This is a genomic window from Bradyrhizobium jicamae, assembly GCF_001440395.1.
GTDB lineage: Bacteria > Pseudomonadota > Alphaproteobacteria > Rhizobiales > Xanthobacteraceae > Bradyrhizobium > Bradyrhizobium jicamae.
The window spans coordinates 1-40913 of sequence record NZ_LLXZ01000009.1 but is presented as its reverse complement, the minus strand read 5'-3'; the positions used below and the strand labels follow the sequence as shown (position 1 = coordinate 40913).

Sequence of the window (40913 nt, the reverse complement as noted above, 5' to 3'; positions counted from 1 at the left end):
CGGTCGGAAGCTTGTCCTTGGACGGGACGACGATGCCGGCCTTGCCCTTTTCGAACTCAATGGGCTTGGCCCCGAACTTGATCGACATGACCACCTGACCCGACGGGTCTGTCTTCCACCAGGGCCGGACCGCCTGCTGCTTGGTCGTGGTGTGCCGCTCCCCGTTTACCTTAGTCCATCGCTGGACGGTGCGGACATGGTTGGGGTCGTTCAAGAGTAGCTTCTGCTCCTCCAACTTCGTGATGAATTTGGTCCGGCGCTGCTGGACGGGATCGTTTGTGGTCTTGGGGAGAGCGGTGAACGAGAGTGACTTGAGGACTGGCATTTGAGGTTCTCCGTTGTTGGATAACCTCGCTGATCCTATTCAAGGGCATGACCCTGTACATGCCATGTTGCCAACTCTGCATGCTTGCAGTCCGGAGCAGGTATCCCGTGAACTTCCATATGCCGCCCCTCGGCAATCTGCTGGCTTGCCTACCCAGTCACCAGCTTTCTGTACAGATCGAGCATCCCAGGCAATGAACGTTGGAGTTTTTCTGTGCATCGAATAGCTTCTGCTCGCAACCCAAGCTCCGCGAACCGCTCGATCAAATTCTTTAGCTTGTCATCGAGATCATAGGTTGGTGCATTGGCATTGAGCATTGTCTCCAGCAAGGCCGCGACCCCCGCCGGCTCACTATCGACCATCCTTGCAAGCTCTCCCACCATCTGATCTGTGCTGTGATCGATGTGTGCAAACGGCATCACCGGCATCAGCAGCGACATGGTGCGCTGGTCGAGCTTCCTCACATACGGGCTCAGGCGACTGAGGCGAGCCATAAAATGCTCCGATTTATCGCCACGTTGTTCCCACCACTTCAGGCAGTGTTCCCAGAACCTCAGGACGCTTTCGAGTTGCTGCTCCGTTAGCTTGTCGCGTCTGACTTGCCAGAACAACTCTACCAGCGTCTCGACATCGTCGACTCCTGAGGAAAAGATGGCTTTCACGATCGGGGAAGCCAGCGTCTCGTCGCCCCAAAGGTATGCCAGTCCCACCCATTCAATGACCCGCTCACGGCCGTTCCTGTCCTCAAGCTTTGTCGACAGGGCGTCCGAGAAGACGTTGTGGTGAGCCAGGAGGAGGTAGATCGGCCGGCTCACCTGAGCATAAGCAAGGCCGCCCACCGCAACCTTGAAATTGTTGGGATACTCCTTCGCTGGAAACAGGCGAGCTACATTGGCCTTGAGCCAGTCAAGGCTCAAATAGTGAAGATTGGAAATGTAGGATGCCGACAAGGTCGAGAACTCGAAATTGTCGTCCCGGCATTTATCCAGCTCAGCGTCGAACATCTCCTTGAGCGCTTGCCACACCTCTTCCCGCGGCTGCTTCGCTTTGTCGGCAACGCGGCAGGCTCGAAGCGCGTGGTTATACATGGCGCCGATGACATGGCCCTTATCTGTATTCAGCGAGTAGGTCATGGGATCGGCGAGATCGAGTTTGCCCGCTTCCGCATGCTGGAGCATCGTCTTGATGATCTCCCACCCCTTGGGCAACAGGTCGGCCGGATAGGCAGTCTTGTCGTCGCGCGTTGCCGCTTCGAGGAAACTTGCGATAAGTCCACGCATCCACTCACGGGTAGGGGTCCCATAAGCGCGCTCGTCTTCCTCAACTTTTTCCCAAAAACTGTCTTGGGAAACGGTCTCGCAGAAGAACGCGAGTAGCTTCGGCCACGCGGCCTTCCAGTCGAATTCAGGTTTCTTCTCATTCGAGGGATCGAAGAGCTTCTTGAAGCCCTGGATGAGAGCATGTTGGAACGGGACCTTTGCTCCGTGGAATTCCGATAGCAGCGGCAAGAACGTGTTTGGCTTTGCAGCGACGGCGCCTTCCAATGCCGCCACGAGGCCGCCGAGTGTTGGACCGCGCCACGAGTTACTGGGGTTGAAACCGTTCAATCGTTCGATCAGTGTTCCATCCTCGGCGAAGGCGACCAGCGAGTCGGCTTCATACGGAGCCGGCCCCGGGCCCCAGCGCGTCTCATGGTAGGCGAGAAATTCAGGATGTTCAGTTACTGGCCCAAGCTCCGGCTTGGCGGATAGTTCTGCGAACCACTGTGCCGCCTCAGGCTGATCCTTGATGGCTGAGAGCCACTCCCGTTGCGTGAATTGCAATCGACGTTCCCGATCCTCGCCGCGCGAAGGAATAGGAAGGTTTCGGATAGCGGCTATTACGCCAGCCTTCGCGTGTGGTGACATTTCAGCAAAACGCATCGTCAGCAAGCGATAGAGCTCATGGCGATGACCTGTTGAAAAAAGCGCGGGCGTAAGGTGTGGTTCGAAGGCCTCATGAAGCACGTCGTAGTGCTCACTCACCGTATGAAGCGCAATCCTCCGGATGATCTCGGACTCGTCCTTCAGAGCTTCCGCAATAAACACTCCGGCCTGCGCTGGCGCTGTCTCGACCCATCCTTCCAAAACATCGCGCAATCCTTCGACGAAGCGATTCTCCGGCCCGTAGAAATCGCGGTTTTGCGGATTACTTTCGATCGCGGGCCGCCATAGCGAACTCCCATAGCTGCGCCGGTCGGGGGAATAGACCCGTCTTAAGCCATCCTCGAATAGCCTTGCACCATTGACGCCCGCCTTGCGGCCAAGCTCGCGCGCGTAGGCATCAAGCATTTCCTTGAGCCAATGATCTTCGACAACGGTACCAAGGTCTTCTGACCGCCGTTGCCGCTTGGGGTTCTGTTCAAGGACAAGGCACGCGCCGATCACGGCGCACGCTTTGGCTATGCTTGCCGCCGAACCGTTCTCAAAGAGATGCTTGAGAAAGCCCTTGGTGAGCTCGTGCGGGACGAGCGATCGATCGAATTTGGAAGAGAGCCAAACGGCGACGAGACCTACATCTTCTTCCGTGATGCAGCGTACCGGCAGCAATCCGAAGAACTCGGCAAACTTGTGGTAGGTCCGGAAGTTGTCGCGTGGGTCACCCGTGTCGCTGTCCCTGTAATTCGTGACAGCGCGAATGACGTTCAAAATTTTCTCGGCCAGTGTGTCATCTTTCAACTCCCTGGCGCGGTTGGTCACCACCTGCAGATAGGTGAGCGGAGCCCAGACCGGAATGTGGACGAATTCAGGATTTGCGGACTGAACCGGTCCCAAATTGCTCGCGGGATCGAAAAAGCCCCCCGCTTTCAGCGCGTCGAAAAACTGTTCCGGTTCTGAACGCTTGGATAGAAGCTCGAATCCGTGCCGCGCGAACTCGTCCCCGCGTCGCATCGTGTCGAAGAACGATTCCAGTTTCGATGGTAGGCTAGGGCTCAAGGTAGCTCTCCATCTCCATTTGCACTTGTAGCTCCAGCGGAGCTCTGGCCGGCATCGCCTCTGCAAACGCCTCAAGCACTTCCGTTAGCTGCCCCCAATCGCGCTGATCACGCCGAAACGGGATCAATTCGATATCGCATTGCGCATAGTACTGCGTAAGGCTCCGCATTAATTCATACTCGTGAGCGAAATAGCCCTGCAGCATGAAGTGCCGGGCTTGCGGCCGTTCCGACGGAAACTGCTGCCGAGCCTTCTGAATCACGTACTCGAGGATTTCCAGATCTTCCAACCCATAACCGACAAAAAGGACGGTCTTATGCTGAAATAGTACCTCAAGGAACGTCAGCGTTCGGTTTTCGCGGGTCGGGTCGTCGCTACCTCGATCGTTTGCGTACCGTCGGATATAGTCTCGCGTGGTCATGACCATGCCGGCGGGATCGACCAAGGAGCCGTGGATGTGGAAAACGCAATTCTCCTGGTTGAGGTTAGCCGGGGTGAAGTCCTCGACATTCGCAATCCGGCGTCGCACACGGGGCGTGGCAACAGTGTCTTGAACCGGGCTATCGGTGCTCACTGATAAAGGAGGGTCAAGTATTTCAGTGTCTAGCCAAGCGTCGTAATTGGTCGTGACGAATGTTTTGCTAAGCTTGCCAAGGCTGCGGTAGACGCGGTGTCCGACTGCATTGTTTTGATATCCATCGAAGGGATTGATCAGCTTCTCGTAATCAATCGTCAGCGCATGCTCTGATTCAATAGCGCGCGCAATTGACAGCTTCATGCGCGGAGAGAGGTGTCTAATCTGCTCCATTTGCCCATGATTGAATTTGTTGGCCGTGATGCAAGCCATCAAGGCGCCATCGGCTAACTGCGCCCAGGTCGGGCATCCGGCAAGCCTTGACGCTCCTGCGCCAACGAACGGAATCAGCGTTCCGCGATGCGCCGCTTCGCGCAAGGCCTGCGGGATAACAGGAATGAGCGGAATTCCGTCGCTCATGAATTTGACGTCCGCGTTACTGGTTCATAGTTCATGTGCCGGTTTCGCTGGAGGCGCCCCTGCTTCTAACTAGCTGACTCGCTTAAATTGCTAGGCACTGCCTGCTGACGCGACATCTTCCAGCGTCCGCGCGGTTCAAATGCGGCATTTCCGTCATTCTACCCCTTGTACCGCTCGATTCGCCAATCGTAAGTCTGCTTGAACTCAAACACGTTAATCACGTCAGAGTCGACTAGCTCCTTATCAAGCCGTCGCTCCAGTTGTTCTTTGCGAAATTCCCGATCGGCACCTGCAAAATGTTCGCCTACGGTCGTGCTTTTCACATGCGTGACCTGGAAATACTTGAGAGAATTGTCGCGCGCGCTTTTGAGCATGAAAACGTCGCGCTCTTTGAGAAATGTATATCTTCCATCCATGACGCAAATCTCCCTGATGCCCTCGTTTCCGTTGACAAGGAGACGATGAGTATCGGAATCTAGTTGAACTACGCCGTCAACATGAACTGTCCCAATTGTCGGCGTCGAAAATTCTTCTGGAAAAACTTTGATACGCTTAAACTCTTTTAGCGAAATCCGTTCCGGCTCGCTGTAGCCGTGGCGTACTTCGAGAAAATCGTGTGAGCCGGAAAACGGCCCCTTGTGATTTTGAAAGTCGACGAAGATATGTGGACATCGGTCCGGGGTGATCCCCTTCTCGTCGATCACAAGCATGTCCTCAAATCTTACAAGAGAATTTTTGCAATATTCAGCCTTGTTGCGATTGGGGAGATGATCCCAGAAATCTTCTATCGCGTCACGGAGCTCCCCCTCCTTCTGACGAGCCGTCCAGTCGTCATCGTCAACATGATGAGGCTGAATCAAGGACACCTTCACGGTGAAGTCGAACTCCTTTTTGTCGACATCCAGGTAGGCGTACCAGTGCTGATGCCTCACGATGAGCCCTTGCGGATGGATGCGCCTCGCCTCGAACCGTTTCCAGCGAGGATTCTTATTGAAATCTGGATATTGCTCCTCAAACGGATAGTGTTCGTCATTCGTGTCGCGCAAGAGCACCGGCCAATGCCCCTTGCCTTCGCCCATGATTCGCAGCAGCTTGTTCTTATTGACAACTTTTCCTCTAATCTCTGTTGACCGCGAGCGGCGTCGGGAGACGAGAGAGATGCCGAAGAAGGTAAAAAGTACCCGGTCATTCTTCGGCAGCAGGAGCATTCCTTCAAGCTCCGCCCTTCCCCAAAGGTAGAACTCCATCACTCCTTTTTTTACGAGATCGAACCGAAAAGTATCGTACGACGCTTTCGAAAAATTGGCTGGCGCCGCTAGGATAAATCCGTATGGCGGATCGTTCTCGTCAACTTCGGCGAGGATTGCACTTACTCGCTTAGGTCCAATTTCCTTCTCGCGCTTGCATTGAAATATCCACGTGTTTCCCTGCATCGGATGCAGGGCTGGATCGCTCTCCTCGTCTTCATCGAGAATATCTGACTCAGCCGGTTTTGCTATCCGCTCATAACCGCGAACATCAATACCGTCATCAGAACCACTTCGTCCCGTTGCCTCAATCGATTGCCAGTCCTTAAAATCATTCGCAAGTGCGCGGATCAGATCCTCGAAGCGTTTGGGGTCCAAGTCCTCGAAATGAAACGGACCAATCGTGCGTGTGATTTTCGGCATGGCCTACCTTACCGAGCTTCCTAGCCCAGCGGAAGGCGTCAAGAACGCTGGCCAATGCCTTGCGAAACCCCTTTGGTGGTGGCCCGGCAGCACCGATCCACGATTTCCAAAACGCACGGTAACAGCATCATGAGGGCAATTCGTCGAAGTGCGCCATTTCGCTATCAATCGACAATGTTCGTCTGCATCTGCTTTCACTCAACACTGATGATGGAATTACTCTTCTATAATCAGTCCGTCCAAGCCATTGGACTTCCAACCACTATTTTCCAGTCGGCATGTACGACCACTCCTGACTGATTACATTCCAGCGTCCTGATGCCGATAAATAATCGGTTTGGAGGACGACATGGGATTGGGGAAGCAAGCCAAGACGTTAACGAAGGGCCAAGTCGAGGCTGTCCTGGGTTACTTGGCCAAGACCAGATGGCCGACCCGAAACCAGGTTATCTTCCTGCTCTCAGCAAAGGCCGGACTAAGGGCCAAGGAGATAGCCAGCCTGACCTGGAGGATGGTCACGGATGCCAGGGGCGAGATCGGCCAAGCCATTTATCTGGAGAACGTGGCCAGCAAAGGCCGGTCGGGTCGCGTGATACCGATGAGCGATGAGCTTCGGACAGCTCTCGGCGAATATTCCAAGACGACCGTAATCGTGAGCAACCGTTTTCTGATCGAAAGCGAGCGCTCCGACAGCATGTCGGCTCAGGCCATCGTGAACCTATTCTGGCGATGGTATCACGACATCGGCTTCGACGGATGCTCCAGTCACAGCGGACGCCGGACCTTCATCACCAATAGCGCTAGAAAAATCTCCACCGTTGGCGGATCCCTCCGTGATGTCCAGATGCTTGCTGGGCATTCGAACCTCAGGACCACGCAACGATACATCGAGCCAAATCCGGAGGCGCAGCTGAAAGTCGTGGAGCTGGTCTAGTTGTCTGCCCTTGCTGCGAAAGCGGACATACGCTCAGTTTACCCAGATGTCTGAGAAGGGCCACTAGGCGACATTTATTACCCACGCGGACCCCAAAGAATGATGGCCGCGCCAATTAGGCACACTGAAGCGCCGGCAATGTCCCAGCGATCCGGACGCACGCTCTCGATTATCCAGAGCCAAAAAAGTGACGCGACAATGTAGATGCCGCCGTAGGTGGCATAGGCGCGGCCCGCCGCCTCGGTCTCGACGAATGTCAACAGGTAAGCAAACACGATGAGAGAAAACAGGCCTGGAAGCAGCCACCACATCGGCTTGCCAAGACGCAACCACCCCCAGAACGCAAAGCAACCGGCGATTTCGGCGATCGCCACGCCAACATAGACGACAACAGTTTTCATGGGAGAGGACAGTGTCACAGCATTCGCTGCCGCTCAAGGCAGCGGATTAAATTGATGCGCGGTCACGCCCGCAGCACGCTGATGAGGGATTTCTCAATCAGCGGCCACAACACTGCGACCGTCAATAGCACTGTTGATCCCGCCATCATCACGAGCGTTGACGCGGCCGGTCTACGCCGCGTGTGGCGCGATTGCCAAGCAATCCACCCCCATGCGCCGGCGACGGAGAGAAAGGCAAGCACGGTCACCCACAGATGCATGCTGACGAACCACGCCAACAAAGTTCCGGTGCTGGCGAGCACGGTTGCCGGCAGTGCAAAGGGCAAGACGCAGCATACCCCGCAAGCTACCGCGCCGGTTGAAAGCGTCACCGCCGTGACGCTAGCAGCCTTCGACCCGGGCAGCTCCTCCGCAGGCATCTTCGCCGCCGAGGTCGACGTGTCGCACGAGCATGAAGAAGAGACTATGGGCGCTTTAGCCACAAATTGTTCAAATAGGGCGTCCGCGGCTTCCCATGCTGCTTCGGGCGCGGTGATGGTAAGGCAGATGTCATTACGCGATTCTTGCAACTCGAACGTAAGGAAAGCGCAGCAGCTTTGCTCATTGCGAACCATCTCATGCACCCGAGCGCGCGCTTCGATCGCGTAGTGCAATTCCAACACGAGATCGTGGCGCTCGTGACTGCGGAGCGCGTCTTTGTTCAAGGCGGCGATCCAGGCGAGGCGGTCTTCGTACGCTCCAGGCGCTAGTGTGCAGGCGATAGGGGTGGCCTCAGCGATCGACATGGAAGAATCTCTCCAGAAGGTGATTAGAACCAAGCTTGCACTAACCGTACCTCCTCAAGTAACTAGAGGTTCAAGCGAAAAGATTTGCAGAGAAATCAATACGATGGACGGCCTGAAGATCGGCGCGCTCGCGAAACGAACCGGCACCAACGCCCCTACGATCCGTTATTATGAGGAAATTGGATTGTTGCGGTCGGCCGACCGTCAGGCCGGTGGTCAGCGCGTCTATAGCGATGCCGACGTGAAACGGCTGACCTTTATCCGCCGCTGCCGCGAGTTTGGCTTCTCGATCGAGCAGGTGCGTTCACTGGTGGAGTTGATGCAGGACCCCACACAGTCCTGCGTTCATGCCCGCGACCTTGCACAGGAGCACTTGATCGCGGTGCGGGCTAAGCTGGCAGAACTCAAGGCATTGGAGCGCAGTATCGCAGCCTTCGTCGCGAGCTGCGACGCATCATGTGCGGGCGGCCCGGGACCCGAATGCGTGATCCTTGATGACCTCTCGAAGAGGCGTGTAGAGGTGCCCAGCACTTCAAAAGGACGCCGCTCGCCTTGCGGGACTTGTTCGTAGCTGCAGCCAAAGTCCGGAAGGTCATTTGCGGAAGTCAGGCGAATGCTCGGCCGACGTCTCGTACGCAGTGAGCAGACATCAATATGATTGGCCGTGAAAATCTTAATAATGGGCCGTCGGCACCGAACGAGGCCCGGGGGTAGCCGATTTAGGGACCCCCTCAAGGAGAACGCCCGCGACCAAGAGTTTGCGTCGGCTCCTAAAAGACACTCTTGGCATGTCCGATGAGGATTCGACGCGTCGAAATAAAAGCTTGGCGCCCATCCGAGTTGTGCCGGAAACTACCCTAAATATTCTACATCTCAGTATCGGCGCACCCATGACAGCGCCCCACGCCCTTCCGAACAGGTGAGTACGCGTGGAAATCCCGGTGGGCTGAGACACTGGTCGGAGCATCCGGTCATTGTGACATGGATGGAATTTCTTGGACAATGAACGACCAAAGCAGGCACGGTCGCTAAACTAAGCCTGGCGAGAGATGGAAAAGCTTTAAACCGTCAAGGGTGGCATGATCGTCGGATCGGTCTTGCCGAGACCCTGCGTAGACAAGCAGAAGGTAAACAGGGACTCACCGCACTGCCGGTCCCGACCACGATAGTGGTTCTTCTGATCCGGTGATACCGAAAGCCGTAATACGCACGGATCATTTTGCTGGATAGCAAAGTGATGTCTTCAGCCGCAGCCGCACGTATCTTGTTGATGATTGCTTCCGCACACGAGGCATCCCGTTCAGACAAAATCCCAACTACGCCGAAGGGCGCTCACCCGAACGAAGTGAGGGGGAGAGGTGATACAATCATAGCCTCTCACCAATATCGTAGATCAAACGCTCGATTTGCAGCAGTGCTAAAAACGGGGACGCCGATCATATGGACCGTGTATCCGGGGCCTGGCGACTTGGAGTCGAGCGTAGTAACTCAAATCGCGCTCTATCACCTGCTTGAACATCTCTTCGAAATCCAATCCATCAAGGTGAGCGCTCAGAAACTCCGCTCTCGCTACGGGAGAAAGGTACGCCGAGGCTCGTCCACCACTAGCATCCGGGTTGAGTCGCCAGAGTGCGCTCTTGTTGAGTTGCGGAGTATCGTCCGCCTCGTCACAACCAAAATCGAAGTAAACCGGTACGCGGCTAGCGCCCCAGTCGCGCAAGAGGGCACTCTCGCTTCGTAGACTGGAATACATAGGAAGTTTGGAGTAGACGCCTAGCGGTCCGCGAAGCGTCGCAAAGAATCGCGCCTTATCCTGCGCTCACGTCTTAGACGGTGGATGACCCAGACCATTCTTCGGATAAAATCGTTCTCGTGACTCCCGCTCGTCCTGATTCAGAATGGAGTGCTGAAATTCCAGCACTAAGCCCTTCTCGGTTTTTACGTCGGCGCGATGGATTTCACCAGTTATCGAGGTATGACTGATTTCCTGCCAATCCTCGGGGAAGCAGTTTTTCCAAGTGCGATGCCATTCCGTCTCGGGTTCCCACCAAGGATCGCAGGTACGAATTCCTTGATGGGCTCAATGCGGTACTCTGACATGGCCGCACTTTGCGATTACGATAGCTCCACAATCTGGACATCCGCCCAGCAACCCACGCTGCGCCTCGCGACGCATTCCATCAACAGCGGCAAATTTCATTTGATTTCTCCTCATGACCAATCAACACCCTATCGACGTTCGATAGAGCCGCTATTCGAGACGCACGCGAAAACGCATCAGCTTTTCGTTGCTGGTTCTTGCTTCTCGTCAGCGTTGGCGAGAGGATCTCTGTCGCCGGTTGTAGAATAGCGACTGTTGCGCCGCCTTATGCCGTCGATCGTCAGAATATTGCGTAGATCTAGGATGAGTCGACGATTGCGCAGTGGATGCTTACGACGTTCGCAATAAGGCAGCCGGGGAAGGCCGCTTACGTCAGATTTGAATCGATCTGCATCGCGGGGTGGGGGTAGCCGATTTAGGATCCCCCTCAAGGAGAACGCTGGCGACCAAGAGTTTTTCGTTGGAATCTGAAAGCTAACACTGCTTGCTTGTACCGATGACTCAATCTGGCGATGCCACAAACCAGCAGGGAAATTGAGGGTTTTACCGAGTAAAAATCGTACGCATGGCGGACAATTTCCTACGGGAAGCCTCTTTGGAATGAGGCTATTGTCAACCGCGGGCCCTTATTTTAGCGCCAGAAATGCGGCGAATGGTGCTTCACCCCAAATCCTTTCCATCTCGGTAAATCCCGCTTCCCTAAGGGCCCCTCGCAGTTCGGCCTCACTCATGCAGGTCATCTGTCCGCGCAGCTGGCGTTCCTTGACGAGGATCTGCTCGGCCGTAAAGCCGCGCTCCAATTTGTAATCATAGTAGGAAAAAGTCACAGCGTCTTGCAGCCTTGGTGTCTCGGCCAAAGTTTTCTCCGCGATCATGAACGCGCCCCCTTCAACCAGACTATCATGGATGCGGCGCAGCAAAGCTCGTTTGTCCATCGGCGGAATGAACTGCACGATGAACTGGCCTATGATTAGAGAAGCGTTCTCCAGCGGCAATACGCGCGCATCCCCGGTTTCGAACCGCAGGCCCGACGCTCGACGTTTGCGCCACAGCGGCTCAAAGCCCGGTTCGCAATCGATCCCGATGTACCTCACGCCGTTCCGCGAGGAACTGTTCACGCGGCTGATTTTCGCCAACGTCCGGCCCGAAGAGCAGCCGAGGTCATACACGGTCGTATGGGGTTGAACGAATCGCCGCGAGTCCCGCAGAATCCGACTAACCAGATTGGCATAGCCCGGGATCGAATCTTTGATGTGCCGATCAAACGTCACGGCGTGTTCTCCAAACGAGAAATCTCTAATGGGCTTGGTCATTTCTTGGCCTTTGCGTAGGGAAGTAGGATTTTCCGGTAGATGCTTTCGGCGATCGCCTCGGTGATAAATGGCGGCACCATGCGGCAAATTCGTTCGGCCGCTTGGCCAAGTGTGCCCGTGAGCACGAAAGCGTCGGGCAGGCCGGTTAGACGTTTGAGTTCGGGTATCGTGAACTTGCGGTCGTATTCAGGGTGAATAGCGCCGGCTAGCCCACTCGGCTGTTGCCCCGTGACTGTCAGCGTCGGTGCGGGGAGGTCGAAGGAACACCTAGTGAGCGTATAGTTGCGTGTGACCGATTGACCGATGTGATTGGGACGCAACAGACGAGGCGGATTCTTTGGTAGCCTTGCGGCTGCTGTCGCGATCGTGGTTATTTGTGCGGAGGTCAGCCAAGGGCGAACGTCTTCGGCCGACTGCTCAAGCCCAGCGAAGGCGTCTCGAATCGTCACGCCGGTATGCGTCGGATTCGGAAAAAGCAGCGACGCTCCGAACTCGCTCGTGACCCCGACAACTTCGGCGACGTCCTTCCTGATGCCAAGGACGAACAATCGACGGCGCTTCTGCGGCACGCCGTAGTCGTTCGCGGACAGCACTCGCGAGGTTACCACGTACTCTGTACTCAACATCCCGAGCAAGCTTTCGAAAATTGCCTTTCCGCGCGAGGCGAGAGCAGGGACGTTTTCCATCACGATGACTTTGGGCCGAGCGATCAGCGCGAATCTGGCGAACTCAAAAGGAAGCAGCGAGATATCCTTTTGCGCCCGATCCGAGTACGCCTTCAGCATGCCGGGCTCGGTCGGTCCGTTTCCGGCGGTACTGAATTCGGAACAGGGTGGCGATCCGTCCAGTATGTCCAGCTCGCCCGCGCCCAGGCCAACCAACGCCAGGAAGGCGAGGATGTCCGCGGGATAGCGAATGATGTCTCGGATGTCCCGGGTATCGACAACCGTTTCCGGGAAGTTCTTCGAATAATTGCGAGCGGCTTCCGCGACGAATTCATTGATTGCCCTGATGTTGCCGCCCGCCAACCGATATCCCATCGAAGACCCGCCGCCACCCGCGAACAGGGAAATCACCGTAAAACAGTTGCGCAGCGATGCCTTGCGTACGTCGGCCATTGATGGGCGACGAACGTTAGTGCCTCGCGCTTCGATGACGGTGGCTTTCCGCAGTGGCGGCACCGTGGTCAGTTCTTCCAGATACTGATCTGGATTCTCGCGCACTTCCGCGGCCCAACGCTCGCAGAGTGCGCTCACCGTCGTGTATGCCTTTTCGAACCGATTGATCGCTGGATCGTCGATTAGAGTCCTAAACAGCTTATGGACTCCGCCGCCCTTCTGAAGCTTGACGCCCTTGGCGATCAGTCCCGAAGGAAGGCGAGCAAAAGCGTCGGCGAAAATCTCCCGGATGAAGGGTTTTTCGATAGACGACAACTCGTCATGGGAAAACCGACGGAAGAACTTGCGGACCGATTTTGCCGTGGAGGGATCGATCAGGCGCTTACCAAGCGCCGATGCAATTCGGTTGGCGAACCAGAACGTATCGGGAGAATTCATTGAATCGGACCTGGCATACTTTGCAGCACGAGAGGCGTCGAAGTGGGCCTTGAGTTCGGCGTCGGAGTAGCCCGCCCGCTTAAGCCTGGAGATTTCCAGGATATCTTCTCGGGTGTTGCCGTAGTGATCGTCAAAATTCCAACCGGTAAAGATATCGGTCTCCAAGATGGCCGGTATCAAGTGCGCAATCGGATACGTGACCTCGAACTGGGTCTTCTTTGAGCAGCCGTGTTCGATCGCCAACCGCAGAAAAGCCGACCTCAAACCGGCGGTTGGCACTTGGACGACCCGAAGCGGCCAGTCCATGTGGCGGGCTATCGCTTCTGCGGCTGGACGCTCAGAAGAGGGAACCCCGTCCAGTTCGTATGTATAGGCAACAACCTTCTTGCCGACCTCCTCGCAGACGAAACCGACCACGAAGCTGTCGGCACCTCCAGACAGCATAAGGCCGACGTGGCTGGCAGAGCTTCGCGCCAGAACCTCGGCCCGGAGAATATTGCGCAGATTTTCAATCATCGGACGCTCGGCTTTTCGATCCAGTTTTCGTCGCCGATGAGCGTCGACCAGCCGCTGGCTCGTGCGTCAGCGAACAGCTGACACTTGACGTCGCAGCCAGGAAAAAAGAACTCGGCCAGCTTGAGGACGCTGCCTGCATCTGACGGAAAGGCAGTCAAAAGCTCAGGTCGGAAACCACCGCGTTTGGCGACAACGATGACGTCAAGATCGGTGATTTCTGGTTGGTTCGGGGCGGTGCCGAAAAACAGGTGGTCGGGCCCGTCAAAACCCAGGAGCGGCATGAACTCGCGTTCGAAGGTGCCAAGCGCCAGTATAGGGACAATCGCCACCAGCCCCGCGTTGTCAGCCGGTTGAGGCCGGCGGAGACATTGATCCAGCGTGTCGATGCTCGCATAGTCGCTCGCGAACGACCGCACGCTTTGCGTCGTAAAGCGGACCGCGAAGAGCTGAGCCGCGAAACCATCAACCGTTACTGGCGCGACAGGTTCCGGTGTTGTATCGGGCGCCTTTAACGCGGCGCGCATCTTGAGCACGTCTTCGCGCGCTATATCGGAATATGCAGCCAGCTCGGCCTTTGCTCGCTCGCAGCCGACCTCTTCGACCAAGAGGCAGATCTGGTAAATGATCGAGTAATGCGCAGGCAACAGGCACAAAACGGACGGTTGCAAGAGGGTCTCGGCATTGCGACCGATCTTTCCCAGCATCGCGAGCTTGCCATTGGCCTTTAGGCGCGCGAGTACATCATTTTCAGAGAACACTCGTTTGGCGACTAAGCGCGCCAGGAAGACATCGAGCTTCTCGGGGTCTTTGGCAAAGAAATTCAGCCCCCGGACAAGGAGCGCGCAAGCCTGAACGAGGGACTTCGCAGCGTTGACCCAATGATCAGCAACCCGATCGGCGGCATCAACTGCATCCGACTCAGTAACGTACGAGTGTGATTCCATAGCCGTGCCGCCCTGCACTAAAGCGTCATCAGTGCGCTGGGGTTGCCCCGCGGCATCGTTGTTCGCGAAGATCATGACCGGTCCCCACTCTTGGTGGCCAAACCGGCTCTCGGAATCCCCTCCTCGATCAGCTTACGAATGTCTTCGTCTCGCCAGACGGTCAGGCGGCCCCCGAGGGACAATGGCGCTGGAAAACGACCGGACTTAACTCCTGCCCACCAAGTGGAGCGGGAAACCGGTATCGGGCCGTTCGGACCGATGATAGAAATCAGTCGGCGCAGCTTGGATGTAGGCGCTGCGTCTTCTTTGATTTTGGTCAGCGAAGTGCTCATGTAGTCCTCCGACGTCAAGAAATTGCGGTGTCATGCTCGAAAGCATGGAGACGCATACTCGTTCGCTTGATGCCCAGGGGAACTACACGGCAAACCGTGTTAGGAGCGTGTGATCCGTGTTTAATCGGCTTTTGGAGTTTGTTTGGACTCGGCATTCCCACTATGAAATTGTCGAGCCATGCGGGTTTACAGGTGACGACGGTAAGCGTTGGGAATTTGGGCGTCGGATAATTACAACTGCCGAATCCGGCGACGAGTATTATCCACTCAAGAGATATCCCGATCTCTATCGGGTCTTTGCTAACGTCAAAAGCGAGCAAGCTTTATTTGAATTTGTGGGGCATTACGGACCGTTGACAGACGAGGGGCTCACGCGCTCGTCGGCTAAGCCCCATTTCACCAGCAGCGTTTTGCTGATGAATGGAAGAAAATTGGCCGAGTTTGTTTATGTGCCCGGAGATCAAATCGATCGATGTTTGAAGGAAGCTGCTTGGTGCGCTCACATTTTGCGATATCACGCAAAAAAGTCGCCCCAGCTGCAAGCGCTGATTCAGGAATTGGGAGTGAAATCGCCTCTTTGCGCGATGGATATCGAGGCAGATCCGGTGGATGGCGTTCGGATGAGCCTTCGACCCAAGTGCTTGCTTGACGCGCTAAAACTACAATTGCTTGACAGCATCAGTCGTGGGGTAAACACTTTCGCATGTGACGCTTGCGACAATTTGTTCAGCAGAAAGTCGGGCGCAAAGTATTGCAGCGATAAGTGCAAGGATGACTATAACAACGCGAGGCGAAGAGTAGCGAATCGTAAAGGACTATGAGGATAGAAAATTGTTCCAGTCTTCCATTAGTTGCCGACGCTTTTCGAAGAGATCTCCGCGGCGATAAGCGGCCTCTGTCTTGTCCTTTATTGAATGCGCGAGCGCCATTTCACAAACTTCTCGCGGAAAGTTTGTGCATTCGGAAGCCCAGTCACGAAACGCGGATCGGAAGCCGTGAGCTGTAAAGGTTGCTCCCAGTCGGCGTAGTAACATCAAAAAAATCATATTGGACATAGGCTCGTCGACCTGGCGGCCCGGAAAAATCAACCCGGAATCGCCGCCAATCTCGCGAGCTGTCTCCAGCAGGCCCAAGGAACGCTTAGCCAGAGGAACTCGGTGCTCTCGACCGACCTTCATCCGTGCGGCTGGGATCGTCCAGATTGCTTTGTCGAGGTCAATCTCCGTCCAATCGGCTCTTAAAACCTCGTTGGTCCTTGCGGCCGTAAGGATCAAAAATTCGAAACCCAGACGCGCAAACTGACTTGTCGGCACCTCGGGGAGCTTCTTGACGAACCCAGGCACTTCAGAATACGGCATCGCTGCGAAATGACCGCGCTTTTCGGACTGACGCGGAAGACCCTTGTTGACACTGTCAACTGGATTGTCACCGGTTCGAAACCCGGACGCTTTCGACCAGTCGAGAACGATGGCTATGCGCCGACGAATGCGTCGGGCGGTTTCTGGCTTGGAGAGCCAAATCGGGGATAAGGCGCGAAGGACGTCAGCCGTTTCGATTTGGTCAACGCGCTTCTCGCCCATGATCGGGAAGACGTATGTCGTGAGGGTGTTGATCCACGCTGAAGCGTGCTTTTCATTTTTCCAGCCCCCACGGTGCTGTTCAAGGGTGGAGCGCGCAGCATCAGCAAACGTCGGAACGACTTTGGCGCGACGTTTCGCTTCGACCGGGTTGCCGCCGTCCCTTGCAAGCCGACGATATTCAAGTGCCTTGACTCGAGCCTCAGCTAGAGACACCAAACGCAGCCCACCGAGACCGATGTCGCGGCGCTTACCTTGCACCACCGTCCGAAGCACCCAGCGCTTAGCACCGGACGGATCGACAACGAGATACAAGCCATTGCCGTCGCCATACCGGCCTGGGGCGGCTAAGCTGTTCACTCGAACAGAAGTTAAAGCTTTTTGGGGGTGACGTCCGACCGGCTTCATGCCACATTCCATACCACAAAAATTTTTGGATTTCGCGGGATTTGGTCGGACTTGGTCGGACGACGAAAGTTGTTAACAGCCTGAGGCTATTAGCCTAACTGGACTTTCTAGGCTCTGCTCGGACTTAAAGTAAAAGGCCTCCCTCTCCGCCATACAGGCCGAAAAGTCCTGATTTTTCCGTGCTTCCTGAACTTGGCTGTTCGGTGGCCCATATCCTGGCCCATACTCCTGTTGAGACGAAGCTAGTGCGCTCTTATCTCCGAGTGAGTTAGCTCCTGCCTTTACGAGGGGCAGGGTGTGTCCGAATGGCGAGTCACGATTAGGGAAATGTTGTCTCTGGCGCCCGAACTGAAGGCCTTGGCGGCGAGCCTGCGGGCGACCTGAAGTGGATCCGTGGCCGTCCCTAAGATATGCCTAATCGCCTGATTTGGAACCATGTCGGTGAGGCCATCGGTGCAAAGCAGCAAGGTCTCTCCAGATGCAAGTGGCGGGTCGACGGAGATGTGGGGTTCGATCGCGACGGGAAGCGAAGTGCCGCCGAGCGCCTGACTGAGGACATGGGAGCGGCGAGGATAGAAGGTGTTGTTCCGGCCTTCGGGCACATCGTCGTAGCTGAGCTGTACCAGTTGGCCTGCGCTGAACAAGTAGCAGCGGCTGTCACCAACATTGAATGTGATTAGCCGTTCGGCTGTCAGAACGGCTCCCACCAGGGTGGTGCCCATACCGAGTGCTTCTTCGCGCTCATGCAGGAGCTCAAACAGCTGTTGATTGGCTTCCTCGATGACTCCGGCGCAGGAGGCTGGATCTGAAAGCCGATCAATAGCTGCAACGAGATAATCGAGAACAGCTGGACTGGCCATCGCGCCTTGCGCGTGCCCACCCATGCCGTCCGCGATCATCAGGAGGCAGCTGCCTTCCGATGCCATCATCACTTGCCGGTGTATTCATGTCACCGGTCAGGATTCGAGCATCGGCCGCAATAGAGTCCTCATTTTCTGCGCGCACCCGACCGCGATGGGTGAATGCAGCTATGGTCCAGCCCGTCATTTGAATGGCGCTTGCTGCTCTGATGATCAAAGACAATTGGACCGACTGTCCAAATAGTTCAGTTCCTCCGTCTCGCATCAACTCCGATAGTGTGCGTCGGAACAAACGATAAATGTACGGGGGTTAGCCCAAATTTGTTAGCCATCCTCGCTATCGTGAGCTCTTGTCGCAGGCGTCGATCAGCATACACGATAAAACGGCACGCTCGGTCCGCCCGGGCCGATCATGCAACGTCGGCGCTGTCTTTGTGCCTTCCTGTCGATGAATGCGACGTCGTACGACGTGATGAAGTCTGCATCCAACATGGGATCATAGCGATCGATCAGGACTGCGGTATTTGGTGCGAGCTGTTCGATCGCCAGCGAGGTACGCGTCGTTGCAAGTGGCGTCTTGCCGGTGGCGTCTGGTGTGCTCATCGACAGCTTGATCGTGAGGCCTACTGTACCGATTTCGATGTCGCGCATGGCTTGGTCAGTCTTGTTGCACAGATAGACCGGCATCAGGTTAGCGGCGCCGCAATCTGGAAAAAATAGCGTGATTTCGGCGGGAGCGTTCTCAGGGGCTAGGATGATGTAGCCTCGGTCGCGCCAAAGCTGCGAAGCTGGATCCCGGTCGATGTGTCGTCAAGGCCCTCGGTCCTCAAGGCGATCGAATCGTTCGTGTCCTGGTACGACCGAACCGATCCGAACCAGCCGAACGACAAGAAATTTCTCGGGCAGCTCACGTGTAAGAACGCAGCTTCACGCCGCCAAGCACGATGCCGTGGCAGAACGCATTCGTGACATCGTGGCTGCAGGCGAAAAGGTCGTCGTCTTCACGTGCTACAGCGCCGGAATTGAACGCCATAGGAAGGTCTGGGCCGATGCCGCGGTTACGATCACAGGTAGCGATAGCGTTGCGGCGCGACAGGAGGCGGTCGATCGCTTCCAGGACGATCCGGACGTGAAGGTCGCCCTGTGCAACATCATTGCCGGCGGGGTGGGTATTACGCTGACGGCTGCCAATCACGTTCTGTTCCAAGACCTGGACTGGGTGCCCGCCAATCACACCCAGGCCGAGGATCGCTGCTATCGTCTCGCCCAGACAAGGAGCGTAACGGTGGAGTATTTTCAGGCAGCCAATTCACTCGACAGGTACATCGCCGAACTTCTAGCCCAGAAAATGGAGCTGATTACGGCCGTCGAAGGTGACGAACTGCCAGACGCATCCATTCTGGACGACTTGCAAAACGGCTTGCGCGCGCTGGCGCCGGCCCTGATGGAGGAGGTCCGCCTTGCGCGCAGTGGCGGGCCGTCGGTAGCAACCGTCAAAGCACTGGCCGAGTCGCTTCCAGCACGGCGCACCAGGGAGTCCGAGATCGAACGGTCCGGTTCGTGGGAATTCGTAAGTTCACGCAACCCGAACGAGCTCTATCGCGTGACGTTCGGAAGGGCCGGGCATCTGGATTGCAGTTGCAAGGGTTTTGAGTTTCGGGGCAATTGCAAACACGTTCGGGAGGTGCGTGCCAACCTTTTGGCGCATCTTCAGCCGATACATCACGCCGCTCGCGACGACTACTGAACGGCGCCAAGGGCGTTACAGGCGGATGATCGAGCCCTGAGCCGACGAGCCATGTTATGCGGCCCAATTGCAATAGGCGTCGGTCGGTTCTTGGTGTGACGGTGTTTTCCGCAGGGTTTGGTGGATACTTGCTTCTACGCTCTGCTGAATTTCCTTTCACCTTACCTCGAAAGATCCGCTTTGTTGCGGTCGAGCTCCAAGCATCACAGCTTTCCGAAAGCGCAATAACCACACTTTGGAAGCGCAGCCCTTCCGGGCCAACTTTACTGCTAGAAAGATCAATAGGATGCGCACGATTCGGGTGGGCAGTTTCTTTGGCGCTTGCATCTTCGACAGGATCAGCAAATCGGGTGCCCTCATTGCCGACCACGTCAAGCGGTTATACGGCCCGCTGCTCTGGCCGTTGCGGCATATGCCGATAGCAGTCGATCCGCGACGAAGTGTTCGTCGCGCTCGACCGGCAAGCCTAGCTTGCCTCGCAACTCAGTGATTTCAGCGAGGCTGACATAACCAAGCTCGGGAAAGCCGAGGCCCAGGTCGCATAGGCCGAAGAGGCGATCCGGATCGTCCGGGTCGCATTCGGTAAGATGCCAGGTCGCTGCGCCATCGGGCATGAACAGCTTCACCACCCGTGGGTGATCGGCGTCAGGATGAAGGGCATTCACGAGAAGTTCGACGCGGTCACCGACTGTCAGGAGGGCGTCATCCTTCACTGGATACTCCCTTGACCGTCTGCTCTCTGCTTTTCGTCGCTCGCTTTGCCGTCATTGCGATTTTGGCCGCTTTGAGCGACGCTTTTGCTCTTGTGGACGAAGGCGGAGCAAGCGGCGCCGTGAGGGCGTAGTTTGAGGGCTCGTCGAGATATTCGCCCAAAGCGAGGTGGTAGACGCGTTCGAAGTCGGCATAGCGGCCCCACAGGTCACGGGCGAGACCATCGGCGCCGGCTTCCGCAAGGGCATCGATGAAGCGTTCCAGCGTAAAGGCCCGGAATGAGACGCGGTCGGGGTCTTGGTCGTCGACATCAATCAGTTCATTTTCGTAAACACGAAAGGCGGCCATGACACGGCGATTGAGGCGAGGGCCGATCGTGATGAACATGGCCCGTGCGGTGAGGCCTTGGTCGACGGTCAACTGGGCTAGCATATGTTCACGCCAAAGCTGCTCCAGCGCCAATGAGCGGAGCATCGGACTGTCCGGGTCGACGAAAAGGCCGACGGCGCGTGAAACTTCATCGTAGCGATCCCGGAGCCTGGCAGCGGGCCCGGCCATGTCTTCGGAGTACTTCACTTCAACGAAAATCGTGGCTTCTTCCCCATCCGGAGTGATGACGCGGATGGCGAGGTCGAAGGCGGTGCCGTCGTTCAGAAAGCGCTCCTGGCGGCGGCCGGGTGAGTGCTCGAACATGAAACCCGTTACCTGATGGACGAAGTCCGGCAGGAGCTGGCGCAGGACGGCGGTGGCGAGGTTGAGGTCGAGGGCCATGGGGCCGAACATATTGAAGGTCAGCGGCATGGAGCTAAGCGCGCTGCCAAGCAGGCGATCTTCGTCGATGGCGGCGCCTTCCTCTCGCATCAGCAACTCGCGACGAACGAAGGTATGAATTTCTCGGGAAAGAAAATTGAGCCCGACCCGGGCTGCGTCGGGGCTGAGGGTTGAATGAAGCTCCATGGTTACAGAGTCGCCGCCGTAACCGCGAACATGATGGCCGGTGGGGATGCCTCGATCTTTCAACCACAGACATTGAAGAAGGCGAGCGGCGCGGCGGAAGCGCGTGTCGATTTCGAAGAATACATTGTTGCGGCGGGCGACGTCTTCAGGAACGAGGGGGACGCGCGGAAGGTATGCGGCGCTGGCGGAGGCACTGGGTGTCGTTTGCATGAAAATCTCGCGGTGATGATGACGCGCAAGATTCAGATGACGGGTGCGGATGTTTACCGGCTCGGTTGGGCCGACTTTCCGGCTCGCAGGCTCGGTTCAGCGGCAGCCCAGGTTCGGACAAGAGACCGAGACGGCCGCATAGCAAGAGGTAAGGGCAAATGTGGGATATGGGTAGGTAGGGAAGGTTACAGGAGGTTATTGGATATAGAGTGTCATTTGGCCTGCACGGACAGAAAAGAGCTGTTTCGGCTCTAAGGCTAGCCAATGCTCTCAGATCAGCCGCGAGCCCTTCCTCGAAACCGCGGCAGTTGCAAGTTAGGATGGTGATGCTTGCGAGTTACCATAGAATCTGTCGTGGTGTGAGGGTGCTCTGCTGAGGCGCGCTTCACCTGGCCCGGCATCGTCATGATTACGACGCCGACCCCAATGAAGAGAGAGTTTCCGGACGCTGGTCTTCTATTCAAAGCCGAACACCTTCCGTCGTTGCACCTCTCGCTTGAGGTCACGCGAGGGCGGGCAGTTTTCGGACATGTTGAGGATGCTGGAAGCGAAGCACCTGAAGGATTTCCATTTCACCGTCGAGGACGGCGCTGATGGTTCCTGGCCGGTCTATAGCTGGGGGGATGTCCGCGACTTTGCCTTAGGCGTAGGGGAGACAAAGCTCCCTACTATGGCTTCGTGGCTGAAGACGTCAGTCGGTCGATGAATGCGGCGTTGTAGAACGTAATGAAGTCACCATCGATCAAGACCGCGGTCTTCAGTGCAAGCTGTTCGATGGTCACCGAGGTGGGCGTCGTCGAGAGAGGGGCGTTCCCGCTTGCGTGTCTGTCCGCATACCGGAGGTGATGCCAGCCATGTTGACTTTGATTTCGCGCATCTCCTGGTCGGTCTTATTGCACCGATAAACTGACATGATGTGCCAGCTACCATGAGGCGGCTGAAAAGTATGATGGCCGCGTCACATCCAAAGCCAACGTTCTGCGCAACTTCATCGACGTCGAGGACGGGTTTATGTGGCGAAGGTGTTGCAGAAGTTTTACGAGTACCGCACCGCTACACTCGTCGCCCGTGAGTCTTCGAATATTCTTCCGGAATCCGCGCGAAACCAATTCTCAAGGTGGTCGCGGATCGAGGCCGGCTTCGTGTTTGGCTCGCACGCCGATTGACACCGTGGCGCTGCCTTGCCATTCTTAGTTGTGCTTGATGCTCAACACATACCTCAATTGGATCGCTTCCAGGAGGTTGATCAGTGTGGCATTCGCAAGGATCAGCAGGATATTATACATTCCGACCTTCGCGCTCAGGAATAATGGTTCGAACGGACACAGTCGGCGCGGCTCCTAGCGCGGTTGATTCTATTCGAGGGCGACCAGCGTGGGCACAACGATTCGTAGCAGCGGAATGATCCGCGAGGCCTCCAGGCTCGCCGCAGCCGGCGAGCTCGGAAATTCGGATGCCATTCGACTCTTGCAGATCCCTCATAGCAAAGAAGACGTTCAAGAAGTCGTTCACACCTTCGAGCAGCAACTGTCCCGAGAAGCGAAGAGCAAGTTGACTTTGGACGCGTTCGTGCCGCCACCGTCCGATGTCGATAATCAGCGGTACGAACCACTCTTCGACAAGTACATCATCACGGGCAAGACCTATACAACCACCAGCGGCGCAGTCGTGCTGAATGAGCTTCAGTACTATAACGGTCAAATGGTGCACCTCTACGGCGAGTGCTCCAATGTCCCTCTGGTGAATGCCGCATTGGCCGGCAGCGGCTACAGGCCGATGACGTTGAAGTACGCGGACGGCAGGCAAGCGGCTATCGCACAGCTCTGGTCGAACAAGTTCACCGACACCTCGATCCGGCCGTATGCCGCCATGTTCATAGTGGTTGCTGCCGTGGCGGACAACGCTCCCGAAAGCCAGGCGTCCCTGAGGGCGGCCTCCAACGGCGCATCGAGCGTGCTTGTGATGCTTGATGGATCGTTCGATCCCGCAACAGCGGTATACGAGAACGAAGCGCGGATGTACATGTTCCGATTGCTCGATACAACCCAGGTTGCGATCGACGTTGGCCGCGAGCGCATGGGTACCGACAAACGGCCCGGGATCATCGACATGGCGTGCAACGGGCGCCGGCTGCACTTGTCGATCAAAGACCAGCACAGACGTGGCGTCGTCCAGGGAGACCTGGAGCTTGCCACGGATCCGACGGCATACGGGTCCGTGGTAGCACAGGCGGCCAAAACAGCCGGCATCACGCTGCAGGCGCTTCCGCGCGGTACCGAATGCGTCTACCCGGCGGTCGCGCGCATCGGACAGGGGGCGGTCGTTTGCTGGCAGTGGCGAAGCGATGTCGCCCCTCTGCTGCAGCCGGTGATGCCAGGGTCTTTGCTCTTCGACCGGAGCTCGGAAGAAGGTCGGACCCTTCTCGCATGGGGCTTCACGCCCAAAGTGCTGGGCTTTTTCCCTAAGGTGCGCGGGGTGATCACCGGCCTTTCGGATCAGACGCAGCGTTACGCCCGCGACAGTTCGGCCGCGTGCGCGGGAACGGCGAACGCCGGCTCGCGCCCTCGTTCGAGGGCATCTGGAGAAGCCGCCTCTCCTCCATCCCGCTTGCCTTGGAATACGAGCTTCCTCGGATCATTGAAGGTGGCGCTCCGCAAAGATTTGGTCGGCCCAATGTCCGACGGCCTCCGGGTCAATTGGCACATCACGGAAGGGACCTTCGTTGGGCCGGGTCACGATGCAGTCGTGTTACCCGGCGCGGCGGACTGGATGCATATCCGCCCGGATGGGATTGCGATCGTCAACGTCCGGGCGTGTTTCGAGACGCGGGAACGTGTTCGCGTGTACGGCGCTTACAGCGGGGTCGCCGATTTTGGTCCCGACGGCTACGCTCGGGCGCTGCGCGACGAGTATGATCGGCAAATCCCCGCCGTGGTCACACCGACGTATGAGACTGCGGATCCAAGGCTCGAATGGCTCAACCGGGTCCAGTGCATCGGCGTGGGCAGGGTGGACATGACCGCACTCCGCGCTGAGTTTGACATATACGGGGTGCGAGTGGGGGAGCGAGCACAAGAGGCGTCCAGCGCGGCAGCACAGTCACCGATACCGGAGCAGATCATCACCGCGATTGAACGTTTTCGCACCGCGATTCCTGCCAATTTCGATCCGAACTACGTCGAGAAAGTCGTCATACCTTTCTTCCTGACGAACATTTACGAAGGGGAGCGGCCGCTGTTGCCAATGATTGACCCTAATTTCAGTAAGGAGAATGCGCTACCTCATGATGTTTTTGGCCTGATCTATCGTGACTGGAAACCGACGCCTGAGGAGGGCGTGATGGTTTTTCTGCAAGGTCTCGAAAAGCGGGGCGAGAACAATCTTCGCAAGCGAATCTATTTTTCGGCGGTGACGCCCGATCTCTATAAGCCGATGTACCGCGCCAAAGTTACAGCTTTTTTTGACAAGCTCTTGGATCAGAAATTCGCTGACAGGCCATTTATGCGGCATTACCTCGACCACTATTTCGACCTCTATTGGGACCTTCACCTCGGACTTGTTGGCAGCGATATTCCCCGTGAGGTTCGTGAAATCGGAGAGGCGTTCAATACGGTCTTTGCGTATCGGGATCCCTTGCTGCCAATTACCTACCACAACTACATGAAGGTTCGTGAGCTTCAGGATTTTCTCAAATCATGGATCGGTGAACGCATCAGCGATATCCAATCGGGAAAAACCAAAAATCCCGAGAGAACTATGGCCTGGCATTGGCTGAAGAATGCCCAGGACAGCGGTCATTTCAGCAAGAAGGACATGGTCGTTGAGTGCCTCCACGATTTCGTCGCGCTGAGCCAATGGGGCAATGCGATTTTCCGGGTCATGTCGCTCTTGTCGGAAGACGGCGGCGATCAGGCCGTGCGAGCGTCATTTCAGAAGACAATGAGCGGAAATTTCGACACTGCCGGGGGCGCACCTTTCTCGCCACTTGAGCTATTCGTAATGGAATTGTTCCGCGTGATTTCACCGAACGGTGGCAGCGTCTCCACAATCCATGATGCGAGATCAAGCGTCCACGGGGGAGCTCTGCAGCAAAAGGTCGGCCTACCGTTTGAACGGGACAGCTATGTATCCACGCCGCATACCAGCACCAGCCTGGATTCGATTCACTGGACGGATCCAAATACGTTCGATCCGCAACGGTATCTCCGCGTCCCGACCAGCGCGCAGATCAACGATGACAAATGTCGGCAAATCGGCCTGGCACGGTGCCCGTTTGACATCACCAGTTTCAAGGTCAAGGACGGACGAAACGCCCGTATTAAAAATAGCGGCTTCGGCACCTTATTTGTCGTTGCGGACGAACGAAGCTACCCGGTTTGTGACTATGCCGGTTTTGCTCCGTTCGGCTTTGGATACCGACGATGTGCAGGTGAACGACTGACAATTCTCGTATTTGAGGATTTTTTGCGAAAGGTCTGGCGCGACAAGATCGTGTTTCGGAAGCTTGATCTGGCGAATCCTGCTCGCGTACCAGTCGGACTGGACGCAGTGATCCAAGACGATATCGGGTTCAACAGATTCCCTTTGCGATAGGGCATCGCGCCGCTGGCAAGCGGTTTTTCGCCGTCGTAAGCGGGGCCGGCGCTGGCATGGCGCGGTAACGCGCCGGTCCCGTGTTGATGCCGCACAGGCGGGCCGAGAGGGAGATCCCCCAGGTCCCGGTCGGCAGCAGCTTGCATGGTGCCCCTGTTTTGTACACGCAGTTTAGTGTAGGCTTCAGATAGCAGCAGAATGCGAAGTCGGTCGAGCAAATGCCAGGCAAATGCTATGGATCGAAAAGCGCGGTCGGGGACTCGGGGCTCCCTTCCCCGGGGGCGCCGCTACTGTCGCGTTTACCGGGTTTTGCCGGTGCGGCTGGCGTCCAAACCGGGGCGGTCCAAAAGCGCGGCCTTCTTTCCGAACCCTTTGACGCGCTTCAATCAGCACCCCAAAGCGCTGCGCGCTTGGGAGACTCCTCGGTGCGCCAGGCGCCCCTCCTAATGACCGATCCCGGCGATCTCATCGCGCGCGCACTCGAAATCCTCGCCGAGGAAGACGAAGCATGGCGGGCGCGCCGGGGTCTCGATCTCACGCCTCGGAGCATCCGGTGAACTCCCCGTCGTGCGAATTCGTCAATAAGCGGCCGTGCGTTTTCGCGGAAGCTGCGGCAAAACCCTCACCGGCTCCGGCGCGTGACCCGTTTCTTCCGGCGCCTTCCCTGACGCTGCAAACGGATGAAGCTCCAGCTACGGCAGCATGCATGCCTTCGATGCAGCGCGCACGGGACGGCTCGGAGCTGCGATGGGGTGAGGCGGATACGCCCGTGCCCCCCGCGCTGATTTCTCCCGGAACCCCAGCATCGGTCACGGTAGCGCTCTCTCCAGTGCGGCCGGGTCACGCTGTCACGGTGGAGTACCGGGTGAACGGAGGCCCGGTCCGCCAGGCAATCGGGCAATCCGCGCCGCGCGTCCACGGTGCGAACGGGCGGGTATTTCGGGCGCTCCTGCCGGGCCAATCCGGCGGAACGGTGGAGTTTCTGCCGGTGCTTCGCTTTGCCGGCCAGCCGATCTCTCCGCGCCTTCGGGAGTCCGCCGAATGTCCCCGGTATCAAGTGGGTTGCGGAGCGGCACCGGCCGCTGCTCTATCTGCAGGCGAGCCCCGCTGGGACTGGGATACCACGTTCCTCTGGGCCGGCACGGTGGCCGTCCGTAAGGAGGTGATAGGCGTTATGCCGGATGGACTGCGGATCAACTTGCACGTCACGGAAGGACGCTTCGTTGGGCCGCGCTTCGAGGGGGTCGTCCGGCCCGGTGGGACCAGCTGGCTGCGCATCCGGAAGGACGGTGTTGCAATAGTCAACGTGACGGAGTGTCTGCAGACGCGGTCTGGTGCGCGGATCGACTGCTTGTATGACGGCATCCTTGACCTGGGTGCGGCCGGCTACGCACGTGCAATCAGCGGCGACTTCGGTATACTGCCGCCGTTCGTTCTTGCGCCGACCTACGCGACCGATGACAAAGAGCTAGCTTGGCTCAACCGCGCCCAGTGTATTGGCGTGGGCAGGGTGGACATGAAGACGTTTCGCGCCTCGTACGACATATACGTCGTAACAGTGGGGGCGGCAAAACATGTAGAGTGAGGACTCGTCCGGAGCCGCACTTGTGGAGGCGCACCAACGGTGCTTTAAGCTCAAGATATTGGCATTCGTTCGTGCGCAAGCACAAACGGCATCTCATTCCCGATGTATCGAACTAGGGGGGCCTCTGAGATGACAACCGATAACCCGCAAGTGCCGTGGACCGACGAGCAGTGGGCTCGAGTCAACAAAGTCGTTCAAGAGGAAGCTAACCGCGCACGGATCGCGGCGACGTTCCTTCCATTGCTTGGACCGCTGCCCGGGGATACCGACTTCGTGAGGCGGGAAGATATCCAGTACCAGGCTGTTCCGGCACCTTTTCCGCCACCTTTTCCGCCACCTTTTCCGCTGCCGATAAGATTAGGTATCCAGGACAGGCATGTCATCCAGTTGGCGACGTTACAGGTAAGAGTGCCCGTGCGCGGTGCGCAGATGGCCGATCCGGAGATGACCAGCGTGCTAGCCTTATTCCGGCGCGCTGCCAACGTACTGGCTCGTCTTGAGGACGCCGTCGTCTTCAGGGGATTGGTGCCAAACCCATTCATCCCGGGTAGCTTTGCCCCCCCTATAGCGGTCGGCCCACCGGCCCCGCTAACGGTCTGGGAAATCACCGGCGGGGAGGTAAGCAATGGACTTTGGGGACCCGCGCAGTGGGTTACTAGGCCATGGCTGCCGGCCCCAAACAGAGACGCGCGGCTGGTGGAAATGATATCCGAGGCCATTGGCCGCCTGGAAGCGCAGGGCCAATTCGGACCGTTCGCGGTGGTGCTTGACCAGGAGCTGTTTCTTGTCGCTCAGACTCCAACGCCGGCTCTTGTATTGCCGCAAGATCGCATCCTCCCGTTCCTGGGCGGCGGTCCGCTGCTCCGCTCGTCCACGCTTAACAACGTCCTTCCCGGCATTGCGGCCGGCGTGGTTGTGGCACTTGGCGGCGAGCCAGTCGAGCTAGTCATCGCCACAGACGTATGCGTCCAGTTCCTGCAGGTCACAGCCGACCCGCTTTTCGTCTTCCGTGTGTGCGAGAAGATGGCGCTTCGCATCAAGGAACCCGAAGCAATCATGCGGCTGCTCATGTGGGGGGTGCCATGAGACTTCGGGGCAACTGTAGCTTTGACATCTCCGGTGATCGCGGCGTGTACGGACAAATGTCTCGGGGCCAAGCTCACCCGCATGATGGTCGCTACTTCACCTCGCTACAAAGCTAGGAGCAAATACAAATGCCAATCGAAATCAACCTTGAAGGTTTGAGACCTGAGATAATTGGACAAATCAAAAAAGTGAGGATCTTCGGGGGGGAGCCAATCGTCGTGAACCCGAAAAATAACAGAATAACTGTGGAAGTGCCGACCGACGTCGGTGACGGTCCATTTTTCATTGCCTTTATGGACGAGGAGGGGAAGACCCTGGCTGAGCTCATATATGATCAGAAAGCAAAAGAATTCCCTCAGCTTGTGCCAGACCCCAAACCCGCTGCCCCTCCGACCAATCCGCAGGCCGACCTTGAGCTCACGCTGAAGATCGGTACCAAGTCCGCGCTCAACGCGTTTTTGAAACGGCATCCCGAGGGGTTCTACGCGGACCTGGCAAAGGCTCAGCTTGAGAAGATCGAGGCCGAGGAAGCCGCAGCCAAGAAACGGTGAAGGCCAATCGGCAAACTCGCCGAAGGCGTAATCAAGGAGGGATTCGTCGACGCCGTCGCGGCCATCAAAAGCAAAAGGCGACAAAATGACCAGAATCTATTTCAAAATTCCCAAGCGCAAATCTGTCCGAACTACAAAACTGTGCATCGGCTGTTTCCAGCGTGATGCCGCAACGAGATTCTGCGCGTAGGTTTTGACGGACATTGTCAACACGCTTCGCGAGAGAGGTGTGCCGGGAAGCACGCCTGATCGATGCGACTTGTCATGGCCAAAGGTGCGGGCCAGATCGGCACAGCGAAACCTGGAAAAGGCACGAAAATCGCAGCGAAGCGGCGCTTATGTGATAGTTGACCGCCGCACTTCAGATCCGATCGCACGGCTACGCCCAATTCCGGATACGGATCGCTTCGAGCTTTTCTACTAGTCAAATACAGATGGCCGCTGGCGTACGTTTAGCAATTTGGGGCGAATGAAGCTCATGCTTGAAAGTGCTCGTGAGATCGTCGAGAATGATCCGATGTATCGCGTCCCGCGTGCTCGGTGACGCCTCCAAAATCGGCTAAAAGTCGGGCTAGGTGGTCATGGCTCGGTGAAGCATGCCTACTAAGGTTATCGTCTTGGGCGGCGGTGTCGCCGGCATGAGTGCCGCGCACGAGTTGATCGAGCGCGGCCTTGATGTTGTGGTGCTCGAGAGCGGCGATATTGCGGGAGGCAAGGCCCGCAGCATTCCCGTCATGCACGAGGGCGAGGACTTCAGCGGACATCAGGTCCCCGATGGCGCCGGGGCGCCGATCCAGCATCGGGTGCCCGGCGAGCATGGGTTTCGATTCTTCCCAGGTTTCTACAAGCACGTAGTCGAGACCATGCGCCGCATACCGTCGTTTGACGGGAGCAAGGTGGCAGATCACCTGGTGCCGACCACGCGACTGGAGTTCACGCAATACGACGAGCCCCCGTTCGTCGTACCGGCGGGCTTTCCGCTCTCGCCCCGCGATGCCGGCACCATGTTGCGGGACATCCTGTTGTTGTTCGAACACTCCACTGGCCTCACTCCCGACGATCTGGCATTCTTCGGCGCGCGCGTCTGGCAGATACTCACGTCGTGCCACCAGCGCCGGCTCGCAGAATACGAACGCACGAGCTGGTGGGAGTTCGTCGACGCCGAGCAGCGGTCGGCGTCATACCAGAAGTTCCTCGCCACCGGCATTACGCGCTCGCTGGTGGCGTCCAAAGCGCGCAAGGCCAGTGCGCGCACTATCGGTGACATCTTTGTGCAGCTGGTGCTGACGATCCTGAACCCGATCGCGGGATCGACTGATCGCGTGCTCGATGGGCCAACGAATCTCGTCTGGATCGATCCGTGGCTTGCGTATCTCGAGTCGAGAGGGGTGCGGTACGTCAAGAACGCGCTAGTCGAGGAGATCCTTTACGAGAACGGACGGATCACCGGCGTCGTCGCTCGCCAGCAGGGTCAGCGCATCGTGGTGCATGGTGACCACTACGTGGCGGCGCTCCCGCTCGAGGACATCGCCCCGCTGGTGAGCGACCGCCTGGCGGCAGCCGACCCGACGCTCGCCAACCTGCGCGCGCTGGCTCCGAACCTGGAGTGGATGAACGGCGTGCAGTTCTATCTGCACCGCGCGGTGCCGTCGGCGCACGGGCACGTGATTCACATCGACACCGAATGGGCGCTCACGAGCATCTCGCAGCTTCAGTTCTGGCGTGATGTGCCGTCTGAGCTGTTCCGAGACAGCGATGTGCACGGCATCCTCTCGGTCGATCTTTCCGATTGGACGGCGCCGGGATCGGACGGACGCCCAGCCATGCAGTGCTCGCGTGAAGAAGTGGTGCGCGAGACATGGAATCAACTGAAGCGCTCGCTCAATGATGCCGGTGATAAGGTGCTGCGCGATGAGGATTTGCATTCGTGGTTCCTCAGCGCGAACATTGAGAACGATCCCGAACGCCCGGGCTGGCTACGGAATTCCGAGCCGCTGCTGGTGAATCACGTCGAAACCTGGGCTCTGCGTCCCGAAGCGACCACCGCCATTCCAAACCTTTTCCTGGCGTCGGACTACGTTCGCACGCATACCGACCTCGCGACGATGGAGGCAGCCAATGAGGCAGCTCGGCGCGCAGTGAATGGGCTGCTTGACGCAGTGAAATTCGACGGAAGCCGCTGTGAGTTGTGGCCGCTGCACGAACCTGAAATCCTCGTGCCATGGCGGCTGCACGATGCTGCGCGATACCAGGCCGGCCTGCCGTGGGACGCTACACTCGCGCAGGTAGCTGCTCACGCCTTACGCGGTGCGTCGCCGCTCCTGGAGCAGGCAAGCTTCCTGCTCGAGCAGGTATCGCCGTTCACTCATGCCGTCGCCGACACGCTCGACCCGCACAGTGCTGCCGCGGATGATGTCGGCGCGCTTGCTACGGTCGACCCTGCGACGATGGCGCGCCGCTTGGTTGATGTACCCACCCTGCAGGATGCGTTGATCAAGGTCGCGGACACTGTGCCATTGGCCGGCGAGATCGTAGGCCCGGCTGGCTTCCTGGACCGCCTGGTGTGGTATCGCGACATGCTGGCCGATATGCTCACAGAAGGTGTACCGACGTGGGAACCGCAGCGCCACCTGTATGGCCTCGTGACGGATTTCATGGGCCGGTCAGGCAAGGGCCTTCGTCCTGCCCTCTGCATCGCGACCGCGAGAGCGCTGGGCGGCCGCGCGGAGGATGCGTTTCCTGCCGCCGCCGGCCTGGAAATGCTGCACAATGCATTTCTCGTGCATGACGATATTGAAGACGGTAGCGACTGGCGGCGTGGCGTTGCGACGATGCATCGCCGCGCCGGGATTCCAATTGCCGTGAACACCGGCGATTCCATGAACGCACTCGCTATGCGCCTTTTCCGCAAGACCGGCGAGCGGCTCGGACCGGTGACGGCACTGCGCATCTTCGACGAAGTCGATCACATGGTCGTCGAGACCTTGGAGGGGCAGGCCAACGAACTAGGATGGGTGCGAGACAATGATCTCACAGTCACGACAGACGATTATCTGCGGCTCGTGCTCAAGAAAACAGCCTGGTACAGCTTTATTCACCCCATGCGGATTGGTGCACTCGTTGCCAACGGCGAGGACCAGAATCTTGGTAGGTTTGATCGGTTTGGCTATCTGCTTGGACTGGCTTTCCAGATCACCGACGATGTTCTTAACCTGGTTGGCGACATTGGGCGTTACGGCAAGGAGATCGATGGAGATCTCTGGGAAGGCAAACGGACGCTTCTGCTTGCGCACGCCCTCGGCCGGGCGAATCCCACTGACCGTGCGTGGATTAGCACCTTTCTGGCGCGGCCCCGCGAGCGACGTTTGCCGCGCGAAGTGCTGAGGCTACATCAGATCATCGCGGACGGCGGGAGCATCCCGTGGGCGCAGCGAGCGGCAGCCGAATTTGCAGAGGCTGCAGCGCGCGAATTCCACAACTCGGCGTTCGCCGGTGTACCTGCAGGTCCAGACCTCGAATGGCTGCGCACTTGCATAGACTTCCTGACCCAGCGCGACGCGTAATCGGGGTCAGGTTGGAATGGATGGGGACATCGTAACTCGATTGCTCTTAGATCCCTTGATTGAGTCCCGCCAGGAAAGCTGCGTCTGCGCGTGTGCGCCATTTTAGTCGTTCGTCAAGAAGCCCATTAAGCCCCTTGATCGTCGCATGGACCAGCTTGGCGTCGGTCGGGAAGGTGATGGCCTTGGATTGGACAGTGAGTTTCACCGTTACCCGCTTTAGATCGGATCTTGTTCAAATCTCCACGCCGCCCTCGCAGCGGGCTGAACTATCGAAAGTGGCACCGTATCAGCGACCTCCAGACTAGTGACTTGCGCGGGTCTTAAATACCGCGACCAACCGATCGCACTGCCAGAGCTGGATTTCGTCGCCGTCCCTCAATGCTTCTGTTCTTCTTTTTGCCTCGGTGTCGTCAGCGCAAGACAATTTGGTCGTTCCAATGACTTTGCCCAGACTATCTATGCGGAACGCGCAATATTGCTGCATGGGATGCTGCTCCCAAATAGCGGCCACAGACTGCGACTAACTGGCCCCGACTGCTGCAAGTCGAGGTTCACCTATCGTATGCCCACGGCATTATAGATCAAGCGTTACCAGAATACGACCACTCTGAAGTGCCTGCTCGTTCGGCAGTAAAACCGCATGGTGATTGACCTTGTTTCCTAAGAACCAGAATTTTCCCCGGGCCACGATGCGCGCGACCGCAGCACAGCCGTCCTACTGCAACTTTCCAGGGTTATAGTAGGGTGTCGCGAAACGTCTGCGCGACAACATTCGGCAGCACCGGAGAATCGTATGGAGCGCCTCAGCAAGCCAATCGATGCGGACATCCCGCTGCTTGAGAAAAGCGCTGATCAGCTAGGCTATGTGGTGCCCGATCTTGAGCAAGCCATCAAGGGCTGGATTGACCAGGGTATCGGGCCCTGGCTCACGATCGGTCCGGTGGTGGTCACTGATAACAAGTATCTGGAGAGGCCCTCACGCCCGCTGATCATGTTCGGATTCTGTCAGGTCGGCGGGGTGCAGCTGGAGCTTATTCAGCCGCTCGACGATGAGCCGTCAAGCTGGCGCGCCTTCCTTGCGGCCGGAAGGAGCGGTTTTCAGCACTGCGGTTTTTGCGTCGAGCCGCACGATTACCAGCGGTCCGTCGCGGAGGCCAAGGCATCTGGCGCGACGATCCAGCAGATGCTGTCTTTTTCGGGCGCCCGCTTCGCCTATTTTTCCCTGCCTGCTCGCGCCGGTTCTCCGATGGAACGAATTCGGCTTGGAGAGGTGGCGCCTGAAAAAGCAAATGCAGTGCGCAATTCCATCGCCGGGGGTTGCGAGATCGTAGAACTGATCGAGTTCCAGCCCCGTATCCGCGAGATGTTCGCAAAAGTTACGCAAGCAGCGGCCACTTGGGACGGCAAGGCCAGGCCCGTTCGTCACCTGATGGGGCCTGTCGCAAAGGCAGCAATCGGTTCGCGCTTGCTGCGCACTATGCGATTCCGGTGACGTATTTTTCGTAGCGGCGCGACGCATGGTATGTGGCGGCATGCTCGGCTTTGACGGCGGTGCATTGGCCTCGAAGGTATTGGCATATTGGCCGCCGCCGATTCCATTTGCGGATCTCGCTCATGCCTGGAGCTGCTCCAGCAGCGATTTGGCCTCCTTCAAGTCCAGCGTGTCGAAGCCCTCGGTGAACCAACCGTAGACCGGGGCGAGAAGATCGTGGGCCTGCTGTCGTTTGCCCTGATCGTACCACAGTCGCGCCATGCTCACAGCCGCACGCAGTTCCCAGGACTTTGCCTGCTGCTGACGAGCGACCGCCAGCGCATGTTCGAAATATTCTTCCGCTTTCGTTGCGTGTGGGTTGGGCGACAATAGCTCGATTTCGCCTGCCATGCGCTTGATCTCGGCCTCAAACCAACTTTCCTTGGTTGCTTCTACCTGGGTCATCGCTTCGCGAATGCAGTCCCGTGCATCATCGAAGTGGTCGAGGTCAGCATGAGCGCCCGCCAGATACGACAGGCAGAATGGCACTAGCGCTGTTGCCGCCGTTGACCGACGTGCGATGATACCCGAGTCGATCACATGGACCGCGTCTGAGGCCTTCCCAGTGAGTGCCAAGACGCAACCTTGGACCACCATTCCGAGCGCCCCCCAAAACAATGAACCTCTTTTTTCTGCAAGGGGGACAAGTTCATTAGCTTCGGCGCTTGCTGCCGCATAGTTTCCGCAGCAGATATGGGTAAAGGATGTATGGAACAGGGCATACATCAACGTGGCTGCTTGGCCGATCTCGCGCGCTTCCTTGAGCGCCTGTTCAGCGTCTCTGCGTGCAGCCTCGGGGAAGCCAAGAAGCCACAGAGCCCAGGACCGATAGGATAGGGCTGCGACCCTAATGTCCTGGCCAAATCGAGCCGCCAGCGCACGATGCTCGGCGGGTTCGTAGATCGCGATCGCCTGATCGTAATGTGCCAGACTTTCCGCAAGGACGCCCGTACACATTAGAGACGTACCCATAATACGATGCCCAAGCATGAGCGGAACCATTGTTCCCTGCTTCTCGGCAAGTGCCAAGCACTCTGTCGCAAGGTCGAGGAGAGCGTCGCTTTTGAACTTTATATAGTTCGTGACCCAGAACCCATAGAGGACTGAAAACAGGAGCAACGGGTCTTCAGGGGGCTCTCCGAGTGACTCCGCTTGCTCGATGAAGGCGCGGGCTCGATCGAGAGATGCGATAGTCTCAGGGGCCGCGTGGCCCTTGGTGTGCATCAAAGCATTCACAAGCGCGACCTCCAGTTTGATCTGGTCGCCACGCAGCGCTGGTGTGCCCGGCAGCGTCGCAATCTGTGAAAGAGCGCGGTTTAGCTGAACCGTCGCCTCTACTAGCGCTGAACGCGCTAGCGACCGCTGTCCCGCCTTGCCCCATAAGGCCGCCGCCCTCTCGATCAGCCCGGCCTCAGTGCAGTGATGTGCCAGCAACTCCGGCCGGCTCTCGGCTGTCGCGGCGAATTGGCTTTCGACTGCTTCGGCAATGCGTGCATGAAGCGCGCGGCGGGGCTCGCGCAGCAACGTGCCATAGGACGCGTCCCGCACCAAGGCATGCTTGAATAGGTAAGTCGCATTCGGCGGCAAGCCCAACCTGAAAAGCAAACCAGTCTGTATGAGACGGTCTAACGCTGATCCCAGTTCCGCCTCTGGCATGCGCACCACCGCCGCCAGGAGAGCATGCGAAAACTTCCGGCCGATCGCCGCGCCAATCTGTGCCACTTCTTTGGCGGGGCCGAGCCGGTCGAGCCGCGCCATCAATGGAGCGTGCAAACTTGCGGGGACTGCCAAGGCCGGGGACGGAACGACGGCAATCGTGCGTTCGACCGCGCCCTGGCCCTCCGCCTCCAGCACTGCCTTCGTCATCTCCTCCACGAAAAGGGGGATGCCATCCGTACGTTCGACGATGTCCTGCCTGATGCCCGCCGGCAGCAGCTTGTTGCCGACTACGCCGTCGATCATGGCGCCGACTTGGCGTTTCGTCAGCCGATTGATCGTCATGGCGGTCACATGCGGCTGTCCGATCCAGGGCGGATCGAATTCCGGGCGGAATGTCACAATCATTAGTGCGCGAAGGGTCTGAAACCTGGCCACGTCCTGGTCGAAGACTTCTAGGCTCGTAGGATCGGTCCAATGCGCATCCTCAAAGATTATCAAGACTGGGCGTTGCCGTGTAAGCGCTTCTAATTGTGAGACGAGCGCTTCGAATGTTCTCTGCCTGTGCTGCTGCGGGGTAAATTCGAGGGCTGGATAGCGTCCATCATTCGGAAGCGACAGCATCTCGGCAAAGAGCGAGGCGTCCCCGATCGAGGTCGAGGTCTGCGCGAGCAGGGTATCAAGCTTGTCGAGCCTCGCTTGCGGTGTATCGTCGTGCGCCAGCCTGGCGGCACGTTCCATCTGCCCGATGATCGGATATAGCGCGCTGTTGGTGTGCTGCGGCGAGCAGAAATAGCGCAAACGCGTATGCGGCTCTCTGGCGAGGCGTTCCAGAAGTGCGGCCGTGAGCCGCGACTTGCCGATCCCAGCCTCACCGGCGATCAGGACCACCTGGCCTTCACCTGTCTTTGCCCTGGCCCAACGCCGTAGGAGCAATTCGAGTTCTTCCTCCCGCCCGACGAGGGCAGTTAGGCCAGTTGCGTGTAGCGCCTCGAAGCGGCTCGCCACGGAACTCGCTCGCAACGCCACCCAGGCCCGCGTTGGCGTGGCAATACCCTTGAGGTTCTTCGGCCCGAGGTCTTGTAGCTCGAAGAGGTTGCCGAGGAGCCTTCGAGTGCCTTCGGCGATGACAACCGTGTTCGGCTCAGCGATCCCCTGCAGACGAGCCGCCAGGTTCGGCGTCTCGCCCACCACCCCGCGTTCCCGGGCCTCGCCGGCACCAACGAGATCGCCGACCACGACCAAGCCCGTCGCGACGCCGATACGCACCCGGAGCGGCTCCTGGATACCCAGCTTGCCGATCGCCTCGATGATCGCCAGTCCCGCCCGGACGGCACGCTCGGCATCATCCTCATGGGCGTGGGGATAGCCGAAATAGATGAGCACCCCATCGCCCATGTACCTGGCCACGAAGCCGTCGAACCGGGCGACCGTCTCCGCGACGCACTTATGATACGCGCCGATTACCGCACGCAGATCCTCTGGGTCGAGCGTGGTCGAGAGCGCCGTCGAGCCAACGAGGTCGGTGAACATCACCGTCAGTTGGCGACGCTCGGCGTCGTCTCGCCGAGTTGGCTCGATATCCACGAGTGCAGAAGGTGCCGTTACGGCAGCCGAGACGTTGCTGAGATCGTGGATCGCATGCAGCATTTTCAACCGGTGGCCGAGCGAAACGCCAAGGTCTTTGAGATGTTGGTCGGTCAAGTCGGGGAGAACGGCCATATCAATGTCGTTCTCGGCGAAACTTTGCGCGTACTCGGACATGCCGAGCTTTTTGAGCCAGTCCGCAATTTGTTGCGCCGCGGTCACCGACATCCGTGCGTCGCCCATCTAAGTGTTGGCTCCACAACCACAGAAAGAGATTACACAAGAAAGACCGCGAAAGCACGTCCCCATGGGCGCGGAATCGCGATACCAAGGGCGGGACATCATACGTTTTGAAAGATCCGGTACTGAATACCTGCCCTGTGCGCTAGCAATCGGTATAGAGGGGCGCTATTCTGACGGTTGGCCGAAATCCGTGCCCGCGGGGACCTCGGAGCAGCGAATTGCTGATCGATGCGTTGGCGAAGGTCGCCTGCCCGGGACCCCGGAAGAATTGATTTTCCGTTCGGGGCACCCGACGTTCTCTGGAAGTCGACGACCTTGCTTCACGCAGTCGATGCAGATGAACACCGCATCGAAGAGCGCAGCTGCGTCTGCCCACACCCGACGTAGCAGCGAACATGTTTGCCCGCTCTTCACGGGCAAATGCGCATTCTCGAAGACGCATGTCGGGCGCAAGGCCTCATCACCCATTTCATCGAGCAGTGGGCGCCGTCATGCGACATGATTTTTGTCCTATGATGTCCATAGTTCGCTTGGCACCAAAACCCGGCATCGATTTGCATCAGCGCCAGTAATTGCTTTCGTCATCCGTGGGGCGTGTGTGGTGGTCGTTTTGGGGACTACTCTGCCTTACGGCGGGGGATTCGGCACTTGCGGCGTCAATCAAACTTGCTGTCTGACTTCATTCGCGCCATCCACTACTACGATCGGGAAGATCGTTTGGTGCGACTGACGGCATCCGGCGCCCAGCCGGCGGCTGGCAGAAAATGAGCGGCGGATCATCTGTGGACCAACCGCTGTGGAAAAGCTCTGACCTGAGCACCTTTCCTATTCGGCCGCTTCTGTGTAACCTTGAGCAGTAGGATATCCAGGCTGCTCGTGCTGATCGCGTCCTTCGCCGTGAGAATGCTCAGCAACCGATCCCGACCTTCCGTGGAACGTGTAGCCCATACGCTGGCCCATACTCGAGGAAAAACTTCACGTGAACAGGGGCGAACGCCCATGAGGCCGCCTGTACAGCTTGCGCCTTTGGCGCAGGCGTGTAGCGAATTTCGGTGAACCTGTGTGAATAAGGGCGATATATACTAAATTTGCCTCCCTCTCCGCCAACTTCCGACTGTCCGGCCCGAAGACATGGGTAACGGGTCGTACCTAAGACATGGGTGACAGCTTCGTGCGAACGGCTCGTCGAGGGCTGCAAGGTTCTCGGCTACAGATCTGTGCTCCCAGGTCAAAGTATCCGACATCAAAGTGCATAAAGCTGCCAAGCGGTGCTGGCGCTTTCCGTGATGCCAAGCCTTTGGCCGGTCAGCACGGGTAAAGAGATTGATATTTTGCTTGGGTGCCGACGGAGGCAATCGCATGCTGTGACGACTGGTCGCGATTGTGGAACGGATAAGCGGGTTCGATCCACCCCGCCGCAGCGGCATGGTGTTCGTGTTGAATTCGGTGGGACACTTCGTGTCGCGCGTCTCGTGCGGCGTCTCTGTATTGAACTGTATTGAACTCACCAACCGAGACGTCGAAGCGATCCTGCGCTGCAGGCTGTTGAAGCGGCGCAGACGTATCGCTTCTTTTCTTGAGGGTGAGATTCATGCGCTCGTGACCGCCGATGCGATCAGACAGCGTTGCGTACGCAACCTCACGCATATGAAGCAGTTCACTATCAAACCAAACTTGCAATCACTAAAAAGATATGAGGTGGTCCATTGTCTTGTCTAACTAAGGTTGTAGGATTGTCAGAGCATCTCGGTCTTGGCTGCCGACGTTTTTACAGGTGGCGGCGTCCCAATTCTGGACGATCATGCTGATAAGTCATTGCGCGGTATCTGAACGCTTCAAGCCAGTTTTCAACTGAGGGTCAGGACAATGCCTCTGCTGCAGATCAATCTGTTCGGCGGCGTCGAGGTAATGCAGGTCTCCGGCGAGTCGGTGTCGATACCGAGTCGAAAGGCCGCGACGCTTCTAGGCTATGTAGCCCTCAGCTCTCCTCGCGGCATTTCACGCAGCAAGCTCGCAGCGCTGTTGTGGGACGGGCACTTTGCAGATCGCGCGCGCGCCAGCCTTCGACAGGCTCTGCTCACATTGCGTCATGTGCTGCCGCAATACGCCGACGTGATCTCGGCGGATCGCGGCGACATCCGCATCTGTCCGGACGCCGTCAAGACCGATGTCGGGGAATTCGAGCAGCTCCTGAAGGACGGCGACCCCGAACGGATGGCGCGCGCGGCGGCGCTTTATCGCGGCGAACTTCTCGATGGCATCAGCTCGACCTCATGTGCGTTTGAAGCCTGGCTGTCTGCCGAGCGCCAACGACTGAGAACGCAGGCCATGCGAGCCGTTGTGGGCCTCTTGGACGCCGGCGGGCGCGAGCGAATGGATATCGCGATCGCGCTGGCGTTGCGCATTCTTGCGATCGACCCACTGCAGGAGGACGTGCATCGCATCTTGATGCGCTGTTATGCGCAGCAGGGCCGTCGTGCGGACGCTTTGCGTCAGTACGATCTTTGCCGCACCGTGCTGTGGAAGGAAGTTCGCGCTGTGCCGGAAGGGGAAACCGAACAATTGCAGCGCGACATCCGGCGCATGTTCCGCACGGACAATTCACGCCCGCCTCAATCAACTTGCCCGGTCCCATAGACTTTGACGCTACTTTCACGCTGCGCATGACACTTGGATCACGATCCCACGCGTAACATCAGCCTTACCTTCGTACGCGAAGTGATCCCGGTCCTGCACTGTAAGCGCGCGTCGCTTGCGGGCGAGGCCACATATTGGAGGCTTTACTCATGAATGGAACGCAGCAAGGAATTGAAGACTACAGTCAGTTGGATCCGCAAGGGATATTCGGCTCGATCCTCGGCGGCGCCGCCGGAAGAGTTATCGGCGGCCTGATCGGTGGCAAGACCGGGAGAAATATCGGTGGTGTCGTGGGCAAGGTAGGCGGTGGGTTCCTGCCATTCTCCGCCGGTCCAGATACGGCTCAACCGACGGACATGGAGCTGCAGAGCTTCTGGAGCGTACTGAAGAAGATCGGTCAGGGTGCGCAGACCGGCCTGGATATCGGCAAACAACTGGGCATTTTCAACGCCGGCCAGCCCGGCTTCCAGCCTGCCGCGGCAGCGCCGCCGACGGACATGGAGCTGCAAAGCTTCTGGAGCGTGCTGAAGAAGATCGGCCGGGGTGTGCAGACCGGCGTGAATGT

28 protein-coding genes and 1 pseudogene are annotated in these 40913 nt (G+C 57.8%); 12 read left to right on the top strand and 17 right to left on the bottom strand.

The window, feature by feature from the left end; genetic code table 11:
* The 4 genes from CQ12_RS01930 to CQ12_RS01915 all read right to left on the bottom strand — a co-directional run.
* The coding region (locus CQ12_RS01930; protein WP_057833679.1) for a DUF6641 family protein at positions 1-325 on the bottom strand (325 nt) is incomplete at its 3' end.
* A gap of 149 nt (positions 326-474) precedes the next feature.
* Positions 475-3300 carry a hypothetical protein gene (locus CQ12_RS01925; RefSeq protein ID WP_057833678.1) on the bottom strand — a complete coding sequence of 942 codons (2826 nt, stop codon included), beginning with the start codon at positions 3298-3300 and terminating at the stop codon, positions 475-477.
* Positions 3290-4294 (bottom strand): SIR2 family protein, encoded by a 1005-nt coding sequence (locus CQ12_RS01920; protein WP_057833677.1) that lies wholly within the window; start codon positions 4292-4294, stop codon positions 3290-3292. Before CQ12_RS01920 ends, CQ12_RS01925 begins: the two co-directional genes overlap by 11 nt.
* A gap of 158 nt (positions 4295-4452) precedes the next feature.
* The gene (locus CQ12_RS01915) at positions 4453-5964 is read right to left on the bottom strand and encodes a PDDEXK family nuclease (RefSeq protein WP_057833676.1); all 1512 of its coding nucleotides are present in this window, start codon (positions 5962-5964) and stop codon (positions 4453-4455) included.
* A gap of 349 nt (positions 5965-6313) precedes the next feature.
* Between CQ12_RS01915 and CQ12_RS01910 the strand changes: the two genes are divergently transcribed.
* Positions 6314-6898, top strand: coding sequence for a tyrosine-type recombinase/integrase (locus tag CQ12_RS01910; RefSeq protein WP_057833682.1), 585 nt, complete (start codon positions 6314-6316; stop codon positions 6896-6898).
* 77 nt (positions 6899-6975) lie between these two features.
* On the opposite strand, the gene CQ12_RS01905 is transcribed toward CQ12_RS01910, so the two are convergent.
* Both CQ12_RS01905 and CQ12_RS45865 read right to left on the bottom strand, forming a co-directional pair.
* Positions 6976-7299 (bottom strand): YnfA family protein, encoded by a 324-nt coding sequence (locus CQ12_RS01905; protein ID WP_057833675.1) that lies wholly within the window; start codon positions 7297-7299, stop codon positions 6976-6978.
* Positions 7300-7361: 62 nt separating this feature from the next.
* Positions 7362-8084 carry a hypothetical protein gene (locus CQ12_RS45865; RefSeq protein ID WP_245309686.1) on the bottom strand — a complete coding sequence of 241 codons (723 nt, stop codon included), beginning with the start codon at positions 8082-8084 and terminating at the stop codon, positions 7362-7364.
* A gap of 103 nt (positions 8085-8187) precedes the next feature.
* Here CQ12_RS45865 and CQ12_RS01890 point away from each other — a divergent pair, with 103 nt between their 5' ends.
* A complete protein-coding gene (locus CQ12_RS01890; RefSeq protein ID WP_057833674.1) occupies positions 8188-8655 on the top strand; it encodes a MerR family transcriptional regulator in 468 nt (155 codons plus the stop codon).
* Positions 8656-10811: 2156 nt separating this feature from the next.
* Here CQ12_RS01890 and CQ12_RS01880 read toward each other — a convergent pair.
* From CQ12_RS01880 to CQ12_RS47895, 4 genes are read right to left on the bottom strand one after another with little or no spacing between them, the layout of a single operon-like run.
* Positions 10812-11498 carry a methyltransferase domain-containing protein gene (locus CQ12_RS01880; RefSeq protein ID WP_057833672.1) on the bottom strand — a complete coding sequence of 229 codons (687 nt, stop codon included), beginning with the start codon at positions 11496-11498 and terminating at the stop codon, positions 10812-10814.
* Positions 11495-13570, bottom strand: a complete 2076-nt coding sequence (dcm, locus tag CQ12_RS41650; RefSeq protein WP_057833671.1) for a DNA (cytosine-5-)-methyltransferase — start codon at positions 13568-13570, stop codon at positions 11495-11497. The genes CQ12_RS01880 and dcm overlap by 4 nt, the downstream gene beginning before the upstream one ends.
* Positions 13567-14589: a hypothetical protein gene (locus tag CQ12_RS01870; RefSeq protein ID WP_057833670.1), complete on the bottom strand. Its 1023-nt coding sequence runs from the start codon at positions 14587-14589 to the stop codon at positions 13567-13569. Before CQ12_RS01870 ends, dcm begins: the two co-directional genes overlap by 4 nt.
* Positions 14586-14846 carry a helix-turn-helix transcriptional regulator gene (locus tag CQ12_RS47895; protein ID WP_083519080.1) on the bottom strand — a complete coding sequence of 87 codons (261 nt, stop codon included), beginning with the start codon at positions 14844-14846 and terminating at the stop codon, positions 14586-14588. Before CQ12_RS47895 ends, CQ12_RS01870 begins: the two co-directional genes overlap by 4 nt.
* Positions 14847-14962: 116 nt before the next feature.
* Here CQ12_RS47895 and CQ12_RS43255 point away from each other — a divergent pair, with 116 nt between their 5' ends.
* Entirely contained in the window at positions 14963-15667 is a 705-nt protein-coding gene (locus CQ12_RS43255) for a hypothetical protein (protein ID WP_157087941.1), read from the top strand.
* On the opposite strand, the gene CQ12_RS01865 is transcribed toward CQ12_RS43255, so the two are convergent.
* The 3 genes from CQ12_RS01865 to CQ12_RS01855 all read right to left on the bottom strand — a co-directional run bounded on the left by CQ12_RS01865 (position 15662) and on the right by CQ12_RS01855 (position 18378).
* Positions 15662-16831, bottom strand: coding sequence for a tyrosine-type recombinase/integrase (locus CQ12_RS01865; protein ID WP_057833669.1), 1170 nt, complete (start codon positions 16829-16831; stop codon positions 15662-15664). The genes CQ12_RS43255 and CQ12_RS01865 overlap by 6 nt on opposite strands.
* 281 nt (positions 16832-17112) lie before the next feature.
* On the bottom strand, positions 17113-17757 hold the full coding sequence (locus CQ12_RS01860; RefSeq protein ID WP_198164045.1) for a PP2C family protein-serine/threonine phosphatase: 645 nt from the start codon (positions 17755-17757) through the stop codon (positions 17113-17115).
* Between the two features lie 300 nt (positions 17758-18057).
* Positions 18058-18378 (bottom strand): hypothetical protein, encoded by a 321-nt coding sequence (locus CQ12_RS01855; RefSeq protein ID WP_057833667.1) that lies wholly within the window; start codon positions 18376-18378, stop codon positions 18058-18060.
* 262 nt (positions 18379-18640) lie between these two features.
* On the opposite strand from CQ12_RS01855, the gene CQ12_RS01850 reads away from it, so the two are divergent.
* Positions 18641-19438, top strand: a complete 798-nt coding sequence (locus CQ12_RS01850) for a C-terminal helicase domain-containing protein (protein WP_057833666.1) — start codon at positions 18641-18643, stop codon at positions 19436-19438.
* A 371-nt stretch (positions 19439-19809) separates the two neighbouring features.
* Here CQ12_RS01850 and CQ12_RS01845 read toward each other — a convergent pair whose 3' ends face one another.
* Both CQ12_RS01845 and CQ12_RS01840 read right to left on the bottom strand, forming a co-directional pair.
* Positions 19810-20151 carry a DUF2958 domain-containing protein gene (locus tag CQ12_RS01845; RefSeq protein ID WP_057833665.1) on the bottom strand — a complete coding sequence of 114 codons (342 nt, stop codon included), beginning with the start codon at positions 20149-20151 and terminating at the stop codon, positions 19810-19812.
* Entirely contained in the window at positions 20141-21316 is a 1176-nt protein-coding gene (locus CQ12_RS01840; RefSeq protein WP_157087939.1) for a PGN_0703 family putative restriction endonuclease, read from the bottom strand. The genes CQ12_RS01845 and CQ12_RS01840 overlap by 11 nt, the downstream gene beginning before the upstream one ends.
* 1374 nt (positions 21317-22690) lie before the next feature.
* Here CQ12_RS01840 and CQ12_RS41640 point away from each other — a divergent pair.
* From CQ12_RS41640 to CQ12_RS01800, 6 genes are all read left to right on the top strand, one after another.
* Positions 22691-25909: a DUF3237 family protein gene (locus CQ12_RS41640; RefSeq protein WP_157087938.1), complete on the top strand. Its 3219-nt coding sequence runs from the start codon at positions 22691-22693 to the stop codon at positions 25907-25909.
* Between the two features lie 1144 nt (positions 25910-27053).
* Positions 27054-27494, top strand: a complete 441-nt coding sequence (locus CQ12_RS44805) for a DUF3237 domain-containing protein (protein WP_198164044.1) — start codon at positions 27054-27056, stop codon at positions 27492-27494.
* Positions 27495-27623: 129 nt separating this feature from the next.
* Positions 27624-28580 (top strand): encapsulin, encoded by a 957-nt coding sequence (locus CQ12_RS01820; protein ID WP_057833661.1) that lies wholly within the window; start codon positions 27624-27626, stop codon positions 28578-28580.
* A gap of 128 nt (positions 28581-28708) precedes the next feature.
* Positions 28709-29131: a hypothetical protein gene (locus CQ12_RS01815; RefSeq protein ID WP_057833660.1), complete on the top strand. Its 423-nt coding sequence runs from the start codon at positions 28709-28711 to the stop codon at positions 29129-29131.
* 617 nt (positions 29132-29748) lie between these two features.
* Positions 29749-32694 (top strand): polyprenyl synthetase family protein, encoded by a 2946-nt coding sequence (locus tag CQ12_RS41400; protein WP_063799658.1) that lies wholly within the window; start codon positions 29749-29751, stop codon positions 32692-32694.
* A 793-nt stretch (positions 32695-33487) separates the two neighbouring features.
* The gene (locus tag CQ12_RS01800; RefSeq protein WP_057833658.1) at positions 33488-34186 is read left to right on the top strand and encodes a VOC family protein; all 699 of its coding nucleotides are present in this window, start codon (positions 33488-33490) and stop codon (positions 34184-34186) included.
* Positions 34187-34306: 120 nt separating this feature from the next.
* Here CQ12_RS01800 and CQ12_RS01795 read toward each other — a convergent pair whose 3' ends face one another.
* Together CQ12_RS01795 and CQ12_RS01790 are read right to left on the bottom strand one after the other, a co-directional pair.
* On the bottom strand, positions 34307-37711 hold the full coding sequence (locus CQ12_RS01795) for an adenylate/guanylate cyclase domain-containing protein (protein ID WP_057833657.1): 3405 nt from the start codon (positions 37709-37711) through the stop codon (positions 34307-34309).
* Between the two features lie 1305 nt (positions 37712-39016).
* Positions 39017-39358 (bottom strand): hypothetical protein, encoded by a 342-nt coding sequence (locus CQ12_RS01790; protein ID WP_057833656.1) that lies wholly within the window; start codon positions 39356-39358, stop codon positions 39017-39019.
* A 219-nt stretch (positions 39359-39577) separates the two neighbouring features.
* Between CQ12_RS01790 and CQ12_RS01785 the strand changes: the two genes are divergently transcribed.
* Together CQ12_RS01785 and CQ12_RS01780 are read left to right on the top strand one after the other, a co-directional pair.
* Positions 39578-40348, top strand: coding sequence for an AfsR/SARP family transcriptional regulator (locus tag CQ12_RS01785; RefSeq protein WP_057833655.1), 771 nt, complete (start codon positions 39578-39580; stop codon positions 40346-40348).
* A 149-nt stretch (positions 40349-40497) separates the two neighbouring features.
* Positions 40498-40913 (top strand): annotated as a pseudogene (locus CQ12_RS01780) (hypothetical protein); the annotation flags it as partial.

Excerpts from the sequence above, each read along its gene's own strand:
- dcm (WP_057833671.1), bottom strand. The coding sequence starts at position 13,570 with ATGATTGAAAATCTGCGCAATATTCTCCGGGCCGAGGTTCTGGCGCGA.
- CQ12_RS01865 (WP_057833669.1), bottom strand. The coding sequence starts at position 16,831 with ATGAAGCCGGTCGGACGTCACCCCCAAAAAGCTTTAACTTCTGTTCGA.
- CQ12_RS01840 (WP_157087939.1), bottom strand. The coding sequence starts at position 21,316 with ATGCAAACGACACCCAGTGCCTCCGCCAGCGCCGCATACCTTCCGCGC.
- CQ12_RS01880 (WP_057833672.1), bottom strand. The coding sequence starts at position 11,498 with ATGACCAAGCCCATTAGAGATTTCTCGTTTGGAGAACACGCCGTGACG.
- CQ12_RS01860 (WP_198164045.1), bottom strand. The coding sequence starts at position 17,757 with ATGGCATCGGAAGGCAGCTGCCTCCTGATGATCGCGGACGGCATGGGT.
- CQ12_RS47895 (WP_083519080.1), bottom strand. The coding sequence starts at position 14,846 with ATGAGCACTTCGCTGACCAAAATCAAAGAAGACGCAGCGCCTACATCC.
- CQ12_RS01815 (WP_057833660.1), top strand. The coding sequence starts at position 28,709 with ATGCCAATCGAAATCAACCTTGAAGGTTTGAGACCTGAGATAATTGGA.
- CQ12_RS01910 (WP_057833682.1), top strand. The coding sequence starts at position 6,314 with ATGGGATTGGGGAAGCAAGCCAAGACGTTAACGAAGGGCCAAGTCGAG.
- CQ12_RS01795 (WP_057833657.1), bottom strand. The coding sequence starts at position 37,711 with ATGGGCGACGCACGGATGTCGGTGACCGCGGCGCAACAAATTGCGGAC.
- CQ12_RS01820 (WP_057833661.1), top strand. The coding sequence starts at position 27,624 with ATGACAACCGATAACCCGCAAGTGCCGTGGACCGACGAGCAGTGGGCT.
- CQ12_RS01905 (WP_057833675.1), bottom strand. The coding sequence starts at position 7,299 with ATGAAAACTGTTGTCGTCTATGTTGGCGTGGCGATCGCCGAAATCGCC.
- CQ12_RS01855 (WP_057833667.1), bottom strand. The coding sequence starts at position 18,378 with ATGCCGGTCTATCTGTGCAACAAGACTGACCAAGCCATGCGCGACATC.
- CQ12_RS01915 (WP_057833676.1), bottom strand. The coding sequence starts at position 5,964 with ATGCCGAAAATCACACGCACGATTGGTCCGTTTCATTTCGAGGACTTG.
- CQ12_RS01890 (WP_057833674.1), top strand. The coding sequence starts at position 8,188 with ATGGACGGCCTGAAGATCGGCGCGCTCGCGAAACGAACCGGCACCAAC.
- CQ12_RS01785 (WP_057833655.1), top strand. The coding sequence starts at position 39,578 with ATGCCTCTGCTGCAGATCAATCTGTTCGGCGGCGTCGAGGTAATGCAG.
- CQ12_RS01920 (WP_057833677.1), bottom strand. The coding sequence starts at position 4,294 with ATGAGCGACGGAATTCCGCTCATTCCTGTTATCCCGCAGGCCTTGCGC.
- CQ12_RS01800 (WP_057833658.1), top strand. The coding sequence starts at position 33,488 with ATGGAGCGCCTCAGCAAGCCAATCGATGCGGACATCCCGCTGCTTGAG.
- CQ12_RS01870 (WP_057833670.1), bottom strand. The coding sequence starts at position 14,589 with ATGATCTTCGCGAACAACGATGCCGCGGGGCAACCCCAGCGCACTGAT.
- CQ12_RS01790 (WP_057833656.1), bottom strand. The coding sequence starts at position 39,358 with ATGCGTGAGGTTGCGTACGCAACGCTGTCTGATCGCATCGGCGGTCAC.
- CQ12_RS45865 (WP_245309686.1), bottom strand. The coding sequence starts at position 8,084 with ATGTCGATCGCTGAGGCCACCCCTATCGCCTGCACACTAGCGCCTGGA.